Here is a 52,181-nt window from a genome sequence, read left to right as displayed (position 1 = left end):
TCGTCGTCGATGGCCTGCTTGCCCAGGATGATCAGGCCGGGCTGCTCCTTGTCCACCAGGGCCTTGAGCAGCTTGGCGACGGCCAGGGGCTGCAGCTCCTCGGTGGTCTCCACCAGGATGCCGCGGTCGGCACCGATGGCCATGGCCGTGCGCAGGGTTTCCTGGCACTGGGCCACGCCGCAGGAGACGGCGATGACTTCGGTGGCCACGCCCTTTTCCTTGAGGCGAACGGCTTCTTCGACGGCGATTTCGTCAAAGGGGTTCATGCTCATCTTGACGTTGGCGATGTCCACGCCCGTGCCGTCCGACTTCACGCGGACCTTCACGTTGTAGTCCACGACACGTTTGACGGGTACAAGGATTTTCATGAGAAAGCTCTTTCCTGGTTTTTGAAGTACGACCTACGCAAGAAGGAACAAGGCAAGCGGCTTGCCATGGGGCGCAGCACGTTGTCGCATCCTGTTTGCGTAAGTCCTGTGAAGATGGGCGGTCAGCGGGCCAGGCCGGCCAACCGCTCGTTGATCAGTGCATGGGCCTGGTCCATGATGCCGGAGATCAGCTGCTGGACCGTGGGCACATCGTGGATCAGGCCGGCCACCATGCCACAGGACCAGACGCCTGCGTCCATGTCGCCGTCATGCATGATGCGCGGATAGACGCCGGCCACCTCGGGCGCGATGTCGGCAAAGGTGATGGCCGCGCCAAGCTCGCGCTCCTTTTGCAGCAGGCGCTCGGTGGCCGGGTTGGTCAGCACGCGCTCGGTGTTGCGCAGCGGACGCATGACCAGGCGCGTGTCCAGCTCGCTGGCCGCGACGATGGCCTGCTTGACGTTGTCGTGCACGGGCGCTTCCTGGGTGGCGATGAAGCGCGTGCCCATGTTGATGCCCTCGGCGCCCAGCGCCAGCGCAGCCACCAGAGAGCGGCCGTCGGCCATGCCGCCCGAGGCGACGAAGGGAATCTTCAGTTCTTCGGCCGCGCGCGGCAGCAGGATGAAATTGGGGATGTCGTCCTCGCCCGGATGGCCGCCGCATTCGAAGCCGTCCACGCTGATGGCGTCGCAGCCGATGGCCTCGGCCTTGAGCGCATGGCGCACCGAGGTGCACTTGTGGATGACCTTGATGCCGGCTTCCTTGAGCGCGGGCAGCCATTTCTGCGGGTTGTTGCCCGCCGTCTCCACGACCTTGACGCCGCCTTCGATGATGGCCTTGACGTAGCCCGGGTAGTCGGGCGGGTTGACCGAGGGCAGGAAGGTCAGGTTGACGCCGAAGGGCTTGTCCGTCATCTCGCGGCAGCGCGCGATCTCGCGCGCCAGCAGTTCGGGCGTGCGCTGGGTCAGGCCCGTGATCAGCCCCAGGCCACCCGCGTTGGAGACAGCGGCGGCCAGTTCGGCCAGGCCCACATGGTGCATGCCCCCCTGGATGATGGGGTGCTCTATGCCAAAGAGTTCGGTGATGCGTGTCTTCATGTCGATGTCACTCCACTGCAATGCCCTTGTCGCGGATCAGCTGGCCCCAGCGCGTGTAGTCCTGCTGGATGCGCTGGCCCAGCTGGGCGGGGTTCTGGTAGGCGGCGATGGCGCCTGCGTTGAGCAGCTTGTCCTGGATGTCCTTGTCGGCCAGGATCTGCTGCACTTCGCTGGCGATGCGGTCGACCACGGCCTTGGGGCTACCCTTGGGCGCCAGCAGGCCGCCCCAGGAGACGGCGTCGTAGCCCTTGATGCCCTGCTCGGCAATGGTCTTGGTGTCGGGCAGCATGGCCACGCGCTGGGGCGATCCCACGGCGATGGCGCGCAGCTTGCCGGCCTGGATGTGGGGCAGCGCGGCCACGAGGTCGGCATACATGATGGGCACCTGGCCGCCGATGGTGTCGGTGATGGCGGGCACGCCGCCCTTGTAGGGCACGTGCTGCATGTCGAAACCGGCCATCTGCTTGAGCAGCTCCATGCTCAGGTGGCCGAAGCTGCCGGCGCCCGAGCTGGTGTAGTTGAGCGCGACCTTCTGCGCCTTGGCGTGGGCGATCAGGCTCTTGAGGTCGGTGACGTCGGGCAGCAGCGTGGGGTTGACCACGATGACGATGGGCAGGTCATAGACCGTGGCCACGGGCGTGAAGTCCTTGACGGTGTCGTAGCCGGCCTTCTTGTACAGGTGCGGCGCCAGCAGCGTGGGCGTGGCCAGCATCATCAGCGTGTAGCCGTCGGCCGGGCTCTTGGCAACCTGCACGGCCGCGATGGAGCCGGAGGCGCCAGGGCGGTTTTCCACCACCACGGTCTGCTTGAGGCGCTCGCCCAGCTTCTGGCCCACGATGCGCGATGCCGTGTCGGTGGGGCCGCCCGCCGGGAAGGGCACGACCAGCCGCAGCATCTTGCTGGGCCAGCCGGTCTCGGCCAGGGCGCCGCCGGCCAGGCCGGCCAGCAGCGGGGCTGCGGCCAGGGCCAGAACGCTGCGCCGCGTGGGGCGTGCCGGGGATGCGGGATTGCGCGTGTACATGAAGTCTCCTCTCAAAGCTGTCTCAGCAGTCGTCGGTGGCGGCCCGCTGCTGCGGGCCGGAAAAATCAATCAAGCTTCGCGCCGGCTTCTTCCACCAGCGCCTTCCAGATCGGCATGTCGCGCTGGTAGTTCTCGCGGAAGGCCTGCGGGCTGTTCATCAGCGGCATGAAACCTGCGCCCACGGTGCGCTCCAGCACCTTGGGGTCCTTGGCGATTTCGCGCAGGTGGCCGTAGAGCTGGTCCACGATCTCCTTGGGCACGCCGGCCGGCGCGCCCATGGCCACCCAGCCGTAGATGGCGTAGGCGTCGTCGGTGACGCCCTGTTCATGGATGGTGGGCAGCTTGGGCAGGATTTCCATGCGCTCCTTGCCCGTGACGCCGATGGCCTTGAGCTTGCCCGAGTCGATGAAGGGCTTGGTGTTGAGCGCGCTGGAAAAGCACATCTGCAGCTGGCCGCCGATCAGCTCCTGGATCATGGGCGCCTCGCCCTTGTAGGCGGCGTGGGTCATGTCGGCGTCCATGGTCTTGCTCATGTAGGCACCGGCCAGGTGGGCATACGAGCCCACGCCCCAGGAGCCGTACGAGAGCTTGCCCTTGTTGGCCTTCACGTAGGCCAGCAGTTCCTTCATGTTGTTGGCCGGCACCGAGGGATGGACCACCAGGGTGACGGGCGCCGCCGCGATCTGGGTGACCAGGGCGATGTCCTTTTGCGGGTTGTAGGGCAGCTTGGTGTAGAGGAACTGGTTGATCAGCATGGAGGTGCTGAGCGAGACCAGCAGGGTGTGGCCGTCGGCGGGCGCCTTGACCACGGCGTCCGTGCCCAGGATGCCGGCCGCGCCCGCGCGGTTGTCGATGACCACGGGCTGGCCCACGCGCCTGGCCAGGGCCTCGCCGATGGTGCGCGCAATGATGTCGGTGGCGCCGCCCGCGTTGAAGGGCACGACCACGCGGATGGGCTTGGTGGGCCACGCGGCCGGCTTGCCGGCCTGTGCGAGGGCGCTGGTGGCGCCCGTGGCCAGCAGGCTGGTGCCGCCGATGGCGGCCAGCCCTTGAAGAATGTCGCGGCGTGTGACTTGGTTGCTCATGGCTTTGTCTCCTGGGTGTTGCTGTCTATGGGTGCCGTCTTGGTGCGGCATGCAAACCTGGCGGGTCGGGAGCCGGGCATCAATGGCCCCCGTGGAATCAGTCGCGTGGTCGGTCCTCTTATCCCTGTTGCGCGGGGGTCTCGGGCAGGGTCAGCACGCCCTTGGACTGCAGCTGCTGCAGCTGCTCGTCGCTCATGCTCAGCAGCCGGTGCAGCACCTCGCGCGTGCCCTCGCCCAGCGTGGGCGGTGCATGGCGTATGGGCAGGCGCTGGCCGTCCAGGCGGTAGGGCGGCGCGAACACGGGCGTGGTGCCGACCACGGGGTGGGGCATGTCACGCAGCAGGCCGCCACGGCGCGTGCGCTCGCTGGTCAGGGCCTCGTGCAGGCCGGCCACACGGCCGCAGGGGATGCCGGCGGCCGTCAGGCGCTCCAGCAGCAGATCGCGCGGGAAGGAGCGGATCAGTTCCTTGAGCATGGGGCCCAGCTCCAGGCGGTTCTTGGCGCGGTTGACGTTGGTGGAGAAACGCTCGTCCTCGACGATGTCGGGGCGCATCACCACCTGGCGGCAGAACTTGTCGAACTGGGCGTTGTTGCCCACGGCGATGATCAGCGGGCCGTCGGCCGCCTCATACATGCCGTAGGGAACGATGGAGGGGTGGGCATTGCCGTAGCGCTCGGGGTCATGGCCCAGCTGCATGGCATCCAGGCCGTAGTAGCCGGTGATCATGATGCCGCTGTCGTACAGCGCCATCTCGATGAGGCGGCCCTTGCCCGTGCGCTCGCGGCGGAACAGCGCGGCCAGGATGGCCTGGGCCGCGTACATGCCGGTCATGAGATCGACCACGGCCACGCCGAACTTGAGCGGCGGCGTGCCGGCCTCGCCGTTGAGCGCCATGAGGCCGGCCTCGCCCTGGATGACCAGGTCGTAGCCGGGGCGCTTGGCCTCGGGGCCGCTGCTGTCATAGCCGGCCACGGCGCAGTAGATGATGCCGGGCTTGATGGCCTTGAGCTGTTCGTAGCCCAGGCCCAGCTTCTCGGCGCCGCCGGTCTTGAAGTTGTGGATGATCACGTCGAACTGGGGCAGCAGGTCGTGGACGATCTTCACGCCCTCGGGGGTCTGCAGGTCCAGCGTGATGGACCGCTTGTTGCGGTTCATGCTGTTGTAGTAGGTGGTCTCGGTCTTGCCGATGCGCAGGCCCCAGTCGCGCGTGTCGTCGCCCCGGCCCGGGTGCTCGACCTTGACCACTTCGGCGCCGAAGTCGGCCAGCACCATGCCGCACAGCGGCCCCGCGAACACGCGCGAGAGGTCGAGCACGCGCACACCCTCCAGCGGGAAGTCGATGTCCTGGTTCTGATCGTTGTGGCTGTCGGCCATGTGCGTTGTCTCCTTGGAAAGTCTTTTAGGTCTTGAGCGGTTTCAGCCGCGCAGCTTGGTGAAGTCGGCAGCGCGCTTTTCGAGGAAGGCGCCAATGCCTTCGCGCGATTCCTCGCTCTCCTGCGAGCGCACCATGTACTGCGCCTCCAGCTCCAGCTGCTCTTCCAGCGTGTTGCGCGGCGCCTGGCGGCACAGGTCCTTGATCAGGGCCATGGCCTGATCGGGGCCGGTGGCCACCTGGGCGGCCAGCGCCACGGCGTCGGCCTGGGCCTGGCCCGGTTCGGACAGGCGGTTGACGGGGCCCAGGGCATGCAGGCGCTCGCCGCTGATGCGCTCGCCGGTCAGGCACAGCTCGGTCAGCACCTGGCGCGAGACGAACTCGGCCAGGAAAGCGGTGGCGCCGCCATCGGGCGTGAGGCCGACCTTGACGTAGGCGACCGAGAACACGGCGTTCTTCGCCGCCACCAGCATGTCGCAGGCCAGGGCCAGCGACAGGCCCGCGCCGGCCGCCGCGCCTTCGACGGCGGCGATCACGGGCTTGGGAAAGTCGCGCACGCTGCGGATCAGGTCATGCAGGCCTTCGAGCTTGGCGCGTCGCTCCTGCACCGGCAGCTCGCGGCGCTTGGCCAGCTGGCGCAGGTCGCCGCCCGCGCAGAAGTGGCCGCCCTCGCCCGTGAGCACCACGGCGCCCACGGTGGGGTCGGTCGCCGCGCTCTTGAGCGCCGCCGAGACGGCCGCGTAGAACTCGGGCGACAGCGCATTGCGCGCAGCCACGTTGTTGTTGGACAGCACCAGCACGGCGCCTTCGCGGCGGGTCAGCAGGACTTGGTTCGCTTCGGTCATGGCGGCTTTCCTTGGCTCAGTGTTGCGAGCCGAGTGCGATGTAACGCGACAGATGGTGGTCCTCGTCGCCGAACTGGTGGTCGATCATGACCAGGCGCTTGGCGTAGTGGGCCAGGGGCAGCTCCCAGGTCATGCCGATGCCGCCATGCATCTGGATGCTTTCCTCGGCCACCAGGGTGCCGATGCGGCCGATGCTGTACTTGGCGGCCGACAGGGCCTTCTCGCGCGCCACGCGGTCTTCGTCCGCAATGGCGGCGGCCGCGTTGATCACGGCCGAGCGCGCCTGCTCCACTTCCAGCAGCAGGTCGGCCATGCGGTGCTGCAGGGCCTGGAAGCTGCCGATGGGCACGCCGAACTGCTTGCGCGTGCGCAGGTACTCCAGCGTCTGGTCCTTGGCCACGTCCATGGCGCCCACGGCCTCGGCGGTCAGCGCCAGCACGGCGTAGCCGCTGACACGTTCCAGCAGGGACAGGCCCCGGCCTTCTTCGCCCAGCAGTGCGTCTGCGCCGACCTGCACCTTGTCCAGCACCAGCTCGGCCGCGCGGCCGCCTTCGATGCGGTTGTAGCCGCGCTTTTGGATGCCTGCGGCATTGCCGGGGACCAGGAACAGGCTGATGCCAGCCTCGTCGTACTGGCTGCCCGAGGTGCGGGCCGAGACCAGCAGCAGGTCGGCCTTCTCGCCGAAGGCGACCACGCCCTTGGCGCCGTTCAGCACCCAGCCGTCGCCGCTGCGCACGGCCGTGGTGGCGACGTTGTTGAGCTCGTAGTGGCTGCCGGGCTCGTCATGGGCCAGGGCCGCAATGGACGTGCCGCCGATGATGGCTGCCAGCTGTTCCTTTTGCGCATCGCTGCCGGCCGCGATCAGGGCCTGGCCCACGACCAGGGCGCCCAGCAGCGGCTCGGCCACCAGGCCGCGGCCCAGGCATTCGAAGACCACGCTGATGTCGAAGCCCTGGCCGCCGAAGCCGCCAGCGTCTTCCGGGAACAGCGCGCCGATGGCGCCGATGTCCGCGAACTGCCCGTACAGCAGCGGGCTGTGGCCTTCCTCGCCATAGGCGACGTGGTTGCGCGCCTCGATGGCGTACTGCTCGGAGACGAAGCGGTTGAGGCTGTCCGCCAGCATGCGGCGGTCTTCGGTGTGTTCGAAGTTCATGTTCCGTTTTCCTTGCTGCCGATCACAGGCCCAAGATCATCTTGGAGATGATGTTCTTCTGGATTTCGTTGGAGCCGCCGAAGATCGACAGCTTGCGGTAGTTGAAGTACGCGGCGGCGGCCGTGGCGGCAGCCGCGTCGCCGATGGCAGGCTGGTCGTAGCCGGCCTGCAGGGCCTCTTCGATGAAGGGCGCGGCGTAGGGTCCCATGGCGCGGCGCACCAGGGACAGGATTTCCTGGCGGATCTCGGTGCCGCGGATCTTGAGCATGGAGCTTTCGGCGCCCGGCACGCCGCCGCCGGCCACGGCGGCGATCACGCGCAGGTTGGTGGTCTTCATGTTCTCCAGGTCGATCTCGACCTTGGCCAGGCGGGCCGCGAACAGCGGGTCCTGCGTCAGCGGCTTGCCGTTGCGCAGCATGCGGCCGGCGACGGCCTTGAGCTTTTCCAGGCCGGCCACCGAGAAGCCCACGCCCGCGATGTTGGTGCGCTCGTAGGTCAGCAGGTACTTGGCGTAGGTCCAGCCCTTGTTCTCTTCGCCGACCAGGTTCTCCACGGGCACCCTGACGTCGGTGAAGAAGACTTCGTTGACCTCGTGCTCGCCGTCCAGCGTGATGATGGGGCGCACTTCCACGCCGGGCGAGTTCATGTCCACCAGCAGGAAGCTGATGCCCTGCTGCGCCTTGGCCTCGCGGTTGGTGCGCACCAGGCAGAAGATCATGTTGGCGTGCTGGCCCAGCGTGGTCCAGGTCTTCTGGCCGTTGACGATGTAGTGATCGCCATCGCGCACGGCAGACGTCTTGACCGAGGCCAGGTCCGAACCCGAACCCGGCTCCGAATAGCCCTGGCACCACCAGTCGGCGCCATTGAGGATGCGCGGCAGCCAGTGGGCCTTCTGCGCCTCGTTGCCGTACTTGATCAGGACGGGGCCCAGCATGCTCAGCCCGAAGGGCACGATGCGCGGCGTGCCCGCCAGTGCGCATTCATGCTCGAAGATGAATTTCTGCACCGCGCTCCAGCCCGGGCCGCCGTGCTGCTCGGGCCAGTGGTTGGCCAGCCAGCCGCGCTCGTTGAGGATGGCGTGCCAGCGCTCCATGTCCTGCTTGGTCAGCTGCAGGCCGTTCTTGACCTTGTGCGACAGGTCCTCGGGCAGCTTGTCCTTGAGGAAGCCGCGAACCTCGTCGCGGAAGGCCAGTTCTTCAGTCGTAAATTGCAAATCCATTGCTATTCCCCAGTAATCCGTGGCGTTGTAAGCCGTTTGCAGCCCTGAAATTGGCGTTCCCTAAGCGAGGGACGCCGAGCAAGGGCCGCCCCGCAGCAAGGGCGTCGTTCCCCTCCCGCGAAGCGAGAGAGGGGGAAGCGGCGCCAGCCGCTCAGGGGGTGCTTATTCAATAAATTTCGAACAGGCCTGCGGCGCCCATGCCACCAGCGATGCACATGGTGACCACGCCCCACTTGACTGACGCGTCCCGGGCCTTGCGGCGCCGGCCTTCCAGCAGGATGTGGCCCGCCAGGCGCGCACCCGTCATGCCGAAGGGGTGGCCGATGGAGATGGCGCCGCCGTTGACGTTCAGGCGCTCGTTGGGAATGCCCAGCTTGCGCTGGCAGTACAGGGCCTGTGAGGCGAAGGCCTCGTTGAGTTCCCACAGGTCGATGTCCTCGACCTTGAGGCCGTGGCGTGCCAGCAGCTTGGGGACCGCGAAGACGGGGCCGATGCCCATTTCGTCAGGCTCGCAGCCGGCCACGGCAAAGCCGCGGAAGGCGCCCAGCGGGGACAGGCCCAGGCGCTCGGCCTGCCTGGCTTCCATCAGCACGCAGGCCGACGATCCATCGGACAGCTGCGAGGCATTGCCGGCCGTGATGAACTGGTCCGGGCCCTTGACGGGTTCCAGCTTGGCCAGGCCTTCCAACGTGGTGGAGGCGCGGTTGCAGTTGTCCTTGGTGGCGACCACGTCGCGGTAGGTAATCTCGCCCGTATCCTTGTTCTTCTCGGCCATGCGCGTGGCGCAGGCAATGATTTCGTCCTTGAACAGGTCGGCGGCCTGGGCGGCGGCCGTGCGCTGCTGGCTTTGCAGCGAGAAGGCGTCCTGGTCCTCGCGGCTGATGCCGTAGCGGCGCGCCACGATGTCGGCCGTGTCGATCATGGCCATGTACAGCGCGGGCTTGTGCTCGACCAGCCAGGGGTCCATGTCGGTGGGCAGGTTGTTGCCGGGGCGGATGCCCGAGATGGTCTCGATGCCGCCGGCCAGCATGGCGTCCACGCCCTCGGCCACGATGCGGCCCGCCGCGATGGCGATGGACTGCAGGCCCGAGGCGCAAAAGCGCGTGATGGTCGTGCCCGCGATGGACAGGGGCAGCTCGGCGCGCAGCACGGTCTGGCGGCCCAGGTTGCGGCCCTGGAAGCCGTCGGGGTTGCCGCAGCCCAGGATCAGGTCCTCGATCATGGCCGGGTCGATGCCCGAGCGCTCGACCGCGGCCTTGACCGAGAAGGCCGCCAGCTGGGCGGCGGGCGTGACGTTGAACTCGCCGCGGTGCGACTTGGTCAGGGGCGTGCGGGCAGTGGAAACGATGACGGCTTCGCGCATGGTCGGTCCTTGCTTGTCTCTTGGGAATTTCTATTACTTGTTGCCGGCGCGGCCCAGTCGGGGACACCGAGGAAGGGCCTACGCCGGCCGCGCCACCCCACACCGAGGGTGTCGTCCCCCTCCCGCGTAGCGAGAGAGGGGGAAGCCGCGCAGCGGCTCAGGGGGGGATCAGTTACGCTGCCTTGTTCAGGCTTTCGAAATCGCGGCCTTCTGCCACGAGCTTTTCGAGCAGGGGAGCGGGCTTCCAGAACAGCGCGTCTTCCTTGGCGAATTCGCGGATGTCGGCCAGCACCTTGTCCAGACCTTGCATGTCGGCCCACTTCATGGGGCCGCCACGAAAGCGCGGGAAGCCGTAGCCGGACAGGAAGGTCACGTCCACGTCCAGCGGGCGCAGGGCAATGCCCTCCTCCACCACCTTGGCGCCTTCGTTGACCATGGCGGCCATGTAGCGGCGCATGATTTCCTCAGGGGTGAATTGGCGCGGCGTCACGCCCTTCTTGGCGCGCTCGGCATCGACGATGGCCAGCACTTCGGGGTCGGGCTGGCCGACGCGTGCGCCCTGCGGGTAGAGGTAGAAGCCACGGCCCGTCTTCTGGCCGAACCAGCCGCGCTCGCAGACGCGGTCGGCCACTTCGACGTAGCGGGCCTTGGGATCGCGCGTGGCAGCGCGCCGCTTGCGCGTGGCCCAGCCGATGTCGCCGCCGGCCAGGTCGGTGACCTGGAACGGGCCCATCGGGTAGCCGAAGCCGCGCACGGCCTCGTCGATCTCGTAGGGGCTGGCGCCGTCTTCCATGATGTAGTCGGCAGCCTGCTTGTAGACGGCCAGGATGCGGTTGCCGATGAAGCCGTCGCAGACGCCGGCACGCACGGGCACCTTCTTCATGCGCTTGGCCAGCTCGAAGGCCGTGGTCACCACATCGGGCGCCACCTTGGCGGGCACCACGATCTCCAGCAGCTTCATGATGTTGGCGGGGCTGAAGAAGTGCAGGCCGATCACGTCCTGCGGGCGCGAGGTGGCAGCGGCAATGGCGTCGATGTCCAGGTAGGAGGTGTTGGTGGCCAGCACGGCGCCAGGCTTGCAGACGCGGTCCAGTTCCTTGAACACGGCCTTCTTGACCTCGAGGTCCTCGAACACGGCCTCGATCACCAGGTCCACATCCTTGATGTCGTCATAGGAGGTGCTGGGCGTGTAGCGCGCCATGACGGCGGCCTTGGCCTCCTCGGTCATGCGGCCCTTGGCGATCAGGCCGTTGTAGACCTTCTCCACATTGGCCTGGCCGCGCGCGATGGACTCGGCGTCGCGCTCGATCATGGTCACGGTGAGGCCCGCGTCCAGCGCGGACACCGTGATGCCGGCGCCCATGGTGCCGCCGCCGATGACGGCGATCTTGGCAAAGTGGCGCGGCGCGGCAGCCTTGGCCTCGGGAATCTTGGCGGTTTCGCGCTCGGCGAAGAAGGCGTGGATCAGGCCGGCGCGCTGCGGGCTGTTCAGGCACTCCACGAACAGGGCGCGCTCCTTGGCGATGCCTTCGTCGAAGGGCAGCTCCACGGCGGCGCGCACGCATTCCACGATCTTCAGCGGCGAGAACAGGCCGCGGCTCTTCTTGGCGGTCTCTGCGGCCAGCGCGTCGAGCTCGGCCAGGGCAGCAGCCTTGTCGGCGATTTCAATGTCACGCGTGCGGCGCGGCGCGGTATTGGTTGCCAGCAGCTCATTGGCGTAGGCCAGGCCTGCGGCCGTGGCGTCGGTGCCGTCCACCAGCTTGTCCACCAGGCCGGCAGCCAGCGCGGCCTTGGCCGACAGGTGCTTGCCGCTGAGCATGAGGTCGGCGGCCGCCTTCACGCCCATCAGGCGCGGTGCGCGCTGCGTGCCGCCAGCGCCGGGCAGCAGGCCCAGGTTGACTTCGGGCAGGCCGAGCTTGGCAGCCGGCAAAGCCAGGCGATAGTGGGCCGACATGGCCACTTCCAGGCCGCCGCCCAGGGCCGGGCCATGGATGGCGGCGACCACGATCTTGTCGGAGGCTTCGAGACGATTGAGCACCTCGGGCAGCGAGGGCGGCATGGCGGGCTTGCCGAATTCGCGGATGTCTGCTCCGGCGATGAAGGCCTTGCCCTCACCCACGATGAGCACGGCCTTGACGGCGGCATCCGATTCGGCCTGCTCCACGGCAGCCAGCAGGCCGGCGCGCACGGCCTGGCCCAGGGCATTCACGGGGGGGTTGTTGATGCTGACCACCAGCACGGCGCCGTCAAGGCGGGTCTGGACCACGGAAGCCTGGGCTTGTTCGCTCATCTGCATGTCTCCGAACTTGGGTTTTCCACTCAAAACATCCATTCTTGCCACGACAATGGTTCTTTACAATCCCATGAATGATTGACAGACTGTAAAAACGTATTTGACAGTGTTGAACACCCCCTGAGGCGCTTGCGCGCCTTCCCCCTCTCTGCTTGCTTCGCAAGGGAGGGGACGACAGCCTCGGTGCGGGGCGGCGCGGCCGGCGTAGGCCCTTCCTCGCTGCCCCTGGCTTTGGAGCGCGCCAGTTTCATAGGCTGTGGGCGAAGCAAAGTATCTGGACATACCTATGGATCTGAACTCGCTGACCCTGCTGGTGGAAATCATCGATAGCGGCAATCTGAGCCAGGCGGCGCGCAAGCTGAAGATGACGCGGGCCAATGTGAGCTATCACCTGACGCAGCTGGAAAAATCGGTGGGGGTGCAGCTGGTGCGGCGCACCACGCGGCGCGTGGAACCGACCGAGGTGGGGCTGCGGATGTACGAGCATGGCCGCGCGATCCAGAACGAGATGATGTCGGCGCGCGAGACGATCACGTCGCTGGGCCAGGGGATGGCAGGGCGCGTGGGGCTGAGCGTGCCCAGCGGCTATGGACAGATCGTGATGAGCGACTGGCTGATCGAGTTCAAGCGGCTGTATCCGGCCATCGTGCTGGATGTGCTGTTCGAGAACCGGGCCGACCATTTGCGCGACGAGGTGGACATCGCCATCCGCGTGATCCAGGAGCCGCCGCTGTCGGTGATTGCGCGCAGCCTGGGCAATGTGCACTACGTGGCCTGCGCCTCACGCGAGTATGCGCAGCAGCACGGCCTGCCCACCACGCTCTACGAGCTGCGCAACAGCCCGCTGATCACGGCCGGCGTGATGGGCCGCCAGCTGCGCCTGTCGGCCTACCAGGGAACGGACCGCCAGGAGGTGCTGCTGGCGCCGACCATGATCTCCGAGCACTTCCCCTTCCTGCGCCAGGGCATTCTGGCGGGCCTGGGCGTGGGCCTGGTGCCCGACTACGTGGTGCAGGACAAGGTGGCCAGCGGCGAGGTGGTGCTGACCCTGCAGGAGTACCGCCTGAGCATCTTCGGCACCCACATGTACCTGCTGTACCTGCCCGACCGCCACCAGACGCGGGCCGTGCGCACCTGCATCGACTTCCTGCTGGCCAAGGCCGGCCAGGGTGGCAGCGGCAGCGCCGACGCCGCCGCCACCTGACTCAGCGGCGATACCAGCCGCCGGGACGCTGGTACCAGCCGCGCGGCCCATGGTCCCAGCGGTGCGGGCGCCAGGCATAGCCGGGATGCGGCGGCGCCGCCCAATAACCAGGACGCCAGGCATAACGGCCGCCACCCCAGCCCCAGGAGCCTCCGATCCAGACATGGACCGGCGAGGGAGCGACCGGAATGACCTCGGTCTGCACCGGCGGCGGCGCCATGGGCGCATAGACCACCTCGCCCGAAGGACCTACGGGATAGGCAGGCGCCACCACGCAGCCGGTCAACGCCACCACAGCGGCAGCCAGGACCAGGGCCGGAACCAGGCGACGGCCCGGCGTTTGAATGAATACAGGCTTCACGATGCACTCCTGGCCGCGCTTAGTACGGCCATGCAGATACAACGAAAAAGCCCCTGCCGGTTGTTGACAGGGGCTTGTGAAGCCTGGGTAAAGATCAAGTCTGGCTGTACGTGGGGTTGAGACGGGCCCTACATCCAAGGGTTCAAGACGCGCACTCCATGAACTTGGAACGGCTCGAAGTCCTTGATGTTGCGGGTGACCACGCACAAGCCATGCACCTTCGCCGTGGCCGCGATCAGGCTGTCGGCCAGCGGCCGCGGCGCAGGCACGTGGTAGGCCGCGTTTTCCATGGCCACCATCGCATCCACTGGCAGTACACGCCCCTGAAAGGCCGTGAACACGCGCTCCACCAGCCAGCGGCGCAGCACCTGCCCGGCAATCGGGTCTTGCCGGGCTTTCAACTGCACGCCTTTCTCCAGCTCCATCAGCGTGATCGCGCTGATGAAAAGGGACTCGGCCGCGACCGATTGCGCCCAGGCCACAACGCCATCGTTCGCGCGGCCCGACGATGCCTTGCGCAGTTCGGAAACGACGTTGGAGTCCACCAGATACATCAGGACAGGTCCACGGCGCGCGGCAAATCCTTCGCGCGCTCAATGTCGAAATCGATATCGGCGGCCTCGGGCATAGCCAGCAATTGAAGAATGTTCCGGGTCTGCCCCGACAGTTCACGGAATTTCTCAATGCTCATCAGCACGTGGGCAGGTTGCCCCCGGTCCAGGATGTAGACCACGTCATCACCACTGGCCGCTTTCTTGGCAGCGGAAACATGCTGGTTGAATTCACGGCTGCTGAAGGTCGAAATCTGCATGACGCACCTCCGTCAAAGAAAATGCTTGTACGTTACTACATTCGCAAAAATGGAGTACCGGACAAGCATTTCTGATGGGGCTTCGGGAAGCGGAGCCCAGTCAATGACCGGGCCCCACTGGACAGGCTCCAGCGTGTCGAACCTGATCCTGAATCAGAGGTTCTGCGCGTTTTGCAGCGCGGCAATGCGCTCTTCGATCGGCGGGTGGGTCGAGAACAGCTTGCCGATGCCACCGGCAATGCCCATGGCGGCCACGCTCTTGGGCAGCTCGCCGGGGTGCATGCCGCCCAGGCGGGCCAGGGCGTTCATCATGGGCTGCTTGCGGCCCATGAGCTGGGCGGCGCCCGCGTCGGCGCGGAATTCGCGCTGGCGCGAGAACCAGGCCACGATGATGGCGGCCAGGAAGCCCAGCACGATGTCCAGCACGATGGTGGTCACGTAGTAGCCGATGCCGGGGCCCGAGCTGCTTTCGTCGTTCTTGCGCAGGAAGCTGTCCACGGCATAGCCGATGACGCGCGACAGGAAGACCACGAAGGTGTTCATCACGCCCTGGATCAGGGTCATGGTCACCATGTCGCCATTGGCGATGTGGGCGACCTCGTGGCCGATCACGGCCTCCACCTCTTCGCGCGTCATGCCTTCCAGCAGGCCCGTGGACACGGCCACCAGGGCCGAGTTCTTGAAGGCGCCGGTGGCGAAGGCATTGGGCTCGCCCTCGTAGATGCCGACTTCGGGCATGCCGATGCCGGCACGGTCGGCGAAGCCGCGCACGGTGTTGACGATCCAGGCCTCATCGGCGTTGCGCGGCTCGTTGATCACGTGCACGCCCGAGCTCCACTTGGCCAGCGGCTTGGAGATCAGCAGCGAGATGATGGCGCCGCCAAAGCCCATGATGAAGGCGAAGCCCAGCAGGGCCCCGAGGTTCAGGCCATTGGAGGTCAGGAAGCGATTGACGCCCAGCAGGCTGGCGACGATGCCCAGCACCACCACGACGGCGACGTTGGTCAATAGAAAAAGTGCGATGCGTTTCATCAGTGGGTTCTCCACAAAGTGGGGAAAGGGGGAAGAATCTGGGCCCTGCAGCGTTGAAAAGTGAGGGCCGCACCGGCTGTTTTCAAGCCGGGTCCTGCGCCGTTGTCATTCCTTGTTGTGATGCTTGTACGGAACGGGGCGCCCGGAACACGAGAGAGTCATCATAGAAGGAAAAGTTCTCGTTTTCGCGCCACCAGCCGGGCACGCCCAGCACCGGCAAGGGCGCAAAAGGCTTGGCCGCCAGCGTGTCCGGCTCCAGCCAGGCGCTGGCGGCCAGCCAGGCGTCGATATCCGCTGCGCCAGAAGCCGGCGTGGCGCCTGCACCATCCGTGTGCACGCACAGCACATGGGCCGTGATGGGCTTGCGCGGCTGCACCAGCTTTTCCAGCAGCGCATGGCCTATGGGCAGCAGCCTGGCCTGGCGCCATAGTGCGCGCTGCTCCACGAAGAGCTGGTGCCAGCGCCGGTGGCGCAGCGCCTCGCACAGCGCGGCCGGCGCCAGCAGCAGGGCGCCGTTCTCGTCCAGCACGGTGACGGCATCGCGCAGCGGCCCGCGCTGCGCGCCCACGCCCGCCTGGGCAATGGCGCCGGCCTGCAGGGCATTGCAGCGCTGCTTGAGCGCGGGCCAGCGCAGCCAGATCAGGCCGTTGAAGAAGTCATGCAGGTTGTCGCGCGTGGGGATGCAGCGCGTCTCGAAGATGAATTGCTCGTAGGCCATGCCTTCGGGCAGGTCGTGCTGGGACACAAAGCGCCAGGGCAGCGCCTGTGCGTCGGCCAGTGACTGCAAGGCCTGCCAGACCGGCCGGCCCTGCGCCACCTGCAGACAAGCCGCCCTGCCCTGCGTTTGCAGCCCCTGCAGCCAGGGCGCATTCCAGTCGATGGGAAACGTCAATTGCCGGACGGCCTGGACTGCGCCTTGGCCAGGCGCTTGTCGCGCACGGCCACGCGCGAGGTGCCTTCGTCGCGCATCTCGAAGGCCTGCGTGGCCGCCAGCAGCTTGGTGAGCGTGGCATAGCCGTAGTTGCGCGCATCGAACGAGGCCTTGTTGCCGATCTGCGCGCCCACGGCGCCCACATGGGCCCAGCCGCTTTCGTCCTGCGTGGCGTTGACGGCGCTGCGCAGCATGTTCAGCAGGCGCGTGTCCTGGCGCAGCTCCTGCGAGGGAACGCGCAGGCGGGGGCGCTGCGGCTCGGGAACGGACAAGGAGGCAGGTGCCTGCTCGGACTGGGCCGGCGCGCGTTCCTTGCCGGCACCGTTGGGCGGCTGGGGCGCGGCGGCGGCCGATGCAGCCACGGGCGGCACCGCCGCCTGGCCTGCCTCATGCGCGGCGTCCTGGCCATTGCCGTTGGCTGGCGCCGCCTCGCCCAGCGCTTCCAGGTACAGGAAGCGCGAGCAGGCATTGACGAAGGGTTGGGGTGTCTGCGCCATGCCGAAGCCGTAGACGGCCGCGCCCTTGGAGCGCAGGTGCATCACCAGCGGGGTGAAGTCGGCGTCGGAGGAGACGATGCCGAAGGCGTCGGGCCGCTCGGTGTAGAGCAGTTCCATGGCGTCCACGGTCATCGCCATGTCGGTGGCGTTCTTGTGCTTGGAGTAGTCGAACTGCTGCATGGGCCGCAGTGCGAAATCGAGCAGCTTGCGCTGCCAGCCGCTGAGCGAATGCTTGGTCCAGTTGCCGTAGGCGCGGCGGATGTCGATGACGCCGAAGGTCGACAGCTCGGTCAGGATCTCGTCGATCATCTCGGCCGGCGCGTTGTCGGCGTCGATCAGCAGGGCGATGCGCGGTTGCGGCTCAGGCATGGCAATCCTCTGGCGGGTGGCAGTCCCGCCAGCTTAAACCAGCTTCCAGGGCAGGGCTTCGCCGGAGCGCAGCGGCTTCAGTTGCGCCTCGCCGAAGGCGAAGCTGTCCGGCGGCGTCCAGCTCTCGCGCACCAGGGTGATCTTGCCGGTGTTGCGCGGCAGGCTGTAGAAGTCCGGGCCGTTGAAGCTGGCGAAGGCTTCGAGCTTGTCCAGCGCGCCGGCATTGTCGAAGGCCTCGGCATACATCTCGATGGCGGCGTGGGCGCTGTAGCAGCCCGCGCAGCCCGTGGCGTGTTCCTTGAGATGGGCCGCGTGCGGCGCGCTGTCCGTGCCCAGGAAGAACTTGGGCAGGCCGCTGGTGGCCGCCTCGACCAGGGCCAGGCGGTGCGTCTCGCGCTTGAGCACGGGCAGGCAGTAGTAGTGGGGACGGATGCCGCCCGTGAAGATGGCATTGCGGTTGAACAGCAGATGCTGGGGCGTGATGGTGGCGCCCACGAAGCGGTCGGCCTCGGTCACGTACTGGGCGGCTTCGCGCGTGGTGATGTGTTCGAAGACGATCTTGAGTTCGGGGAAGTCGCGGCGCAGCGGGATCAGGTGCTGGTCGATGAAGGCGGCCTCGCGGTCGAACAGGTCGATGTCGCTGCTGGTGACTTCGCCGTGCACCAGCAGCAGCAGGCCTTCGCGCTGCATGGCTTGCAGCGTGGGGTAGATCTTGCGCAGGTCGGTGACGCCGTGGTCGCTGTTGGTGGTGGCGCCAGCCGGGTAGAGCTTGCAGGCCACGACGCCGGCCGCCTTGGCGCGCACGATTTCCTCGGGCGGCAGGTTGTCGGTGAGGTACAGCGTCATCAGCGGCTCGAAGGCCATGCCCTCGGGCACGGCCGAGAGGATGCGCTGCTTGTACTCCAGCGCCTGCTCGGCAGTGGTCACCGGCGGCTTGAGGTTGGGCATGATGATGGCGCGCGCAAACTGCGCGGCCGTATGCGGCACCACGCTGCGCATGGCTTCGCCATCGCGCACGTGCAGGTGCCAGTCATCGGGACGGGTGATCGTGAGGGTGTCGGTGGAGGCGGTCATGGTGCGCTATTGTCCCATTGCCGGGCCGGCTGCGGCCGCGCGCCCCAGGCCGGCAAGATCGACCAGCGTCAGCCGCCCATAGGCGGCCTGCAGCAGGCCGCGCTGCTCCAGCAGGCGCAGCTCCTTGTTGATGGTCTGGCGCGAGACCGACAGCATGGCGGCCAGGTCGCTCTGCGAGATGCGCAGCACCACGCCCTGCCCGTCGGGCGCGGGCTGGCCATGCGTGGGGGCCAGCCGCGCCAGCAGCTCGGCCACGCGGTTGTCGATGTTGCTGAAGGCGTGGCGCTGCTGGACGACGATCAGCTCGTGCATGCGTGCCAGCACCAGCAGGCAGATGTCCTTCCACAGCAGCGGATGGGCATCGAGCAGTGCCAGGAAAGACTCGCCGGGGATCTCCACCAGCACGGTGGGCTGGTGCGCGTGGTAGTCGTAGACGAATTGCGTGTGCTCCAGCAGCCGCGCCAGGCCCACGATATCGCCCGCGCTGTGCATGGACAGCACGAAGCGCGAGCCCGTGGCGTCCACGCCGCCCACTTCCACGCAGCCCGAAGCCACCACCAGCACCTCGCGCCGCTTGGGGTCGGCGGCGCGCACCTGCTGGTGGCGCTCGTAGCGGCCCAGGCGGGACAGCGCCGTCAGCTCATCGAGCACCTCGGGCGGCCAGTTGCGCAGCATGCGGCACAGGCCCAGGGCGCGGCGGATCAGCGCCGAAGGGTCGGCCACGGGAGCAGGCTTGGAGCGCATGGTTCTCTCACGATGTCGAAGGCCCCGGGTTAGTCCGGTGCCCATGTACCGCCATTTGTCAATGGCTTGACAGAGTGCATCCCCTGTCGCTCGGGATAGTAGCAAGCAAGCCACCGGGCAAAGCATCCGGGGCGCTACCAAGGAGACAAGTTCGTGAAGCACAAGCATTGGCTGGCCGCCGGCGGCATGGCGGCCCTGGGCACGTCCGCGTGGGCCCAGGGCAGCGTGGAGATGTTCGGCATCGTCGACGTCCACATCAACAGCGCAAGGTCGGGCGCCACGCGCCTGAGCCGGCTGGAGGACGGGGGCAGCGCGGCATCGCGCATCGGCTTTCGCGGCAGCGAGGACCTGGGCGGCGGCCTGCGTGCCCAGTTCATGCTGGAGGCCGGCGTGGCGCCGGACACGGGCCTGGGCACCATTCCCGGCCCGGGCCTGGCCTTCACGCGCCAGGCCTGGGTGGGGCTGAACAGCGGCTGGGGCGCCGTGGAGATGGGCCGCATGTACACGCCCATGTTCGGCGCGCTGTTCCGGGCCGATCCGCTGGGCATGAACGCGCTGTTTTCCTCGCTGAACCTGGTGTCGGCCACCGATGCCCAGGCCGGCCTGCGGCCGTTTGCGGCGCGGGCCAACAACCTGGTGCGCTACCGCACGCCGGCAGGCCAGCCCTGGCTGGCGGACCTGGCCTATTCCTTCGGCGAAGCGGCTTCACCGAACAGCAGCAACGGCCGCCTCTACGGCGCCACGCTGGGCTGGAACCAGAAGCCCTGGTTCCTGGCCTACAGCTTCCAGAAGTCCGTGGAAGGCAGCGCCGCCGCACCTGTGGCCGCGCCCGCCACCAGCCAGTACCAGGCGTTGTCGGCCAGCTGGGAAGCCCTGAATGGGCTGCGCCTGACGGGCAACTACGTCATCAACCGCGTGGACCGCGCCGGCACACCCAAGGCGAAGCTGGCGCAGCTGGGCGCCGATTGGAGCGTGGATGCGCGCTCCAAGCTGCTGGTCTCGGTGGCGCGGCGCGAGGTGGGCGGCACGGACCGCGCCCAAAACACCTGGACGCTGGGCTACGACTACGCGCTGAGCAAGCGCACCGTGCTCTACGCACGCTGGCTGCAGCTGGGCAACGCGGCCAATGCATCGGCCGCCATCGCCAACGTGCCGGTGGCCGCCCACAGCGGCGACGGCGTGCGGTCCCTGGCGCTGGGCGTGCGCCACAACTTCTGAGGGACACCCATGACCGACAGCCATTGCTTCGACACTTCCCGGCTCGACGCGCTGTTCGCGCCGCGCTCCATCGCCGTGGTCGGCGCCTCGGACCAGGCCAGCAAGATCGGCGGCATTCCGCTGGACTACCTGCTGCGCTTCGGCTACGGCGGTGCGCTGTATGCGGTGAACCCGCGCGCCAGCCGCGTGCAGGGCCTGCCCGCGCACGAGCGGCTGGCCGCCATCGGCGCGCCGGTGGACCTGGCCATCGTCGCGGTGCCGCAGTCGCAGGTGGCCGGCGTGCTGGAGGATGCGGCCGCTGCGCGCGTGCAGTCCATGGTGCTGTTTTCCTCGGGCTATGCCGAGACCGGCTCCGACGGCACGGCCGCCCAGCAGGCGCTGGCGCGGCGCGCGCAGGAGGCGGGCATACGCCTCATCGGCCCGAACTGCCTGGGCTTCATGCGGCCCGGCCACCAGGTCTACGCCACGTTCTCGCCCGCGCCGGGCGGCGGGCTGGTGCGGCCCGGGCGCATCGGCATGGTCAGCCAGTCGGGCGCCTTCGGTGCCTATGCCTACAGCCTGGCGCGCGAGCGCGGGCTGGGCCTGTCGCTGTGGGCCACCACGGGCAACGAGGCCGATGTGCAGCTGGCCGATGGCCTGGCCTGGCTGGCCCAGGACCCCGAGACCGACGTGATCATGGCCTACATGGAAGGCTGCCGCGACGGCCCCCGGCTGCGCGCGGCCCTGGCCCTGGCGCAGGAGCGTGGCAAGCCCGTGGTCATGTGCAAGGTGGGCACCAGCGCCCTGGGCGCGGCCGCCGCCGCATCGCACACCGCCTCGCTGGCGGGCAACGATGCCGTCTATGACGCGGTGTTCCGCCGCTACGGCGTGCTGCGCGCGCATTCCATCACGGACTTCTTCGCGCTGGCGGCCAGTGCCTCCATCGCGCGGGCTCCCAAGGGGCGGTCCATCGGACTGTTCACGGTCTCGGGCGGCGTGGGCGCCATGATGGCCGACGACGCCAGCGCAGCCGGCCTGGACGTGGCACCGCTGTCCGATGCGGCCCAGCGCCAGCTGCGCGAATGGGTGCCGTTTGCCGCGCCGCGCAACCCCGTGGACATCACGGGCCAGGTCACCAACGACATGACGCTGCTGGAGCGCAGCGCCCGCCTGATGCTGGCCGACCGGCAGTTCGACAGCTGGCTGGGCTTCTTCGCGGCAGGCGGCCTGTCCGACGCCTTCTGGCCCGTGCTGCAAAGCCTGGTGCAGACGCTGCGCACCCACCATCCGGACACCCTGCTGGCCGTCAGCACGCTGTGCCCGCCCGAGCGCCGCGATGCGCTGGAGGCGCTGGGCTGCCTGGTGTTTGCCGACCCGGGCGCGGCCATACGCTGCATTGGCGCGCTGGCCCGCCTGCATGAAACACCGCAGGCTCTGCCCGCGATGGCCGATGCAGGCAGCGCACTGCACCTGCCGGCGGGCACGCTGTCGGAGCAGCGCAGCATGGCCCTGCTGGCCGAGGCCGGCGTGCCCGTGGTGCCGCACCGGCTGGTGCGCACGGCGGCCGAGGCAGCGCAGGCCGCGCAGGAGATGGGCGGACGCATTGCCCTCAAGGTCTGCAGCGATGCCATCGCCCACAAGTCCGACGTGGGCGGCGTGGCACTGAACCTGGCGGATGCGGCCGGCGCCCAGGCCGCCTTCGACCGCATCCTGGCCAATGCGCGCCAGGCCCGGCCCGATGCGCACATCGACGGCGCGCTGGCCGCCCCCATGGTGCAGGGCGGCGTGGAGTGCATCGCCGGCGTGCACCGCGATCCGGTGTTCGGCCCGGTGCTGATGTTCGGGCTGGGCGGCATCCATGCCGAGATCCTGCGCGATGTCTCGCTGCGCCTGCTGCCCATCACGCGCGACGACGCGCTGGCCATGGTGCGCGAGCTGCGGGCCTTTGCCGTGCTGGACGGCGCCCGCGGCCGCCCCCGCGTGGACCTGGACAGCATTGCCGACACGCTGTGCGCCCTGGCCGGCTTTGCGCAGCGCGCAGGCGCCACGCTGGAAAGCGCCGAGATCAATCCCCTGATCGCCCGCCCGCGCGCGGACGGCGGCTGCGTGGCCGTCGATGCGCTGGTCATCGGCAGGGAGGCTGCATGAAAGCCAATGCCCATTCCATCGCCCGCCCGGAGGCCACCATGAACACACCCCTGCTGCGCACCGCCGCACTGACCTGCCTTGCCCTGGCCTGCAGCGCCGCGCCGGCCCAGGACGGCTATCCCGCCCGGCCCGTGCGCATCGTCGTGCAATACCAGGCCGGCGGCTCCACCGACACCGTGGCGCGCATCCTGGCCGAGGGCCTGGCCAAGCGCCTGGGCCAGCCCGTGGTGGTGGACAACCGCAGCGGCGCGGGCGGCATCATCGGCACCGAGCATGTGGCCAAGAGCGCGCCCGACGGCCACACCCTGCTGCTGACCGTGCCCGGGCCCATCACGGCCAACCTGGTGCTCTACAAGAAGCTGCCCTACGACCCGCGCACCGAGCTGCGCATGGTCTCGGACGTGGTCTCGCCCTCCATGGTGATGGCCGTCAACCCGGCCGTGCCGGCCAGGGACTTCAAGGGACTGGTCGAGGCCGTGCGCCAGTCGCCGGGCAAGTACGCCATGGGTTCCTGGGGCGCGGGCACGCAGCCGCACCAGGTCCAGGTCTTCATGGACAAGGCCTACGGCCTGCAGTCGCTGCACGTGGCCTACAAGGGCGAGGGGCCCATGTCCATCGACCTGATCAGCGGCGTGATCCAGATGACACTGGGCTCGGCCGCCACGCTCAAGCCCTTCATCGACGCCGGCAAGCTGCGCGCCCTGGCCGTGGCCGGACCGCGCCGCAGCAAGGCCCTGCCCGATGTGCCCACCTTTGCCGAGCAGGGCTACCGCGAGCCCGTGTATGCCATCACGGGATCGATCTCGCTGATGGCGCCCGCACGCACGCCCGATGCCATCGTCGAACGCCTGGGCCGCGAGGTCGCCGCCGTGATGCGCGAGCCCCAGGTGCGCCAGCGTGTCGAGGCGCTGGGCCTGGAGGCCCAGGGCAACAGCCCGGCCGAGGCCAGCGCCGCCTACGCCGCCTTTTTGCCCGTGGCGCTGGACCTGGCGCGCTCCACGGGCGTGACCCTCGACTGACCCCCTCATCCCCTGAAGAAAACAATGGACATGAACCCGACCCCTCCCTCCCTGCCCGAAGTCCGCCGCGCCCTGGCGCGCTCCATCGGCCTGGCCGCCTTTGTCTACGGCTATCCGCTGATAGAGACCTACCGCACCTGCCGCCTGCAGACCGATGCCGGCGCCGCACGTGCCACCGGTTTGGGCCTGGACATGCGCGGCGACTTCGACACGCTGCACCACAGCCAGCGCCCCTCCACCCATGAGGACCGCGACGTGGTCACGCCCGCCAACGACCTGCTGTACTCGCTGGCCTGGATCCACCTGGCCGACGGCCCGCGCCTGCTGACCGTGCCCTCCAGCGCCGCACATCCGGGCCGCTATTTCGTGCTGGCCCTGTACGACGCCTATACCGAGAATTTCGAGAACCTGGGCCCGCGCAACTGCGCGCCCGAAGGCGAGACCGTGGTCCTGGTCGGGCCGGGCGGCCAGGTGCCGGAACACCTGGCCGGCCACCGTCTGGTGCACTGCCCCAGCAACCTGGTCTGGCTGATCGGCCGCACCGTGGTGGGCGATGCGCCCGACTGGCCTGCAGCCCGCGCACTGCAGGCCGACATCCGGCTGGAGCCCGCGCCGGGCGTGCCGAAAGGAGGCCGCCCGGCCGCCGTCACGAACTGGGTCGGCCCGCCCGTGGACGCCATGGCGGCCGCCTTCGAGAACCAGGAGCCTGCGGCCGAGGTTGCGCCGCGCTTTTTCACCAACCTCTGCCATGCACTGGCCGAGGCGCCCGGACGCAAGGAGGACCAGGGGCTGCTGGCCTGGTTCGGCCAGGCCGGCCTGGTGGCCAGCGCCCACATGGCGTGGGAGCAGCTGGAGGAGCCCGTGCGCGAAGGCCTGACCGAGGGCTTTGCCGACGGCGTGTGCACCGTGGCCGCCATGGGGCGCAACCGCCGTCCCCGGCCCTGGACCATGACGCCGTCCACCGGCCGCTACGGCAGCGAGTACCTCGGCCGCGCACGCACCGCCTACCTGGGCCTGGGCGCGCTGGCCACCAGCGAGGCCATCTACGCGGCCGCCCACCACGACGCAGGCCTGCAGCCGCTGGACGGCAGCCAGCGCTATGTGCTGCGCTTCGATGCCGCCGACATGCCGCCGGCCGACGCCTTCTGGTCCGTCACGCTGTACGACGCCGACCGCTTTCTCTACGGCAACGAGATCGGCCGCCACTCCATCGGCGACCGCACGCCGGGACTGCTGCGCGAGGCCGACGGCAGCCTGCAGATCGATCTGGGCCATGCCCGGCCGGCACAGGGCGCAGCCAACTGGCTGCCCACGCCGCACGGGCGCTTCTACCTCATCCTGCGCATGTACCACCCGCAGGCAGGCGCGCACCAATGGCCTGTTCCGCCCCTGCAGCCCGTGGCCGCATGAGACACGCCATGGACCTGAGCACCCTGGCCGAAGAGGCCGTCATCCACACCTGCCCGCTGTACGAGATGCGCCGCATGCGCGCGGCCACCTCGCCCCGGCGCAATGCGGCCGGCGAGGCCGCGACCGCACCGCTGCGCTGGTGCAACCAGTTCGTGCATGCGCGCCAGCTGCTGCGCGCCGGCACCAGCCGCGTGGTCACGCCCAACAACGACACGCTCTACACCAACGCCTGGCTGGACCTGGGCGCCGGGCCACTGGTGATCGACGTGCCCGACACGGCGGGCCGCTACTACGTGCTGGGCCTGCTGGACTTCTTCACCAACCCCTTCGCCCACCTGGGCCAGCGCCTGACGGGCACGGCTGCGCGCTCCTTCCTGGTCACGCCGCCGGGCTGGCAGGGGGCGCTGCCGCCACCGTTCGATGCGCCCGGCGCACACATTGCCGCGCCCACGCCCTGGCTGTGGGTGATAGGCCGCATCCTGGTCGATGGCGAGCATGACCTGCCCGCCGTGCACGCGCTGCAGGACGGCTTTGCGGTGCGCCCGCTGGCCGACTGGCAGGCGGGCACGCCCTCGCAGGCCCGTGCCTTCGACCCGGACTGCGATCCCCAGGCCCCGCCAAATGCCGAGCACTATGCAGCCCAGGTGAATGCCGCCTTGCGCGACAACCCGCCGCCGGCGGGGCATGCCGCACGGGTCGCGCGCTTTGCGGCCGTGGGCCTGGGCGCCGGGCTGGGCGCACCCGATGCGCAACAGCAAGCCGCACTGCAGCGCGCACTGGACAGCGTGCTGCCCCGGCTGCGCGCGGCCAGCACGGGCCGGCGCCTGGACTCGGGCTGGGAACTCCCCGCCCTGGTCGAAGGCAGTTTTGGCGACGACTTCCAGGCCCGCGCCGAAATTGCGCTCAAGTACATCGGCATGCTGGAAAGCCGCGAGGCCATCTACCCGCTGGCCTGGCATGACGCCCAGGGCCTGCCCCTGCACGGCAGCCGCCGCTACCGGCTTCGCTTTGCACCAGGCGCGCTGCCGCCCGTGCAGGCCTTCTGGTCCCTGACCCTCTACGGCGCCCACGACTGCATGCTGGTGGACAACCCCATCGACCGCTATGCCATCGGCGACCGCACGCCGGGCCTGCGCCCCGACGCTGATGGCGATGGCGATGGCGATGGCGGGTTGACTATCCACATCAGCCACGCGCCACCGGCCAGCGAAGACCACCGCGCCAACTGGCTCCCCGCGCCGCGCGAAGGCTTTTACCTGTGCCTGCGCGCCTACATGCCCCAACCCGAACTGCTGGACGGCCGCTACGCCCTGCCCCCCATCGAACCAGACCCGGAGACCCCATGAACGCCAGAGACGACGACAAGCCCTTCTTGCTGGTGGGCACCGGCAGCGAAACCGTGGCGCCGGGCCTGCACATACTGCGCGGCCAGGGCCAGTCCTTCGTGGCCGAGACCGACGCGGGCCTGGTGGTGATCGACGCCGGCCCCGGCGGCAAGGTCAGCCAGGACATGATCGCCAGCCTGCGCCAGCTCAGCGATGCGCCCGTGCATGCGCTGTGCTACAGCCACGGCCACATCGGCTACAACGCGGGCGTGCCCGCCTGGCTGGAGCATGCGGCCGCGCGCGGAGAGCCTGTGCCGCGCCTCATCGCGCACCGCAACCTGCCGCGCCGCCAGGCACGCTACCGCGAGACCCGGGCGCTGCAGCACCGCATGGCCGAGATCCAGTTCAACCGCAGCGCGGGCTTTTTCGAGCACCGGCTGGACATGCACGAGCCCACCGAAACCTTCGACACGCGGCTGGAGATAGGCAGCGGGGACAGCCGCATCGAGCTGTTCTGGGCGCCGTCCGAGACCGACGACGCCATCGCGCTGTGGAGCCCCGGCCAGCGCGTGCTGTACGGCGGCGCGGCGCTGCTGGACTCCATCCCCAACATCGGCACGCCCTTTCGCACGCTGCGCGACACCGTGCGCTGGGCCGACACGCTGCAGGCCATGGACGCGCTGCGCCCGCTCAAGGCCGTGCGCGAGTTCGGTCCCGTGATCGAGGGCGAGCAGGCCGTGCAGCAGGTGCTGCTGCACACCGCACAGGCGCTGCGCTGGCTGCGCGCCGAAGTCGTGCGCCTGATGAACGAGGGCCTGAACGAGCAGCAGGTGCTCGCGGCCATGGACTATCCGCAGGAACTGTTCGGCGTGGAGTGGATGAAGCCCACCTATGGCGACCCCAGCTACATCGTGCGCGACATCTACCGCTCGGAAAACGGCTGGTGGGACCGCAACCCGACCACGCTGCACCCCGCCCCGCCCGAGGCCGCAGGCGCCGCCATCGCCGATGCCATCACCGACAAGCCCGGCCTGGTGGCCAGCGCCCAGGCGCTGGCCGACGCGGGCCAGTGGCAGCTGGCCCTGCATGTGATCGACGTGCTGGCCACGGCGACCGGCGACGCGCCCGAGATCGGCCAGGCCCGCAGCCTCAAGGCCGCCTGGCTGCGCGAGCGTGCGCGCGAGGTGGACAGCTATGTCTCGCGCAACCTCTACCGCGTGGGAGCCGACATGATCGAGCAGGGCACGCAGGCGCGCCTGGGGCTGCGCTGACGGGGCCGCACACAGGCAAGGCGACTCAAGGCGACACAAGGAGACAAGTGCATGAAGACGATGAAGAAGCACGGCATGGCCCTGGCACTGCTGCTGGCCATGGCCTGCACAGGCCACGCCCAGCCGGCACAGGATGCCGGCAACTACCCCGCCCGCCCCGTCACGCTGATCGTGCCCACGGCCGCCGCCGGCGGCACGGACACCATCGCACGGGTGTTTGCCGAAGGCCTGACCCGGCTGCTCAGGCAGCCCTTCGTGGTGGACAACCGGCCCGGCGCCAACGGCCTGGTCGGCGTGGAGCAGGCCGCGCGCGGCGCGCCGGACGGCTACCGGCTGCTGTTCACCTACACGGCGTCCATGGCCGTGAACCCCAGCCTCTACCGCAAGGTGCCCTATGACCCGGTGAAGGACTTCACGCCCATTGCGCAGATAGGGCGCGCCGGCAATCTGCTGCTGGTCTCGCGCGATCTGCCCGTGCATTCGCTCAAGGAGTTCGTGGCCTATGCAAGCGCACGGCCCGGCCAGCTCAGCTACTGCTCCTGGGGCCAGGGCTCAGGCGGGCACCTGACCATGGAATTCCTGCTCAAGCAGGCCGGCCTGCAGATGCAGCATGTGCCCTACAAGGGCAGCAGCCCCTGCGTGCAGGGCCTGCTGGGCGGGCAGGTGCAGGCCGCGTTTGCGGACACCTCTTCCACCGTGGAGCTGGTGCGTGCGGGCCGCGTGCGCGCCATTGCGCACAGCGGCGACAAGCGCATTCCCAGCCAGCCGGACCTGCCCAGCCTGACCGAGGCGGGCTACCCGTTCCACAACTATTCCTGGTACGGCGTCTTCGCGCCCGCCAAAACGCCGCAGCCCATCGTGGACAAGCTCAACGCCGCCATCAACCAGTTGCTGCAGGACCCGGCCACGGCCAAAAAGCTGGGCGAGCTCAACCTGACCGACCTGCCCCGGACCACGCCTGCGCAATTCGCCGACACGCTGCGCCAGGACCTGGCGGACTGGAGGCGGCTGGTGCGCGAGGTGGGCGTGCAGCTGGACTAGCAGCTCACTCGGCGACGATGCCCGTCCTGCGCACCACCTCGCCAAAGCGCTTGAGGCGGTCGGACATCATGGCCTCGAAGGCGGCGGGGCTCATTTCCTCGGGCGGGGTCACGCCCCGGTCCTGCAGGCTGGCCACCATGGCCGGCGCCGTGGCGGCCTGGCGCACGGCCTTGAAGAGGGCCTGCACCACGGGCGCGGGCGTGCCGGCCGGCGCAGCCAGGCCGGTCCATGAGCTCATGTTCAGCTGCGGATAGCCCACCTCGGCCAGGGTGGGCACATCGGGCAGCTGCGCCACGCGCTGCTCGGAGGCCACGGCCAGGGCGCGCACCTTGCCCGCCTGGATGTGGGGCAGCATGGAGATGAGGTTGTCCAGGAACACCTGCACCTCGCCGGCCAGCACCGAGGTGACCAGCAGCGTGCCGCCCCGGTAGGGAACATGGGTGATGTCCAGGCCCGCATCGGCCTTGAACATCTCCATGTTGAGCTGGCCCATGCTGCCCGTGCCGCCGCTGCCGTAGTTGAGCTGGCCAGGGTGCTTTTTGGCATAGGCGATGAACTCCGCAAAGCTGCGGATGGGCAGGCTGGCGGGCACGACCAGCACATTGGGCAGGCGGCCCAGGATGGCGATGTTCTCGAAATCCTTGATGGGGTCGTAGCCCACCTTGGGCTGGGTCAGAGGATTGGCCAGGTGGCTGCTCTGCGAGGACACGACCAGGGTGTAGCCGTCCGGCTTGGCGCGCGCCACGGCCAGCGCGGCCACCGAGCCGCCCGCGCCGGGCCGGTTCTCCACGACGATGGGCACGCCCAGGATGCGTGCCATGGGCTCGGCGTACTGGCGTGCCATGGCATCCACCGAACCGCCCGGAGGGAACGGCACGATGAAGCTGATCTGGCGCGAGGGGTAGCCGGCGGCCTTGCCTTCGGCGGCCAGCGCCGCAAGCGGCGCCAGCATACCCAAGCCCAGCCCCGCGCCAAGCACGCGGCGGCGGGAAGGGTGGCTGGCAGCCTGGCGGGCGATAGGGGTCATGCTCATGTCTCCTCCTTATGGAAATACGTCGGCTGCGCCCGGCCATCCGGGGCGCCCTGGGGGCGCCCTGGGCGTGCCCTGCTTACTCGGCCACGATATGGGCCTTGCGCACCACCTCGCCGAAGAGCTTCAGGCGTTCGGCCATCATCTTCTCGAACGCGGCGGGGCTCATCTCCTCGGGCGCGACCACGCCGCGCTCCTTGAGGCTGGCCACCATGGCAGGCGCGGTGGCGGCCTGGCGCACGGCCTTGTGCAGCGTCTGCACGATGGCGTCGGGCGTGCCCGCAGGCGCCGCGATGCCGGTCCAGGAGCTCATGTTGAGCTGGGGATAGCCGACCTCGGCCATGGTGGGCACGTCGGGCAGCATGGGCAGGCGCTGCTCCGAGGCCACGACCAGGGCTCGCACCTTGCCCGACTGCACATGGGGCAGCATGAAGACCAGGTTGTCGAGGATGAACTGCACCTCGTTGCCGATGGCCGCCGTGACCAGCGGCGAGCCGCCGCGGTAGGGAATGTGGGTGGCGAAGATGCCCGTGGCGGCCTTGAGCATTTCCACGTTGAGCTGGCCCATGCTGCCGATGCCGGCGCTGCCGTAGTTGACCTGGCCGGGGCGCTTTTTCACGTACTCGATGAACTCCTGGAAGTTCTTCACGGGCAGGCTGGAATGCACCATCAGCGCATTGGGCTGGCGGCCCAGGATGGCGATGTTCTCGAAGTCCTTGATGGGGTCGTAGCCGATCTTGGGCTGGGTCAGCGGATTGGCCAGGTGGCTGCTTTGCGACGATACGACCAGGGTGTAGCCGTCCGGCTTGGCGCGCGACACGTACTGCGTGGCGACCGAGCCGCCCGCGCCGGGACGGTTCTCCACCACGATGGGCACGCCCAGGATGCGCGACAGGGGCTCGGCGTACTGGCGGCCCATGATGTCCACCGAGCCGCCGGGCGGAAACGGCACGACCAGCGTGATCGGGCGCGAGGGGTACTTGTCATCGGCGCGTGCGGCCATCGGCGCCAGCGCGGACAGGCCCGCCAGGCCAAGGCCTGCGCCCAGCAGCTTGCGGCGGGTGGGGAAGGATGCATTCACGGACAGATTTTTCATGGGTATCAGCGGAGTCAAGGATGGTCGAAGATGGCGAGGGCCACGGCCTGGGCGCGCGGCACGAAGGTGGCCAGCTCGCAGTACTCGCGCTCGGTATGGGGATGGCCGCCCACGGGGCCGGTGGCGCACAGCGTGGGCACGCCCACCGAGGCCGTGAGGCCGCTGTCGGCCGCGCCGCCCGTGAACTCGCCCTGCACGTCGAAGCCCAGCGACTGCGCGCCGCGCCGGTACAGCTGCAGCAGCGCATCGGGCGTGGGCGCCATGGGCAGGGTGCGGCGCACGGCGGTGACGCGGCCCTGGGTGCGGGGCACGGATTCTTCCTCCACGATGGCGCGGATGCGCTCCATCAGCGCATCGGGATCGGTCTGGGCCGTGTAGCGCACATCGAGCTCGGCCTTGGCGTGGGGCGCCACCATGTTCGGCACGATGCCGCCCTGCAGCACGCCCACATTGGTGGTCGTGCCCGTGGCGGGATCGGTCAGCGCATGCAGGGCCAGCAGCTTGCGCGCCATGGCTTCCAGCGCGCTGGCGCCGGCCGCGTGGTTGATGCCGGCGTGGGCGGCCACGCCCTGTACCTCGAACTCCACGGCCATCGATCCCTTGCGGCTGGTCACCAGGTTGCCGCTGACGCGGCCCGGCTCGGCGTTGAAGACGGCGCGCGCACCGCGCACCGTATCCATGATGGTCTGGCGCGTGGCGGGCGAGCCGATCTCCTCGTCGCACGAGAAGAACAGCTTGAGCGGCGCGCCCAGGCCGCCGCAGCGCGCAAAGGCCTCGGCCACGAAGACGTTGAGCACCAGGCCCGACTTCATGTCGGCCACGCCGGGACCGTAGGCCCGGCCTTCTTCCACGCGGAAGGGGCGGCGCGCCACGGTGCCGGCCGGAAAGACCGTGTCCATGTGGCCCATCAGATAGATGGGCGCGCCCTCGCCGGGCCCGGGCACGTCGGCATGCAGCAGCACGCCGTAGCCGGGAACGTCCTCGAAGCGCACGGCCACGCCGGCCGCCTCCAGCCGCTCGCGCAGGGCCTGGGCCACGGCCAGGATGCCGGCTTCATCGCGGCTGCCGCTGTCGATATCGACAATCCTGTGCAACAGATCTTGCATGGCCTGCTGCTGGCCGCCCAGCCAGTCCAGCAGTCTCGCGCGCTGCTGCACGCGGCTTTGTTCGAGGGTATCGTGCATGGTGGAATCTCCAGAGTGCATGCAGTGTTGCACGCGACCCCCTATTTTGCAACATACGTTGCATATACAAGAAAAACATGAAATCACCATTGCAAAAAGCCGCGCTGCTGCTGCCGCAGCGCCTGGCGCAGCAGGGCGCGGAACTGACGGCCAGCGAGCAGACGCTGGCCCAGACCCTGGGCAGCGACTACCCGCATGCGCTGCTGGAATCGGCCACCGCCCTGGCAGCGCGCACAGGCACCAGCGCCTCGACCGTGGTGCGCCTGTTCGCCAAGCTCGGCTATGCCAGCTATGCCGAGGCCCAGCGCGAGGCGCGCGGCGAGGTGACGGCGCTGCTGCAGACGGCTGCCCAGCGCGCGCCCGTGCTGCTGGGCGCGCAGCGCAGCCTGAGCGAGTGCGTGGACGATGCACTGCTGCACGACCAGCACAACATCCAGTCCACGCGCGAGGGGCTGGACATGGCGGCCTTCGAGGCCATGGCCCGGCAGCTCGCGCAGGACGAGGGCCGGGTGTTCGTGCTGGCGCAGCTCAACAGCTCGCCGGTCTCCGCCTGGCTGGCCCTGCACCTGAACATGTGCCGCCCCGGCGTGCAGCAGCTGGATGCAGGCGCCATCGCACCGGCCGACCAGCTGCTGTGGGTAGGCCCCACCGACACGCTGCTGGCCTTCAGCGTGAGCCAGTATTCACGCGGCACCTACGAAGTGGCACAGCGATTTTCGGAAGCCGGCGCCCGGGTGCTGGCCATCACCGACAGCCCCACGGCCCCCCTGGCCACCGTGGCCCACCACTGGCTGCAGGTGCGCACGGCCAATGCCTCGCCCTTTCACTCCTACACGGCCGCCTTCTACCTGTGCAATGCCCTGGTCTCGGCCGTGGCCCAGTTGCGCCATGCCGATGTGTCCGAGGCGCTGGCCCGGCGCGACGCGCTGTGGAGGGAGTTCAACCACCAGCTGATCAGGACGCCCGAGCCGCGCGGGCCGGCTCGCGCCGCGCGCAAGCCACCCGCGCGCAGGTCTTCTACATAGACCAGTAGTACTTGAAGCTCAGCGTGGCCTCGCGATCCACGCCGCGGAAGATGCCTGCGAAGTACTTGCGGTTGAACAGGTTGTTGATGTTCAGCGCGATGCGGTACTGCGGCGTCTCGTAGGCCAGCGCCAGGTCGGCCAGCGTGGCGGAGTCGTTGATGTTCAGCGTGCCGTCCGCCGCCACGTTGTAGGGAGAGCGACCCTTGTAGCGCAGGCCGCCGGCCACCATCAGGCCCGGCACCGCGCGCGGGCGGTAGTCCAGCCACAGGCTGGCCATGTGGCGTGTGGTCTGTATGGTCTGGCGGCCGATTTCGGCGGGCCGGTTGCTCTGCGTGGTGCGCGGGTCCAGGTAGGTGTAGCTGGCCAGCGCGTTCAGCTCGCGCGTGAGCGCGAAGCGGCCTTCCAGCTCCAGCCCCGTGGAGCGCACCTCGCCCGTCTGGATGCTGAAGCGCGGATGGTCGGGGTCCAGCGTGGTGACGTTGGTCTGGCGCAGGTCGAAGACCGAGGCCGTGATCAGCGAGGTGCTTCCCGGAGGCTGGTACTTCACGCCCGCCTCGTACTGCTTGCCGCGCCGGGGCTCGAACGGATTGCCGTCGTACTGCAGGCCCATGACCGGATCGAAGGAGGTCGCATAGCTCGCATAGGGCGCCCAGCCGCTGTCGAACAGGTAGAGCAGGCCCGCGCTGCCGGTGGTGGCGCTGTCGCTCATGCGCGGCTGGGTGCTGCTGTTCTGCGTGGTGCGCGCCTGGTCATGGCGCAGGCTGAGATTGGCCACCCAGCGGTCCCACTTGAACTGGTTGAGCGTGTAGATACCGGTCTGGCGCAGGTCCGTGCGGCTGTCCTCCAGCTCTGGATAGGCGATGGACTGGCCATAGGCGGGGTCGAGCATATCCAGGTCGGGCACATCCCAGCCAAAGCCCAGGCCGCCGCGCTCCCTGTACTTCACATGGTCCATGCCGAAGGCCAGCCGGTGCTGCAGCCCGCCCCATCGCAGGTCCTTGTGCAGGCGGGTGTCCAGCGCCAGCGTGCGGCCCTTGGTGCGCTGGGCCAGGCTGGCGCGCGAGACGCTTCGGCCGTCGGCCAGCACGTCCATGGCGTAGATATGGCGGTAATCGATGTCGATGGTGGAGTAGCGCAGGTTCTGCGTGAGCTGCCAGCCGCTGTCGGTCTGGTGCGAGAACTCGTAGCCCAGCGATCGCGTGTCGCGGTCGAAGCGGTCGAAGGACGGGTCGCCGGCCGTCAGGTGCGCAGGCAGGTCCTTGATCTGCGGGTAGGTGAACAGGCTGGGCCACCAGGACTTGGGCGTGCCGCGCTCGCGCGAGTAGCTGCCCAGCACGGTCAGGTGGGTGCGGCCGGAGAGGTTCCAGCGCAGCGAGGGCGCGATGGAGATGCGGTCATCGCGCGAGCCCACGGTGCGTCCGTCGCTGTCACGCGCCTTGAGGTTGAGCCGGTACAGCAGGTCGCCCGAGGCATCCAGCGCGCCGCCCAGATCGGCCGTGGCCTGGGCGCGCTGGTAGCGGCCATAGGACAGGCCCACGCTGTTCACATGGTCGGCCTCGGGTTTCTTGGAGACCACGTTGATCACGCCGCCCGGCCGCCCCTGGCCAAAGAGCACGGAGGCCGGGCCCTTGATGACCTCGATGCTGTCCAGCTCGTCGATCTCGTCGTTCCACGAACCATAGGTGCCGGCCGAGAACTGCCGCAGCCCGTCCTTGTAGTAGGAGCTGCCATCGCTGAACCCCCGGATGATGGCGCCCGTCATGCGCAGGTCCGCGCCCGTGACTTCGGTGGACACGCCGGCCGTGTACGACAGGGCCTGCTCGATGCTCTTGGGCGCCTGGTTCTGCAGCTGCTCCTGGGTGACGATGGAGATGGAGCGCGGCGTCTCGATCAGCGGCGTGTCCAGCTTGGTGCTGGCGCTCCTGCCGCTGCCCACGTAGCTGCCCGGCGCGGCCATGCGCTGCGAGGTCACGTTGACCGTGGACAGCGTGGTGCCCGCCGACGCCTGCGGCGCAGGCTCAGGCGCAGGCGCCTTTCGCAGCGTGAACGTGCCCTGCTCGGTGCTGTGCGCGGTCACGCCGGTGCCGGCCAACAGCCGGTCCATGGCCTCCTGCGGCGTGAAGCTGCCCCGGAGGGCCGGCGCCTGGCGGCCGCCCAGCACGGCTTCGTCGTACAGCACCTGGAACTGGGTCTGGCGGCCAAAGGCGCGCAGCGCGTTGATCAGCGGCTGGGCCGGCTGGTCAAAGGCCAGCCGCTGTCCGGATGACGGCATCGGTGAAGAGGCGGCCGGCTGCTGAAGCTGTTGCGCACGGGCGGACGGCGCGGCGCCCATGCCGGCCACGGCACCGGCCACCAGCCACGCCAGCAGGCGCGGACTGGCCTGCGGGCCGGCGCCCTGCTCCTTCATGTTCCTGCGTCGGGCATGTGTGCCCCTGCCTGCGAATTCCCTGCCTGCTGCTTCTTGCGCTCTCATTGCCACTCCGTTGCTGTGCCGTTGCACGGGCACGCGACGGGCAGGCCGCAGGCAGCCGTCGCGGGCGATCAGGAACCGCGCCGGACAAGCCATGCCAGCCCACCCGCGCATGCGCGTCAGGTGTTGCGGCCGTTGGCTGGGGCGTGAGGGACGAGCGCCCTCGGTGGTCCTTGGCTGGCAGCCGTGCGGGCCTGGAAAATCCACGCCCCTGCCCCTATAGAAGCCAAAACCGGTGCAAAGCTGGAACCTGGGGTTGCCCACCAATTTGAAACAAATTGTTTCCCGTCCTTCGATTCATCCCCGCACGATCAGCCAACCTCCGCCGTTGCGCGGCTGCACGCGCACCGCAATCAAGGCCGGCAGCGCGCGCACAAAGCGCTCGGGCGCGGCCGTGGCCAGCAGGCCCGAGACACGCAGGCGGCCCAGCGACTCGTCGCCCAGCTCCACGGGCGCACCCAGATAGCGCGACAGCTCCTGCGCCACCTCCGCCAGCGGCGTGCCGCTGAAGCGCACCTGGCCCGTGCGCCAGTCGCCCACGCTGTCCGCATCGGCCACCACGGTGCTGTGCCGGCCGGCGCCGTCCACAGCCACGCCCGCGCCTGCCGCCAGCAGCAGGACATCGCCACCGGCCCGGTCTCGCTCGGGCCGCAGCTGCACCTTGCCCTCCAGCACCTTCACCACCAGCCGCGGCGGCCCGGCGCGCACATTGAACGCGGTGCCCACCACCCGGACGCGGCTGGCGCCGGAGTCCACGGTGAAGGGCCTGTCCGGGCCGGGCGTGACCTCGAAGAAGGCCTCGCCCCGATCCAGCACCACCTCGCGGCGGCGCGGGTAGTAGCGCACCTGGAGTTCGCTGTCCACGTTGAGGGCCACGCGCGAGCCATCGGGCAGCTCGATGCTCTGCGTCTGCCCGGGCGCCGTGCGGGCCTGCAGCGTATAGCCTGGCGTGTGGTCCCAGCGGTACCAGCCACCCCAGGCCAGCAGCGAGACCACCGCCAGCACGGACAGGGCCGCCGCAGGGCGGCCCGGCCAGCGGGCAAGAACGCGCTGGCGCGGCGGCGCGGCCGCTGGTGCAGCGCAGACGGCAGGCGCGGCGGGCGGCACCGCTGCGCCGAACTCATCGGGAAACAATTCCCTGAGCTGTGGCGCGCCATGCCAGTGGCGCGACATGCCTTCGAAGATGCTGCGGTGCAGCGGGTGGGCGCCCAGCCACGCATCCAGCGCGCGCTCATCGGCGCCCGTCCAGTCCGGCTGCTGGCGGCGCACGAACCAGTCGGCCGCCCTGTCATGCAGCCCCACCAGCTCCTGCGGCGAAACGCCCGGGGGAAGTTCGTTGCTCATCGTGTGTTCTCTGCGGCGCCCGGCCGCTGCTCGTCTGCGCGCAGCAGGGCACGCATTTGCTCGGCGCTGGCGTAGCGTACGCGGATCTCGCAATAGGACAGTGCCCGGCTCAGGTGGCGCGAGACCATGCGCACGGTGATGTCCATGCGCTCGGCCGTCTGCTCCAGCGTCAGTTCCTGCACGCGGTGCAGCACGAAGGCCTGGCGCTGGCGCTCGGGCAGCTCGTTCAGGGCATCGCGCAGCCGGGCCAGGCGCTGGCGGCGCTCATCGTCCAGCGCATGGTCGGCTCCGTCGCGGGCCGGCAGGGCCTCGACCTCGTCGCGGCAATCCTCCACGGACACCAGCCGCACACCGGCCTGCTGCGGCGCCGTGCGGTGCGCGAAGGCCGCCACGCTGCGCACGACCTGATGCAGATAGGGCCGCTCTTCGTCCACGGGCAGGCGCTTGTCGGCCGACAGCATGCGCACGAAGACTTCCTGGGAGGCATCCTCGATATCGGCCGGGCTCTTGAAGTACCGCGCCAGCATGCGCTGCAGCGGCTTGCGCCAGCGGGTGTAGAGACTGCGGGAATGGCCACCGGGCTCTCCCGGGGCGTCGTCGCGCTTCATGGCAGGCATGGCACGGCGGACGTGGAAGTTGTCCGGTGGCGGGGAAATGGGGGCGGGATCTGGAGCACGGTGCAAACAGCTGAGCCGGCGATTGTATCGAGAACGATTCTCATCATCGTCTCGCCGCGGCCACAAAAAAAGGGGCGCCGAAGCGCCCCTTGATTGCCGTGCCCGCAAGGGCCGCACCGGTTCAGTGCTGCAGGATCTTGTTGAGGAATTCCTTGGTCCGGGGCTGGCGCGCTTCCGGGTTGCCGAAGAATTCGTCCTTGGAGCAGTCCTCCAGGATCTTGCCGCCCACGTCCATGAAGATCACGCGGCTGGCCACCTTGCGCGCAAAGCCCATTTCGTGGGTCACGCACATCATGGTCATGCCTTCGTTGGCCAGGCCGATCATCACGTCCAGCACTTCGCCGACCATTTCGGGGTCCAGCGCGGAGGTGGGTTCGTCGAACAGCATCACGATGGGGTCCATGGACAGCGCGCGCGCAATGGCCACGCGCTGCTGCTGGCCGCCCGACAGCTGGCCCGGGAACTTGTCCTTGTGCGCCGTCAGGCCCACGCGGTCCAGCATCTTGAGGCCGCGCTTCCTGGCGTCGTCCGCGCTGCGGCCCAGCACCTTGACCTGGGCAATGGTCAGGTTCTCGGTCACCGACAGGTGCGGGAACAGCTCGAAGTGCTGGAACACCATGCCCACGCGGCTGCGCAGCTTGGGCAGGTTGGTCTTGGGATCGTGCACGGCCACGCCGTCCACGAAGATCTCGCCCTTCTGGAAGGGCTCCAGCGCGTTGATGGTCTTGATCAGCGTGGACTTGCCCGAGCCCGACGGGCCGCAGACCACCACGACCTCACCCTTCTGGATGTTGGTGGAGCAGTCGGTCAGCACTTGAAAGCTGCCGTACCACTTGGAAACGTTCTTGAGTTCAATCATTGCAATTCCTCAATGGGGTGCTGGCTCATCGAATGATGGCAATTTTCTTGTGCAGGCGCTTCACTGCCCAGGACAGCGAATAGCACAGCACGAAGTAGGTCACGCCAGCGGCCAGATAGGATTCGATGGGACGGCCGTAGTTCTTGCCGGCCACTTCGAAGCCCTTGAGCATGTCGTAGGCACCGATGGCATAGACCAGCGAGGTGTCCTGGAACAGGATGATGGTCTGCGTCAGCAGCACGGGCAGCATGTTGCGGAAGGCCTGGGGCAGCACCACGAGGCGCATGTTCTGCCCATAGGTCATGCCCATGGCCTGGCCCGCGAAGACCTGGCCGCGCGGGATGGACTGGATGCCCGCGCGCATGATCTCGCTGAAGTAGGCCGCCTCGAAGGCGATGAAGGTGATGATGGCCGAGACCTCGGCGCCGATGGGCCGACCGATGATCAGCGGCATCAGCAGGAAGAACCACAGGATCACCATCACCAGCGGCACGGAGCGCATGCCGTTGACGTAGAGCGTGGCGGGCACATCGAGCCATTTCTTGCCGGACAGGCGCATCAGCGCCAGCAGCGTGCCGAAGAGCACACCGCCGATGGTGGCGATGACGGTCAGCGTCAGGCTGAAGTACAGGCCCTTCAGCACGAAGTTGCTGAACAGGTCCCAGGTGAAGAACGACCAGTCGATTTGCAGGTTCATGTCAGTGTCCTCCGCCGCTGGCAGCGATCAGGCCCGGGACGCGCGAGCGCTTCTCGATGAAGGCCATGATGCGGTTGATGGCAAAGGCGGAGACCACGTACAGGCCGGTGACGGCCAGGTAGATCTCGATGCCGCGCGAAGTCTCTTCCTGCGCCTGCATGGCGAACATGGTCAGTTCGGCCACGGACACGGCAAACGCCACGGACGAGTTCTTGAACACGTTCATGGTCTCGCTGGTCAGCGGCGGAATGATGATGCGAAACGCCATGGGCAGCAGCACGTAGCGGTAGTACTGGAACGTGGTGAAACCCAGCGCCATGCCCGCGTACCGCTGGCCGCGCGGCAGCGCCTGGATGCCGGAACGCACCTGCTCGGCGATACGCGCCGAGGTGAAGAAGCCCAGCGCCAGCACCACGAGCACGAAGCCCGGCAGGGACTTCAGCGCGGGGAAGATGGACGGCACCACGTGGTACCACATGAAGATGTGGACCAGCAGCGGAATATTGCGGAACAGTTCGACCCAGGCATTGCCCAGCCGCACGATCCACGGCCGGTCGGGCAGCGTGCGCAGCGTGCCGATCAGCGAGCCGACGATCAATGCGATCAACAGCGACAGCAGCGACACGGAAATGGTCCAGCCCCAGGCCGACAGCATCCAGTCGAGGTAGGTGATGTCGCCGTTCTTGCCGAAGCAGCTTTGACCGACCTCTTGGGTAATGGTGTCCTGGCAGAACACCTGCCAATCCCAACTCATAGGAGCACCTCTTTATTCAGATTCTTGAAAAATGCACTACCGGCAAAAACGGCGCCGCAACAAAAAACGCCCCTTCCAACCGCATGGCAGAAGGGGCGGCATTCAGCTGGTGCTTACTTGACTTCGTACGACTCCATGGGCTTGTCGTTGGGGTTGGCCCATGCGTCCTTGGTGGCGTCGGACAGCGGCAGGCCGACCTTCACGTTGGCCGGGGGAATCGGCTGCATGAACCACTTGTCATAGAGCTTGGCCAGGGAGCCGTCGGCGATCTGGCGCTTGATGGAGTCGTCCACGGCCTTCTTGAAGGCGGGGTCGTCCTTGCGCAGCATGCAGGCGATGGGCTCGACCGACAGGGTTTCGCCGACGATCTTGTAGTCGGCAGGTGCCTTGGACTTGGAGATGTTGGCGGCCAGGATGGAGCCGTCCATGATGAAGGCGTCGGCACGGCCGGTTTCCAGCATCAGGAAGCTGTCGGCGTGGTCCTTGCCCATGACTTCCTTGAAGGTCAGGCCGTCGGCGCGCTTGTTCTTGCGCAGGGTCTGCACCGAGGTGGTGCCCGTCGTCGTGACGATGGTCTTGCCGTTCAGGTCCTTGATGCCGGTGATGCCGGAGTTGCCCTTGACGGCGATGCGCACTTCTTCCACATAGGTGGTCACGGCGAAGGCCACATCCTTTTGACGGGCCTGGCTGTTGGTGGTGGAGCCGCACTCGATGTCCACGGTGCCATTGGTCACCAGGGGGATGCGGTTCTGCGAGGTGACGGGCTGGTACTTGATGTCCAGCTTGGCCAGGCCCAGCTGCTTCTGGATGTCGGCCAGCACGCGCTCGCCCATCTCGGTGTGGAAGCCCACGTACTTGCCATTGCCCAGCGTATAGCCCAGGCCGGAGGATTCACGCACGCCCAGCGTCACGGCGCCGGAGGACTTGATCTTGGCCAGGGTGTCGCCAGCCTGCGCAAAAGCGCTGCCTGCAGCCAGGGCGGTCACGGCGATGGCCAACAAATGCTTCTTCATACGGGTCTCCTGAGATGAGAACGAAAACGGTCTTGATGAGAACGGTCGAGTCGCCTTGTGGGCTGGCTCGAACTATCAACGATGTGACACATATTGTGCAATCACGCACGGTGCTGGAGCACCGACACGTGCTAGGGCTTTCCAGCACGTCAGCCAGATTCAGGTAAGCAACTGCCGTGCCATGGCACGCGTTTTTTGCCCGATCCAGCGCGCCTGGGGGCCTGCACACGGCGTGGCTGCTGTGCGCGCACTCTAATGCCAGGCGTGGCAGCACAGCCAATGCCGTTTGCAGAAACCCTTATGCATGCCATGCATAATAGGTGTTTACCCTAGGCATAACCCATGCACCAAGTCGGTCTCTTGAAGGGCTTTGCCATGCACCAGCGTGCAGCAAAAAGGGGCTCGAGAGCCCCTTTGTCTTCATGAGTGCCGCCTGGCGTGTCAGCCGATGGTCTCGCCCTGCTCCAGCAGGAAGTTCCACAGCGCGCCGGCCACGCCCTGGGGCGCATCCTTGCTGGTGGGTTTTTCGCGGTAGGCGCGCACTTCCATGTCCATGCGGAAACCGTCGTCACCGGCAGGTGCGGCGCTGACCAGGCGGCCGGCCTCCAGCTCGTTGCGCACGGCGCTGAATGGCAAAAAGGCCACGCCATGGCCTTCCAGCGCCATGGCCTTGAGGCCTTCGGCCATGTCGGTCTCGTAGACGCGTTCCAGGTGCACGGCCTCGGCCGCTTCCTTGAGGATGAGTTCCGTCACGCGGCCCAGGTAGGCGCCCGGCGCATAGCCCAGGTAGGGCAGCGGCTGGCCCTGGCGGCCCGGCAGCTGGTGCAGCGGCAGGCCGTCGGCGTCGGGCCTGGCGTAGGGGGCGAGCACCTCATGGCCCAGGCTGACCATCTCGTAGCGCGCCGGGTCAAGCTGGAAGGGCTGGGACGGATGGAAGTAGGCGATCAGCAGGTCGCAGCCGCCCTCGACCAGGCGCATCACGGCGTCGTGCACGTTGAGCGCGAACAGCCGGCTGCGGAACGGCCCGAACTTGGCCTGCACGCTGGAGACCCAGTTCGGGAAGAAGGTGAAGGCCAGCGTGTGCGGCACGGCAAACCCCACCATGCCCTTGCCCGCGCTGACGTGGGCCCGCAGCATGGTGCGCGTGCTCTGCAGCGACTGCAGCATCTCCAGCGCCTGGTCATACATGGTCTTGCCGGCCGGCGTGAGCCGGGTCGGGTAGGAGCTGCGGTCCACAAGGTCGGTGCCGGCCCAGGCCTCCAGTGCCTGGATGCGGCGCGAGAACGCAGGTTGCGTCACATGCCGCAGTTGGGCGGAGCGGCTGAAACTGCGTGTTTCAGCCAGGCTGACGAAATCTTCTAGCCATTTGGTTTCCATGGGCCTCATTATCCGCCGGGCCGTGACGGGTGCCTGACAGGGCAGGGATGGTCCCTCTGGCACACCGCATGGATGCGCACATAATGGCGCTGCGCCGCATTTACCCAATGTGACATTTTTTCCTCACGGCCCCCGGCACACGACGCCGAGGAAGCTCAGTGACTGCATCTGCCCCGCCATGTGTAATTTTCTGACTCCCCGCGTCCATGTCATCCCCTCCCACCGAAAACGGCGCCGCTGAGACGCCTTCCCAGCCGGACGAGCCGCGTTCGCTGCGCATCGAGGACTGGCTCACCGTGGTCATCATGGCCCTGCTGGCCCTGATCACCTTCGCCAATGTGCTGGTGCGCTACTTCACCTCCTCGTCCTTCGCGTGGACCGAGGAAATATCGGTCTTCCTGATGATCCTGCTGGCCATGGTCGCGGGCTCGGCGGCCGTGGCGCGCAACGCCCACATCCGCATCGAATACTTCGCCGAAGGCGGCAGCGCCCTGCGCAGGAAGCGCCTGGCGCGCTTCGGCACGCTGATGGTGGCCCTGCTGTTCGCGGTGATCGCCGCACTGAGCGTGCGCGTGGTCTGGGACGACTACCGTTTCGAGGAAACCTCGCCCGGCATCGGCGTGCCGCAGTGGTGGTATTCGATGTGGCTGCCCATCTGCTCGGCGCTGATCACGCTGCGCGCGCTGCAACTGTTCCTGCGCCAGGGGCGCCCCGGCGCCTTCGTGGACGAGGAGAAGGCGCCATGATCGCGACCCTGCTCTTCATCGCCTTCCTGGGCCTGATGCTCCTGGGCGTGCCCATCGGCGCGGCCCTGGGCCTGGCGGGCGCCGCCGCCATCGCGCTGGCCAGCCCCGACACGCAGTGGTTCGGCCTGCTGGCCGTGCCGCAGAACTTCTATGCCGGCCTGGGCAAGTACCCGCTGCTGGCGATTCCGATGTTCGTGCTCGTGGGCTCGATCTTCGACCGCTCGGGCGTGGCGCTGCGCCTGGTGAACTTCGCCGTGGCCATCGTGGGCCGCGGCCCCGGCATGCTGCCCCTGGTGGCGATTGCCGTGGCCATGTTCCTGGGCGGCATCTCGGGCTCGGGCCCGGCCAATGCCGCTGCCGTGGGCGGCGTGATGATCGCGGCCATGAGCCGCGCCGGCTATCCCGGCAGCTTCTCGGCCAGCGTGGTGGGCGCGGCTGCGGCCACCGACATCCTGATCCCGCCGTCCGTGGCCTTCATCATCTACTCGGTGCTGGTGCCCGGCGCCTCGGTGCCGGCGCTGTTTGCGGCCGGCATGATCCCCGGCATCCTGGCCGGCGTGGCGCTGATCGTTCCGGCCGTGTGGATGTCGCGCAGGCACAGGATGGGTGCGCTGGAATCGTCCATGCCGCGCCCGCCGTTCTGGCGCAGCCTGCGCGAGGCCTCCTGGGGCCTGGCCGCCCCGGTGCTGATCCTGGGCGGCATGCGCGCCGGCTGGTTCACCCCTACCGAGGCCGCCGTGGTGGCCGTGTTCTACGGCCTGTTCGTGGGCATGGTGATCCACCGCACCATCACGCTGCGCGACCTGTATCCCATCCTGCGCGAGGCCGGCGAGCTGTCGGCCGTGATCCTGCTGGTGGTGTCGCTGGCCGGCATCTTCGCGTTCTCGCTGTCCACGCTGGGCGTGATCGATCCGGTGGCCAAGGCCATCGTGGAATCGGGCCTGGGCGAGTACGGCGTGATGGCGCTGCTGATCCTGCTGCTGATCACCGTGGGCATGTTCCTGGACGGCATCTCCATCTTCCTGATCTTCGTGCCGCTGCTGCTGCCGATCATGCAGCACTACCACTGGGACCCGGTGTGGTTCGGCGTCATCCTCACGCTCAAGGTGGCGCTGGGCCAGTTCACGCCGCCGCTGGCCGTGAACCTGATGGTGTCCTGCCGCATCGCGGGCGTGCGCATGGAGTCCACCGTGCGCTGGGTCGGCCCCATGCTGCTGGCCATGTTCCTGGTGATGATCGCCGTGATCGCCTTCCCGCAGCTGGCTCTCTGGCTCCCAGCACGCCTGGGCTACTGATTTCCCAAAAATTCAACAAGGAGACCTTCGCAATGAAACTTCGCGCTTTCCTCGCCAGCGGCCTGGCCGCAGCGGCGGCCCTGGCCCTTTCGTCCGCTCCCGCAATGGCGCAGACTCCGGCCAAGTACAAGAGCGAGTACCGCATGTCGCTGGTGCTGGGCACGGCCTTTCCCTGGGGCAAGGGCGGCGAGATCTGGGCCAACAAGGTGCGCGAGCGCACCAACGGCCGCATCAACATCAAGCTCTACCCAGGCGTGTCCCTGATCCAGGGCGACCAGACGCGCGAATTCAGCGCGCTGCGCCAGGGCGTGATCGACATGGCCGTGGGCTCCACGCTGAACTGGTCGCCCCAGATCAAGGAGCTGAACCTGTTCGCCCTGCCCTTCCTGATGCCCGACTACGCGGCCGCCGACGCGCTCACGCATGGCGAGCCCGGCAAGCGCCTGTTCCAGCGCCTGGACAAGGCCGGCGTGGTGCCGCTGGCCTGGGGAGAGAACGGCTACCGCGAGATCAGCAACTCCAAGCACGCCATCAAGACCCCTGCCGACCTCAAGGGCCTGAAGATCCGTGTCGTGGGCTCGCCGCTGTTCCTGGACACCTTCACCGCGCTGGGCGCCAACCCCACGCAGATGAGCTGGGCCGATGCCCAGCCCGCCATGGCCAGCGGCGCCGTGGACGGCCAGGAGAACCCCGTCTCGGTCTACATGGCCGCCAAGCTGCAGTCCGTGGGCCAGAAGCATCTGACGCTGTGGGGCTACATCAACGATCCGCTGATCTTCGTGGTCAACAAGGACATCTGGGCCACCTGGACCAAGGAAGACCAGGACATCGTGCGCCAGGCCGCCGTGGACGCCGCCAAGGAGCAGGTCGTGATCGCGCGCAAGGGCATGATCGAGGCCGACAAGCCCCTGCTCAAGGACCTGGCCGCCAACGGCGTGACCGTGACCCAGCTCACGCCGGCCGAGCGCGAAGCCTTCGTCAAGGCCACGCGCCCCGTCTACGACAAGTGGAAGCAGCAGGTCGGCGCCGACCTGGTGGATGTGGCGGAGAAAGCCATTGCCGCGCGAACTCGTTAGAATGCTATCGGTTGATCGCACACTCCGGTAGAAGCAAAAGGCCCCGCTCTGCGGGGCCTTTTTTTCGCCATCCTGCTTCGCAAGGACGACCAGGACTTCAGCCCGCCCATCAAGGCATGCCTTGCTGCGAAGCCGGTCCAGCGAAATGACACAGGCACAGCCCCTGCTGCCTATGGGGCAGGGGCACGGGCAGCGGCTCCCGCGTCCGTCGCGCCACCCAGCAACATATCTGCCCCCATCTCGCACAGCAGCTCCTCCAGTGCGCCCGAGGCGATCAGCGGCGAAGCCTCCAGCGAGGCGAAGCGCACCGTGCCCAGCACGGCCCGCGTGGCCACGTAAAGGCGCGCATAGGACAGCGAGGGGCCACCCCAGCGCTGCAGGTGGGCGGCCATGCGCTCTGCGGTCTCGCGCATGGACAGGGCAATGCGCTCGTCACCATCCTGGCGCCAGGCAAAGCGCGCCAGCTTGCGCCGCGCAGGCGTGCGGCCCGCAAAGCCCTCGACGATACAGGCGACCACGCCGCGCGCCACGGCCTCGCGCGGCAGGCGCCGTTCCGACGCCTGCTCCAGCCAGGCCTCGATGGCCGCGACGGCCGCAAGGCGCTGGCCATCGACCATGGCGCGCAAGACGGCCTGCTTGTCGGGGAAGTACTGGTAGAGCGTGCCGATGGAGACGCCTGCGCGCTCGGCAATGCGATTGGTGGTGAGCGCGGCTTCGCCCTCCTTGACCAGAATCTGAGCTGCTGCCTGAACAATCGCCTCCAGCGTGCGCTGCGCACGGGCCTGTACGGGCTGTCTTCTTCTCTGGGATTCAGTGGTAGCGGAGGTATGGGAGGGCATGCGGCAAAACCTGAGCACAAGGCGAGTTTTCTGCCCGGAGTTTAAGCACTACAGTGGCCGGCCATTGCAGCAAATCCCAAGGAATACACCATGAAGAACCATCAGCACACCGGCGCGTGGGAAGCCCTGCCGTGAAGGGCGTGCAACTGCTGGCCCTGGCCGCCGCCCTGTTCGACACGGCGGCCGCGCTGGCCCACTTCGCCTGCATCGTTTGGGGGGGACGTGGGCTGCGGCTCATGGGTGCCGGCGAGCGCATGGCGCGCATGGCCGAGGCCGGGCACTGGTATCCGCCGCTGGTGTCGGCGGCCATCGGCGTGGTGCTGTCGCTGCTGGCGGGGTATGCGCTGGCAGGCGCGGGCCTGCTGGGTCCCCTGCCCTTCATGCGCCCGGTGCTGGCCGGGGCCGGCCTGGTGCTGGTGGCGCGGGCCGTGGCCTATCCGTGGTTGAAACCACGCTTTCCGGACAACAGCGACCGCTTCTGGCATGTGTCCTCGGCCCTCTGCCTGGTCATGGGGCTGCTGCACCTGGCAGCAGCTGCCGGGATGGCACAGGGCTGAATCCAGCCTCAGGCCGTGACCGGCGAGACCAGCGGGCGGCCTTCCAGGTGGCAGCGCATGTTGGCGATGAAGCGGTCCACCGAGGCCTGCACGGCTTCGGGCGACCAGCCGCCCACATGGGGCGTGAGCACCACGGCGTCCAGGTCCAGCAGTTCGGCCGGGGGCGCGGGTTCGCTTTCGTAGACATCCAGGCCCGCGCCGGCAAGGCGGCCTTCGCGCACGGCGGCGGCCAGGGCGGCGGTATCGACCACGCTGCCGCGCGCGATATTGACCAGGTGGCCCTGCGGGCCCAGTGCGTCCAGCACCTGGGCGTTGACGAGATGGCGCGTACCCGGGCCGCCCGGCGTGGCGACCAGCAGCACATCGGCCCATTGCGCCAGGGAAAGCAGGTCGCCGAAGTAGCGGTGGGGCAGCCCGCTGCGCTGGCTGCGGTTGTGGTAGCCGATTTCCATCTCGAAGCCCAGCGCGCGCTGGGCGATCTTGGCGCCGATGGCGCCCATGCCCAGGATGCCCAGGCGCTTGTGCGAGACATTGGGCGGCAGCGGCATGGCGGTGCGCCAGACGCCGTCGCGCGTGGCGCGGTCCAGGCGCACCAGGCCGCGCACGGAGGCGATCAGCAGGCCCATGGCATGGTCGGCCACGCAGTCGTCATTGGTGCCTGCGCCATTGCCCACGGCAATGCCGTGGGCCTGCGCATGGGCGACATCGATGTTCTCGTAGCCCGCGCCCAGCGCGCAGACCAGCCTGAGGGCGGGCATGCGCTGCATCTGCGCGGCCGACAGGCCGATGGAGCCTATGGTCAGCACGGCCTGTATGCGCGTGCCGTGCTCGGCGATGGCGGCCTCGCACTGGGCGGCGTCGGGCGCGTAGAGCAGGTCGAAGGAGGGAAAGGCCTGGGCCATCTGGCGCAGATGGGCCTCGGTATTGAAGTTGAGGACGAGCAGGGCAGGTTGCATGGCAGGAAGGCGGCGCCCGCCGCCACAGGGCGGGCCTTGGGGGAAAACCTCATTGTGCGCCGGCCGGCCGGGTCCAGCGCTACAGGTCCAGCACCAGCCGGGCGGATTTCGCGCGCGAGCAGCAGGGCAGAAACTGGTCGCAGGCGGCCTGCTCGTCCTCGGTCAGGTACATGTCGCGGTGCTCGGGCTCGCCCGAGAGCACACGCGTGAGGCAGGTGCCGCACACGCCCTGCTCGCACGAGGTCTGCACCTCCACGCCGATGCCGGCCAGCGCCTGGACCACGGTCTGCTCGGGCGCCACGCGCACCACCTGGCCGGTGCTGGCGATCTCGATCTCGAACCCGGCATCGCCCTCGCGCTGCACGGCCTCGCCTGCAAAGAATTCGTAGTGCAGGCGGTCCTCGCTCCAGCCCGATGTGCGAGCCATACCCAGGGCCGCGTCCATGAAGCCGCGCGGGCCGCAGACATACAGGTGCAGGCCCGCCTGCGGGGCGCCCAGCAGTTGCGCCATGTCGAGCGCGCCCTCGCCATCCACATGCAGGTGCACGCGGTCGGCCCAGGGCATGGACTGCAGCAGGGCCGTGAAGGCCATGCGCTCGCGCGAACGCGCGCAGTAGTGCAGTTCGAAGTCGGCACCCTCGCGCGCCAGCTGGCGCGCCATGGCCAGCACGGGCGTGATGCCTATGCCGCCGGCCAGCAGCAGGTGCCGCGCAGGGCCACCCGCATGCAGCGCGAAGTGGTTGCGCGGCGCGCCGATGGCGATCTGCTGGCCTTCCTGCACCTGTTCGTGCACGGCGGCCGAGCCGCCGCGCGAGGCGGCCTCGCGCAGCACGCCGACCACGTAGCGGCCCGTGTCCTGCGGGTCGTTGCACAGCGAGTACTGGCGCACCAGGCCGCCCGGCAGGTGCAGGTCGATGTGCGAGCCGGCCGTGAAGGCGGGCAGGCTTTCGCCGTCCAGCGGCACGAGTTCAAGGCTGCAGATGTCCTGCGCCTCGGCGCATTTGCGCGCGACGCGCACCTGGAGGATGGGGTTGGCTTGCATGGGAAGAAATCGCGGAAAGGGATGGGTTCGGAAAAATCAGGCCGCCGCCAGCGCCCGGGCGCTGGCCTCGCGCAGCCGGCTGATCACGCGGCGCGCGCGGTTGGGGCCGGCGTCCACGTGGATGTCGATGACGGGGCGCGCGCCAAAGCGCTGCTGGTTGCGGAACTGGGCCTCGATGACGACCTTGTCCTCCTCGAAGGTGGCAGCCGTCTGGTCGATCACCAGGCGCGTGGTGTCCTGCATGTCGGGATGCGGGTTGGTGGCAATGGTCCAGAAGTAGTGGGCCGAATGCTCGGTCTCCGGCGTCACGCCGTGAAATCCCCGCATGTGAAAGCCCTCGCGCTTCGGATCGTCGAGCCGGCCGCTGCCTGCGTCCATGGCGCCGGTCCAGATGCACACGTGCGAGGGGTGGAACTCCACTTCCTGCCAGCGGTCGATGCGGCCCGCGAACGGCCAGGCCGCCGCATAGGTGGGCGGCGGGTCGGAGTCGGGCATCCAGCGCAGCACGGTGACGCTGTCCCCCTCCTGGCGGACCTTGAGTTCGGCATTCATGTGGACGCCGGCGTTGCCGCCAATGGTCTTGAGGTGCACATAGCCCAGGTGGCTGAGGTCCAGCAGGTTGTCGTGGATGAGCTGGTAGGGCGCGTCGTAGTGGTAGACATCGCCGCCGAAGCGGTAGCGCGCATCGCCGTGCACGGGATAGGCGGGCGGCTCCTGCGCGGGCACGGAATCGGGCGTGGCGCCCATCCAGATCCAGAGGATCTGGTCACGCTCGCGCAGGTCGAAGGACTTGACGCAGGCCTTGGGCGGTATGCGCTGCTGGCCCGGAATCTCCAGGCACTGGCCGGCGCGGTCGAACAGCAGGCCGTGGTAGCCGCAGCGCAGGCCGCGCGCCTCCACCGTGCCGCAGGACAGCGGCAGCTCGCGGTGGCAGCAGCGGTCCTCCAGCGCGGCGACGCTGCCATCGGGCGTGCGAAACAGCACGACGGGCCGGCCCAGCAGGGTGCGTGCCAGTGGCGCGTCCTGCAGCTCCCAGGCAAAGCCGGCGACATACCACTGGTCCAGCGGGAAGGCAGGCGTGGAGGCAGGTGCAATGGTGGTGCATTCGGTCATGGGTTCTCCTTCTTGTCTGCAAGTCGCGCTCAATGCGCCGACAGCGTGCGGCCCGTGGCTGCGGGCCTGCCGGCTTCGGGCCCCTGCAGCCGGTGCAGCGACACGATGCAGGCCGCGAACACGAAGGCCAGGCCATAGCCCACATAGAGCTGGCTGGGCGACCACGCGGCGTCCAGCAGCGAGCCCGCGACCATGGGCGAGACGATGGCGCCGATGCGCCCTATGCCTATGCCCCAGCCCACGCCGGTCACGCGCACCTCGCCGCCATAGACCATGGGCGCGATGGCATAGAGCCCGGCCACGCAGCCGTTGACGAAGACGCCGATCAGAAAAGCCAGCGCATACGACAGCAGCAGCGAGCCCGGATTGCTCACGATGAAGCACAGCAGCACGGCCGTGGCCAGCATGAAGCCGGCCAGCGCGCGGTGCACGGGATAGCGCGCCGCCAGCAGGCCCAGCAAGGTGGCGCCCAGGATGCCGCCCAGGCTCAGCAGCACGCCGCCGGTCACGCCCTGCTCGGGCGTGAGGCCCGAGGCGGCCAGCAGCTTGGGCGTCCAGCTCATGACGAAGTAAAAGCCGAACATCACCGCGAAGAACGACAGCCAGACCAGCAGCGTGGGCCGGCGCAGGCCCGGCGCGAACAGCTGCAGCGGGCCCCGCCGCTCCGGCCCCGCCGATGCGGGCGCGGCAGGCGGCAGCGCAGCCAATGCGGGCAGGCCCAGCCGGCCGACCAGGGCGTTGAGCCGCTGCAGCGCGCCGGCCGGGCGCCGCGCCAGCAGGAAGTCCATGGATTCGGGCAGTCGCCACCAGGCCAGGACCAGCACGCCCAGCGTCACGCAGCCGCCGAACAGGAAGACCGCGCGCCAGTCATGGCGCCCCAGCAGCCACACCGCGATGGAGCCGCCAATGCTGGCGCCCAGCGCGTAGCCCGTGGACTGCAGGGTGACGGCCAGGCTGCGCCAGCGCTGCGAGGCGTATTCGCTGGCGATCACGTTGCTGCAGGCCAGGATGCCGCCCACGCCCAGGCCCGTGAGCACGCGCAGCGCCGCCAGCTGCGTGGCGCTCTGGCTGAAGGCCGAGCCCAGCATGCCCACGCCCGAGAGGGCCAGGCAGGCCAGGATCAGCGGCCGGCGGCCCAGCCGGTCGGCCCAGGGCGCGATCAGCAGCGATCCGCCCGCCATGCCGAACAGGCCTGCACTGAGCAGAAAGCCCAGCTGGGCGCCGCTGAGCTGCCAGTGCGCCGACACGGCCGAGGCCGTGAACGCCATGACCAGGACGTCGAAGCCGTCGATCATGTTGAGCACCATGCACAGGGCTATGACCGACCACTGGAAGCGCGTCATCGGCCGCTGGTCGACGCTTGCACGCAGGTCGGCGCTCATGGCCGCAGCTCCCGCAACGGACAGTTGGACGATGCGGCGGCGCAAGGCCGCTGCAGCCATGGGACAGGGGTAGAGGCAGTCATCGTGGGTCTCCTTGGGTTGAAGCTCTGTGGGAGCTTTCTTGTGTTCTCAGCACATCATTACGTATGCTGAATGTGATTCAGTTTACTGAATGAAAATCGGCGCCAGATACCGGGATTTCCCCGATCAGGCGGGGCCGCGCAGTCTCGGACGCGGAGGCGGCCGGGCCGCTGTCAGTCGGATGAGGAAGCGTCGAGGGCGTCGCGTGCGTCGTGCAACTGCACGAACTTGCGCAGCAGGCGCTTGAACTCGGCCTGCTCCTCGGGCTCCAGCGCGGCCAGCATGCGGTTGTGCAGTTCGTGCACATTCGGCACGAAGCCGCCCAGCATGGCCTCGCCCTCGGCCGTGAGCGTCAGGCGCCGCTGGCGCCGGGGCAGAATCTCGCGCAGCACCCAGCCCTTGGCCTCCAGTCGCGCCGCGATGTCGGCCGTGGTGGAGTTGTCCAGCGCCACCAGCCGCGCCAGCGTTACCTGGTCGATGCCCGGTTTTTCCTGCAGCATGCGCAGGATGGCGTACTGCACGGGCGTCACGTCCGGCCCAAGCACGTCGCGGAACAGCTGCGCCGCGATCTGCTGCGCGCGCCGGATCAGGTGGCCCGGCTGGTCGTAGAGGTCGATGGAAAGCGGATCGGAGGCGGAGTGGACCATCGGTGGCGGCAGGCCTTGCGGCCCTGGGGTTGAAGCCCGCCGAGATTACCCCATCCCCGGCGCCGGTCCTGGATGCGCGCCGGGCCATGGCCGGCCTCAGGCCACCGCGGCGGCAGGCTGGGCCGCTGCTGCGGCCACCGCCGCCGCCTGCTGTTCCTGCGCAATCCATTTGTCGATGACCTTGCGCGACTGCACGCCGCCCGCATCGATGTTGAGCTTGAGCAGCTTGCGGTCGGGGTGGGCACTGAGGTTGCGCTGCTGCAGCTCCAGCATCTGCAGGTCTTCGCTGAAGATCTTGTGCTGGCCCTCGCGTATGCGGTCGGTGACTTCGGCATCGCCCGGATTGAAGCGGCGCGCCATGCCCCAGAAGTACCACATGGACTCCTCGGTCTCCGGCGTGATGAAGTCCACCACCATGCTGTAGACCTTGTGCTCGTCGGGCGCGTCGTAGCCGCCGTGGCCTGCGTGGGCCACGCCGACCTCGATCAGCACATGGCTGGGCGGGGTGAAGCGGCAGACCTGCCAGCGGTCCACGGGCACATCGTCGGCCAGGCCGTTGCTGCGCAGCGCCATCTTCCAGAACGGGGGCGCGGGAATGTCGTTCATGAAGCGGCTGGTGACCACCTCGACATCGGCGCCCTCGCCGCGCGTCTCGGTCTTGCATGGCGTC

General features: G+C 68.4%; 49 protein-coding genes (1 of these 49 running past the window's edge). 13 read left to right on the top strand and 36 right to left on the bottom strand.

Translation table 11 applies throughout. From position 1 onward, the window contains the following. The 10 genes from ACF8NF_RS08085 to ACF8NF_RS08040 form a co-directional block, all read right to left on the bottom strand. The coding region (locus ACF8NF_RS08085; protein ID WP_392450395.1) for an electron transfer flavoprotein subunit beta/FixA family protein at positions 1 to 368 on the bottom strand (368 nt) is incomplete at its 3' end. 122 nt (positions 369 to 490) lie between these two features. Further along, the gene (locus ACF8NF_RS08080; RefSeq protein ID WP_013804143.1) at positions 491 to 1,465 is read right to left on the bottom strand and encodes a nitronate monooxygenase family protein; all 975 of its coding nucleotides are present in this window, start codon (positions 1,463 to 1,465) and stop codon (positions 491 to 493) included. Between the two features lie 7 nt (positions 1,466 to 1,472). Continuing rightward, positions 1,473 to 2,486, bottom strand: a complete 1,014-nt coding sequence (locus ACF8NF_RS08075) for a tripartite tricarboxylate transporter substrate binding protein (protein ID WP_017407911.1) — start codon at positions 2,484 to 2,486, stop codon at positions 1,473 to 1,475. Positions 2,487 to 2,551: 65 nt separating this feature from the next. Further along, positions 2,552 to 3,571 carry a tripartite tricarboxylate transporter substrate binding protein gene (locus ACF8NF_RS08070; protein WP_016450303.1) on the bottom strand — a complete coding sequence of 340 codons (1,020 nt, stop codon included), beginning with the start codon at positions 3,569 to 3,571 and terminating at the stop codon, positions 2,552 to 2,554. 118 nt (positions 3,572 to 3,689) lie between these two features. Continuing rightward, positions 3,690 to 4,946 carry a CaiB/BaiF CoA transferase family protein gene (locus ACF8NF_RS08065; RefSeq protein ID WP_392450394.1) on the bottom strand — a complete coding sequence of 419 codons (1,257 nt, stop codon included), beginning with the start codon at positions 4,944 to 4,946 and terminating at the stop codon, positions 3,690 to 3,692. 42 nt (positions 4,947 to 4,988) lie between these two features. After that, positions 4,989 to 5,789, bottom strand: coding sequence for an oxepin-CoA hydrolase, alternative type (locus ACF8NF_RS08060; RefSeq protein WP_013804147.1), 801 nt, complete (start codon positions 5,787 to 5,789; stop codon positions 4,989 to 4,991). A gap of 16 nt (positions 5,790 to 5,805) precedes the next feature. Continuing rightward, positions 5,806 to 6,942: an acyl-CoA dehydrogenase family protein gene (locus ACF8NF_RS08055; protein WP_034390416.1), complete on the bottom strand. Its 1,137-nt coding sequence runs from the start codon at positions 6,940 to 6,942 to the stop codon at positions 5,806 to 5,808. A gap of 22 nt (positions 6,943 to 6,964) precedes the next feature. Continuing rightward, complete coding sequence (locus tag ACF8NF_RS08050; RefSeq protein WP_016450299.1) at positions 6,965 to 8,161, bottom strand: acyl-CoA dehydrogenase family protein; 1,197 nt, start codon at positions 8,159 to 8,161, stop codon at positions 6,965 to 6,967. A gap of 166 nt (positions 8,162 to 8,327) precedes the next feature. Further along, positions 8,328 to 9,524 carry an acetyl-CoA C-acyltransferase gene (locus ACF8NF_RS08045; RefSeq protein ID WP_012203324.1) on the bottom strand — a complete coding sequence of 399 codons (1,197 nt, stop codon included), beginning with the start codon at positions 9,522 to 9,524 and terminating at the stop codon, positions 8,328 to 8,330. 172 nt (positions 9,525 to 9,696) lie between these two features. Further along, positions 9,697 to 11,814, bottom strand: coding sequence for a 3-hydroxyacyl-CoA dehydrogenase NAD-binding domain-containing protein (locus ACF8NF_RS08040; protein ID WP_279493385.1), 2,118 nt, complete (start codon positions 11,812 to 11,814; stop codon positions 9,697 to 9,699). Positions 11,815 to 12,103: 289 nt separating this feature from the next. Between ACF8NF_RS08040 and ACF8NF_RS08035 the strand changes: the two genes are divergently transcribed. Next, on the top strand, positions 12,104 to 13,021 hold the full coding sequence (locus ACF8NF_RS08035) for a LysR family transcriptional regulator (protein WP_250438944.1): 918 nt from the start codon (positions 12,104 to 12,106) through the stop codon (positions 13,019 to 13,021). Position 13,022: 1 nt separating this feature from the next. On the opposite strand, the gene ACF8NF_RS08030 is transcribed toward ACF8NF_RS08035, so the two are convergent. The 8 genes from ACF8NF_RS08030 to ACF8NF_RS07995 all read right to left on the bottom strand — a co-directional run bounded on the left by ACF8NF_RS08030 (position 13,023) and on the right by ACF8NF_RS07995 (position 18,840). Then, positions 13,023 to 13,382, bottom strand: coding sequence for a YXWGXW repeat-containing protein (locus ACF8NF_RS08030; RefSeq protein ID WP_151020250.1), 360 nt, complete (start codon positions 13,380 to 13,382; stop codon positions 13,023 to 13,025). A 128-nt stretch (positions 13,383 to 13,510) separates the two neighbouring features. After that, the gene (locus tag ACF8NF_RS08025; RefSeq protein WP_016450295.1) at positions 13,511 to 13,936 is read right to left on the bottom strand and encodes a type II toxin-antitoxin system VapC family toxin; all 426 of its coding nucleotides are present in this window, start codon (positions 13,934 to 13,936) and stop codon (positions 13,511 to 13,513) included. Then, positions 13,936 to 14,193, bottom strand: a complete 258-nt coding sequence (locus tag ACF8NF_RS08020; protein WP_016450294.1) for a type II toxin-antitoxin system Phd/YefM family antitoxin — start codon at positions 14,191 to 14,193, stop codon at positions 13,936 to 13,938. The genes ACF8NF_RS08025 and ACF8NF_RS08020 overlap by 1 nt, the downstream gene beginning before the upstream one ends. 153 nt (positions 14,194 to 14,346) lie before the next feature. Further along, positions 14,347 to 15,225, bottom strand: coding sequence for a protease HtpX (gene htpX / locus ACF8NF_RS08015; RefSeq protein ID WP_013804154.1), 879 nt, complete (start codon positions 15,223 to 15,225; stop codon positions 14,347 to 14,349). A gap of 82 nt (positions 15,226 to 15,307) precedes the next feature. After that, positions 15,308 to 16,117 (bottom strand): DUF3025 domain-containing protein, encoded by an 810-nt coding sequence (locus tag ACF8NF_RS08010; RefSeq protein ID WP_392450393.1) that lies wholly within the window; start codon positions 16,115 to 16,117, stop codon positions 15,308 to 15,310. Continuing rightward, positions 16,114 to 17,022, bottom strand: a complete 909-nt coding sequence (locus ACF8NF_RS08005) for an NYN domain-containing protein (protein ID WP_392450391.1) — start codon at positions 17,020 to 17,022, stop codon at positions 16,114 to 16,116. Before ACF8NF_RS08005 ends, ACF8NF_RS08010 begins: the two co-directional genes overlap by 4 nt. A 33-nt stretch (positions 17,023 to 17,055) precedes the next feature. Further along, positions 17,056 to 18,096 (bottom strand): dihydroorotase, encoded by a 1,041-nt coding sequence (gene pyrC / locus ACF8NF_RS08000; protein WP_034365040.1) that lies wholly within the window; start codon positions 18,094 to 18,096, stop codon positions 17,056 to 17,058. Between the two features lie 6 nt (positions 18,097 to 18,102). Further along, positions 18,103 to 18,840: a Crp/Fnr family transcriptional regulator gene (locus ACF8NF_RS07995; RefSeq protein WP_016451782.1), complete on the bottom strand. Its 738-nt coding sequence runs from the start codon at positions 18,838 to 18,840 to the stop codon at positions 18,103 to 18,105. Positions 18,841 to 18,993: 153 nt separating this feature from the next. On the opposite strand from ACF8NF_RS07995, the gene ACF8NF_RS07990 reads away from it, so the two are divergent. The 7 genes from ACF8NF_RS07990 to ACF8NF_RS07960 are packed head-to-tail and all read left to right on the top strand — an operon-like array spanning position 18,994 to position 28,251. Further along, entirely contained in the window at positions 18,994 to 20,058 is a 1,065-nt protein-coding gene (locus ACF8NF_RS07990) for a porin (protein ID WP_016450289.1), read from the top strand. A gap of 9 nt (positions 20,059 to 20,067) precedes the next feature. Next, positions 20,068 to 22,185 (top strand): acetate--CoA ligase family protein, encoded by a 2,118-nt coding sequence (locus ACF8NF_RS07985; RefSeq protein ID WP_392450389.1) that lies wholly within the window; start codon positions 20,068 to 20,070, stop codon positions 22,183 to 22,185. Further along, positions 22,182 to 23,204 (top strand): Bug family tripartite tricarboxylate transporter substrate binding protein, encoded by a 1,023-nt coding sequence (locus tag ACF8NF_RS07980; RefSeq protein WP_392450388.1) that lies wholly within the window; start codon positions 22,182 to 22,184, stop codon positions 23,202 to 23,204. The genes ACF8NF_RS07985 and ACF8NF_RS07980 overlap by 4 nt, the downstream gene beginning before the upstream one ends. 24 nt (positions 23,205 to 23,228) lie before the next feature. Further along, the gene (locus ACF8NF_RS07975; protein WP_392450386.1) at positions 23,229 to 24,614 is read left to right on the top strand and encodes a DUF1254 domain-containing protein; all 1,386 of its coding nucleotides are present in this window, start codon (positions 23,229 to 23,231) and stop codon (positions 24,612 to 24,614) included. A gap of 8 nt (positions 24,615 to 24,622) precedes the next feature. Further along, positions 24,623 to 25,960 carry a DUF1254 domain-containing protein gene (locus tag ACF8NF_RS07970; RefSeq protein ID WP_392450385.1) on the top strand — a complete coding sequence of 446 codons (1,338 nt, stop codon included), beginning with the start codon at positions 24,623 to 24,625 and terminating at the stop codon, positions 25,958 to 25,960. Further along, positions 25,957 to 27,210 carry an alkyl sulfatase dimerization domain-containing protein gene (locus ACF8NF_RS07965; protein WP_392450384.1) on the top strand — a complete coding sequence of 418 codons (1,254 nt, stop codon included), beginning with the start codon at positions 25,957 to 25,959 and terminating at the stop codon, positions 27,208 to 27,210. The genes ACF8NF_RS07970 and ACF8NF_RS07965 overlap by 4 nt, the downstream gene beginning before the upstream one ends. A 51-nt stretch (positions 27,211 to 27,261) precedes the next feature. Next, a complete protein-coding gene (locus ACF8NF_RS07960; RefSeq protein ID WP_392450383.1) occupies positions 27,262 to 28,251 on the top strand; it encodes a Bug family tripartite tricarboxylate transporter substrate binding protein in 990 nt (329 codons plus the stop codon). A 4-nt stretch (positions 28,252 to 28,255) separates the two neighbouring features. Here ACF8NF_RS07960 and ACF8NF_RS07955 read toward each other — a convergent pair whose 3' ends face one another. The 3 genes from ACF8NF_RS07955 to ACF8NF_RS07945 form a co-directional block, all read right to left on the bottom strand. Then, a complete protein-coding gene (locus ACF8NF_RS07955) occupies positions 28,256 to 29,284 on the bottom strand; it encodes a Bug family tripartite tricarboxylate transporter substrate binding protein (RefSeq protein ID WP_392450381.1) in 1,029 nt (342 codons plus the stop codon). Between the two features lie 76 nt (positions 29,285 to 29,360). After that, positions 29,361 to 30,377, bottom strand: coding sequence for a tripartite tricarboxylate transporter substrate binding protein (locus tag ACF8NF_RS07950; protein ID WP_154835751.1), 1,017 nt, complete (start codon positions 30,375 to 30,377; stop codon positions 29,361 to 29,363). Between the two features lie 14 nt (positions 30,378 to 30,391). Continuing rightward, on the bottom strand, positions 30,392 to 31,561 hold the full coding sequence (locus tag ACF8NF_RS07945) for a M20 family metallopeptidase (protein ID WP_016451791.1): 1,170 nt from the start codon (positions 31,559 to 31,561) through the stop codon (positions 30,392 to 30,394). A 77-nt stretch (positions 31,562 to 31,638) separates the two neighbouring features. Here ACF8NF_RS07945 and ACF8NF_RS07940 point away from each other — a divergent pair, with 77 nt between their 5' ends. Next, positions 31,639 to 32,586 carry a MurR/RpiR family transcriptional regulator gene (locus ACF8NF_RS07940; RefSeq protein ID WP_016450279.1) on the top strand — a complete coding sequence of 316 codons (948 nt, stop codon included), beginning with the start codon at positions 31,639 to 31,641 and terminating at the stop codon, positions 32,584 to 32,586. Here ACF8NF_RS07940 and ACF8NF_RS07935 read toward each other — a convergent pair. The 8 genes from ACF8NF_RS07935 to ACF8NF_RS07900 all read right to left on the bottom strand — a co-directional run bounded on the left by ACF8NF_RS07935 (position 32,579) and on the right by ACF8NF_RS07900 (position 41,777). Beyond that, complete coding sequence (locus ACF8NF_RS07935; protein ID WP_392450380.1) at positions 32,579 to 34,993, bottom strand: TonB-dependent siderophore receptor; 2,415 nt, start codon at positions 34,991 to 34,993, stop codon at positions 32,579 to 32,581. The genes ACF8NF_RS07940 and ACF8NF_RS07935 overlap by 8 nt on opposite strands. Before the next feature lie 360 nt (positions 34,994 to 35,353). Further along, positions 35,354 to 36,400, bottom strand: a complete 1,047-nt coding sequence (locus tag ACF8NF_RS07930; RefSeq protein WP_252651484.1) for a FecR domain-containing protein — start codon at positions 36,398 to 36,400, stop codon at positions 35,354 to 35,356. Beyond that, complete coding sequence (locus ACF8NF_RS07925; RefSeq protein WP_224986090.1) at positions 36,397 to 37,008, bottom strand: RNA polymerase sigma factor; 612 nt, start codon at positions 37,006 to 37,008, stop codon at positions 36,397 to 36,399. Before ACF8NF_RS07925 ends, ACF8NF_RS07930 begins: the two co-directional genes overlap by 4 nt. Positions 37,009 to 37,198: 190 nt before the next feature. Further along, positions 37,199 to 37,936 carry an amino acid ABC transporter ATP-binding protein gene (locus ACF8NF_RS07920; RefSeq protein WP_016450275.1) on the bottom strand — a complete coding sequence of 246 codons (738 nt, stop codon included), beginning with the start codon at positions 37,934 to 37,936 and terminating at the stop codon, positions 37,199 to 37,201. A gap of 25 nt (positions 37,937 to 37,961) precedes the next feature. Further along, positions 37,962 to 38,633 (bottom strand): amino acid ABC transporter permease, encoded by a 672-nt coding sequence (locus ACF8NF_RS07915; RefSeq protein ID WP_016450274.1) that lies wholly within the window; start codon positions 38,631 to 38,633, stop codon positions 37,962 to 37,964. A 1-nt stretch (position 38,634) separates the two neighbouring features. Next, complete coding sequence (locus tag ACF8NF_RS07910) at positions 38,635 to 39,387, bottom strand: amino acid ABC transporter permease (RefSeq protein WP_016450273.1); 753 nt, start codon at positions 39,385 to 39,387, stop codon at positions 38,635 to 38,637. Between the two features lie 113 nt (positions 39,388 to 39,500). Continuing rightward, positions 39,501 to 40,400 (bottom strand): transporter substrate-binding domain-containing protein, encoded by a 900-nt coding sequence (locus tag ACF8NF_RS07905; RefSeq protein ID WP_016450272.1) that lies wholly within the window; start codon positions 40,398 to 40,400, stop codon positions 39,501 to 39,503. Positions 40,401 to 40,841: 441 nt separating this feature from the next. Further along, positions 40,842 to 41,777 carry a LysR substrate-binding domain-containing protein gene (locus tag ACF8NF_RS07900; protein ID WP_016450271.1) on the bottom strand — a complete coding sequence of 312 codons (936 nt, stop codon included), beginning with the start codon at positions 41,775 to 41,777 and terminating at the stop codon, positions 40,842 to 40,844. Between the two features lie 206 nt (positions 41,778 to 41,983). Between ACF8NF_RS07900 and ACF8NF_RS07895 the strand changes: the two genes are divergently transcribed. Genes ACF8NF_RS07895 through ACF8NF_RS07885 form a run of 3 tightly spaced genes read left to right on the top strand, consistent with a single transcriptional unit; the run spans position 41,984 to position 44,894 of the window. Continuing rightward, entirely contained in the window at positions 41,984 to 42,523 is a 540-nt protein-coding gene (locus tag ACF8NF_RS07895; protein WP_016450270.1) for a TRAP transporter small permease, read from the top strand. Beyond that, positions 42,520 to 43,818, top strand: a complete 1,299-nt coding sequence (locus ACF8NF_RS07890) for a TRAP transporter large permease (protein WP_016451794.1) — start codon at positions 42,520 to 42,522, stop codon at positions 43,816 to 43,818. Before ACF8NF_RS07895 ends, ACF8NF_RS07890 begins: the two co-directional genes overlap by 4 nt. A 32-nt stretch (positions 43,819 to 43,850) precedes the next feature. Then, the gene (locus tag ACF8NF_RS07885; protein ID WP_392450379.1) at positions 43,851 to 44,894 is read left to right on the top strand and encodes a DctP family TRAP transporter solute-binding subunit; all 1,044 of its coding nucleotides are present in this window, start codon (positions 43,851 to 43,853) and stop codon (positions 44,892 to 44,894) included. 170 nt (positions 44,895 to 45,064) lie between these two features. On the opposite strand, the gene ACF8NF_RS07880 is transcribed toward ACF8NF_RS07885, so the two are convergent. Then, positions 45,065 to 45,733, bottom strand: a complete 669-nt coding sequence (locus tag ACF8NF_RS07880; protein ID WP_016451796.1) for a TetR/AcrR family transcriptional regulator — start codon at positions 45,731 to 45,733, stop codon at positions 45,065 to 45,067. Positions 45,734 to 45,849: 116 nt separating this feature from the next. Here ACF8NF_RS07880 and ACF8NF_RS07875 point away from each other — a divergent pair, with 116 nt between their 5' ends. Further along, a complete protein-coding gene (locus ACF8NF_RS07875) occupies positions 45,850 to 46,290 on the top strand; it encodes a hypothetical protein (RefSeq protein ID WP_241150331.1) in 441 nt (146 codons plus the stop codon). A gap of 8 nt (positions 46,291 to 46,298) precedes the next feature. On the opposite strand, the gene ACF8NF_RS07870 is transcribed toward ACF8NF_RS07875, so the two are convergent. The 6 genes from ACF8NF_RS07870 to ACF8NF_RS07845 all read right to left on the bottom strand — a co-directional run. Continuing rightward, positions 46,299 to 47,246 carry a 2-hydroxyacid dehydrogenase gene (locus ACF8NF_RS07870; protein ID WP_046240112.1) on the bottom strand — a complete coding sequence of 316 codons (948 nt, stop codon included), beginning with the start codon at positions 47,244 to 47,246 and terminating at the stop codon, positions 46,299 to 46,301. A 79-nt stretch (positions 47,247 to 47,325) separates the two neighbouring features. Continuing rightward, positions 47,326 to 48,288, bottom strand: coding sequence for a PDR/VanB family oxidoreductase (locus ACF8NF_RS07865; protein WP_046240111.1), 963 nt, complete (start codon positions 48,286 to 48,288; stop codon positions 47,326 to 47,328). A 36-nt stretch (positions 48,289 to 48,324) separates the two neighbouring features. Beyond that, positions 48,325 to 49,401, bottom strand: a complete 1,077-nt coding sequence (locus ACF8NF_RS07860) for an aromatic ring-hydroxylating dioxygenase subunit alpha (RefSeq protein ID WP_313282805.1) — start codon at positions 49,399 to 49,401, stop codon at positions 48,325 to 48,327. 29 nt (positions 49,402 to 49,430) lie between these two features. After that, entirely contained in the window at positions 49,431 to 50,783 is a 1,353-nt protein-coding gene (locus ACF8NF_RS07855; protein WP_392450378.1) for an MFS transporter, read from the bottom strand. Positions 50,784 to 51,037: 254 nt separating this feature from the next. Beyond that, the gene (locus tag ACF8NF_RS07850) at positions 51,038 to 51,511 is read right to left on the bottom strand and encodes a MarR family winged helix-turn-helix transcriptional regulator (RefSeq protein WP_016446419.1); all 474 of its coding nucleotides are present in this window, start codon (positions 51,509 to 51,511) and stop codon (positions 51,038 to 51,040) included. 96 nt (positions 51,512 to 51,607) lie between these two features. Beyond that, positions 51,608 to 52,181, bottom strand: partial view of an aromatic ring-hydroxylating dioxygenase subunit alpha gene (locus ACF8NF_RS07845; protein WP_012203282.1) — the 3' portion only. It continues 518 nt past the right edge of the window; 574 of the gene's 1,092 nt are visible here — the last part of the coding sequence; its start codon lies off the right edge, out of view — the gene reads right to left on this strand; it ends in the stop codon at positions 51,608 to 51,610.

Source organism: Delftia sp. WSY_22 (genome assembly GCF_043104185.1).
Taxonomy (GTDB): Bacteria; Pseudomonadota; Gammaproteobacteria; order Burkholderiales; family Burkholderiaceae_C; genus Comamonas; species Comamonas tsuruhatensis.
This window is presented reverse-complemented; position numbering and strand designations above follow the sequence as displayed.

What these genes read in the sequence shown, in the direction of transcription:
- ACF8NF_RS08080 (WP_013804143.1), bottom strand. Translation starts at nt 1,465, where the DNA reads ATGAAGACACGCATCACCGAACTCTTTGGCATAGAGCACCCCATCATC.
- ACF8NF_RS08075 (WP_017407911.1), bottom strand. Translation starts at nt 2,486, where the DNA reads ATGTACACGCGCAATCCCGCATCCCCGGCACGCCCCACGCGGCGCAGC.
- ACF8NF_RS08070 (WP_016450303.1), bottom strand. Translation starts at nt 3,571, where the DNA reads ATGAGCAACCAAGTCACACGCCGCGACATTCTTCAAGGGCTGGCCGCC.
- ACF8NF_RS08065 (WP_392450394.1), bottom strand. Translation starts at nt 4,946, where the DNA reads ATGGCCGACAGCCACAACGATCAGAACCAGGACATCGACTTCCCGCTG.
- ACF8NF_RS08060 (WP_013804147.1), bottom strand. Translation starts at nt 5,789, where the DNA reads ATGACCGAAGCGAACCAAGTCCTGCTGACCCGCCGCGAAGGCGCCGTG.
- ACF8NF_RS08055 (WP_034390416.1), bottom strand. Translation starts at nt 6,942, where the DNA reads ATGAACTTCGAACACACCGAAGACCGCCGCATGCTGGCGGACAGCCTC.
- ACF8NF_RS08050 (WP_016450299.1), bottom strand. Translation starts at nt 8,161, where the DNA reads ATGGATTTGCAATTTACGACTGAAGAACTGGCCTTCCGCGACGAGGTT.
- ACF8NF_RS08045 (WP_012203324.1), bottom strand. Translation starts at nt 9,524, where the DNA reads ATGCGCGAAGCCGTCATCGTTTCCACTGCCCGCACGCCCCTGACCAAG.
- ACF8NF_RS08040 (WP_279493385.1), bottom strand. Translation starts at nt 11,814, where the DNA reads ATGAGCGAACAAGCCCAGGCTTCCGTGGTCCAGACCCGCCTTGACGGC.
- ACF8NF_RS08035 (WP_250438944.1), top strand. Translation starts at nt 12,104, where the DNA reads ATGGATCTGAACTCGCTGACCCTGCTGGTGGAAATCATCGATAGCGGC.
- ACF8NF_RS08025 (WP_016450295.1), bottom strand. Translation starts at nt 13,936, where the DNA reads ATGTATCTGGTGGACTCCAACGTCGTTTCCGAACTGCGCAAGGCATCG.
- ACF8NF_RS08020 (WP_016450294.1), bottom strand. Translation starts at nt 14,193, where the DNA reads ATGCAGATTTCGACCTTCAGCAGCCGTGAATTCAACCAGCATGTTTCC.
- htpX (WP_013804154.1), bottom strand. Translation starts at nt 15,225, where the DNA reads ATGAAACGCATCGCACTTTTTCTATTGACCAACGTCGCCGTCGTGGTG.
- ACF8NF_RS08005 (WP_392450391.1), bottom strand. Translation starts at nt 17,022, where the DNA reads ATGCCTGAGCCGCAACCGCGCATCGCCCTGCTGATCGACGCCGACAAC.
- pyrC (WP_034365040.1), bottom strand. Translation starts at nt 18,096, where the DNA reads ATGACCGCCTCCACCGACACCCTCACGATCACCCGTCCCGATGACTGG.
- ACF8NF_RS07995 (WP_016451782.1), bottom strand. Translation starts at nt 18,840, where the DNA reads ATGCGCTCCAAGCCTGCTCCCGTGGCCGACCCTTCGGCGCTGATCCGC.
- ACF8NF_RS07985 (WP_392450389.1), top strand. Translation starts at nt 20,068, where the DNA reads ATGACCGACAGCCATTGCTTCGACACTTCCCGGCTCGACGCGCTGTTC.
- ACF8NF_RS07980 (WP_392450388.1), top strand. Translation starts at nt 22,182, where the DNA reads ATGAAAGCCAATGCCCATTCCATCGCCCGCCCGGAGGCCACCATGAAC.
- ACF8NF_RS07975 (WP_392450386.1), top strand. Translation starts at nt 23,229, where the DNA reads ATGGACATGAACCCGACCCCTCCCTCCCTGCCCGAAGTCCGCCGCGCC.
- ACF8NF_RS07970 (WP_392450385.1), top strand. Translation starts at nt 24,623, where the DNA reads ATGGACCTGAGCACCCTGGCCGAAGAGGCCGTCATCCACACCTGCCCG.
- ACF8NF_RS07965 (WP_392450384.1), top strand. Translation starts at nt 25,957, where the DNA reads ATGAACGCCAGAGACGACGACAAGCCCTTCTTGCTGGTGGGCACCGGC.
- ACF8NF_RS07960 (WP_392450383.1), top strand. Translation starts at nt 27,262, where the DNA reads ATGAAGACGATGAAGAAGCACGGCATGGCCCTGGCACTGCTGCTGGCC.
- ACF8NF_RS07955 (WP_392450381.1), bottom strand. Translation starts at nt 29,284, where the DNA reads ATGAGCATGACCCCTATCGCCCGCCAGGCTGCCAGCCACCCTTCCCGC.
- ACF8NF_RS07950 (WP_154835751.1), bottom strand. Translation starts at nt 30,377, where the DNA reads ATGAAAAATCTGTCCGTGAATGCATCCTTCCCCACCCGCCGCAAGCTG.
- ACF8NF_RS07945 (WP_016451791.1), bottom strand. Translation starts at nt 31,561, where the DNA reads ATGCACGATACCCTCGAACAAAGCCGCGTGCAGCAGCGCGCGAGACTG.
- ACF8NF_RS07940 (WP_016450279.1), top strand. Translation starts at nt 31,639, where the DNA reads ATGAAATCACCATTGCAAAAAGCCGCGCTGCTGCTGCCGCAGCGCCTG.
- ACF8NF_RS07935 (WP_392450380.1), bottom strand. Translation starts at nt 34,993, where the DNA reads ATGAAGGAGCAGGGCGCCGGCCCGCAGGCCAGTCCGCGCCTGCTGGCG.
- ACF8NF_RS07930 (WP_252651484.1), bottom strand. Translation starts at nt 36,400, where the DNA reads ATGAGCAACGAACTTCCCCCGGGCGTTTCGCCGCAGGAGCTGGTGGGG.
- ACF8NF_RS07925 (WP_224986090.1), bottom strand. Translation starts at nt 37,008, where the DNA reads ATGAAGCGCGACGACGCCCCGGGAGAGCCCGGTGGCCATTCCCGCAGT.
- ACF8NF_RS07920 (WP_016450275.1), bottom strand. Translation starts at nt 37,936, where the DNA reads ATGATTGAACTCAAGAACGTTTCCAAGTGGTACGGCAGCTTTCAAGTG.
- ACF8NF_RS07915 (WP_016450274.1), bottom strand. Translation starts at nt 38,633, where the DNA reads ATGAACCTGCAAATCGACTGGTCGTTCTTCACCTGGGACCTGTTCAGC.
- ACF8NF_RS07910 (WP_016450273.1), bottom strand. Translation starts at nt 39,387, where the DNA reads ATGAGTTGGGATTGGCAGGTGTTCTGCCAGGACACCATTACCCAAGAG.
- ACF8NF_RS07905 (WP_016450272.1), bottom strand. Translation starts at nt 40,400, where the DNA reads ATGAAGAAGCATTTGTTGGCCATCGCCGTGACCGCCCTGGCTGCAGGC.
- ACF8NF_RS07900 (WP_016450271.1), bottom strand. Translation starts at nt 41,777, where the DNA reads ATGGAAACCAAATGGCTAGAAGATTTCGTCAGCCTGGCTGAAACACGC.
- ACF8NF_RS07895 (WP_016450270.1), top strand. Translation starts at nt 41,984, where the DNA reads ATGTCATCCCCTCCCACCGAAAACGGCGCCGCTGAGACGCCTTCCCAG.
- ACF8NF_RS07890 (WP_016451794.1), top strand. Translation starts at nt 42,520, where the DNA reads ATGATCGCGACCCTGCTCTTCATCGCCTTCCTGGGCCTGATGCTCCTG.
- ACF8NF_RS07885 (WP_392450379.1), top strand. Translation starts at nt 43,851, where the DNA reads ATGAAACTTCGCGCTTTCCTCGCCAGCGGCCTGGCCGCAGCGGCGGCC.
- ACF8NF_RS07880 (WP_016451796.1), bottom strand. Translation starts at nt 45,733, where the DNA reads ATGCCCTCCCATACCTCCGCTACCACTGAATCCCAGAGAAGAAGACAG.
- ACF8NF_RS07870 (WP_046240112.1), bottom strand. Translation starts at nt 47,246, where the DNA reads ATGCAACCTGCCCTGCTCGTCCTCAACTTCAATACCGAGGCCCATCTG.
- ACF8NF_RS07865 (WP_046240111.1), bottom strand. Translation starts at nt 48,288, where the DNA reads ATGCAAGCCAACCCCATCCTCCAGGTGCGCGTCGCGCGCAAATGCGCC.
- ACF8NF_RS07860 (WP_313282805.1), bottom strand. Translation starts at nt 49,401, where the DNA reads ATGACCGAATGCACCACCATTGCACCTGCCTCCACGCCTGCCTTCCCG.
- ACF8NF_RS07855 (WP_392450378.1), bottom strand. Translation starts at nt 50,783, where the DNA reads ATGAGCGCCGACCTGCGTGCAAGCGTCGACCAGCGGCCGATGACGCGC.
- ACF8NF_RS07850 (WP_016446419.1), bottom strand. Translation starts at nt 51,511, where the DNA reads ATGGTCCACTCCGCCTCCGATCCGCTTTCCATCGACCTCTACGACCAG.